Origin of the sequence: Streptomyces tatrensis (assembly GCF_049310065.1) — a bacterium.
GTDB lineage: Bacteria > Actinomycetota > Actinomycetes > Streptomycetales > Streptomycetaceae > Streptomyces.
In genome coordinates this window covers 742278-795342 of record NZ_JBMDLB010000011.1, presented here as the reverse complement: position 1 = coordinate 795342, position 53065 = coordinate 742278, and the positions used below count along the sequence as shown (strand labels likewise).

The window sequence follows — 53065 nt, the reverse complement described above, 5'->3', positions numbered from 1 at the left end:
CCCGCCCGCCATCGCGGCCCGCCACAACATCTCGGTGCGCGGGCTCCACCAGCTCTTCCGGGGGCAGGGGGAGAGCGTCCAGGCCCGTATCCGGCGCCGCCGCCTCGAACAGTGCCGAGCCGACCTGGGCAGGCCCGAACTCGCCGCCCACCGGGTGCAGTCCATCGCCGCCCGCTGGGGCTTCGGCGGACCCGCGGTCTTCAGCCGTGCCTTCCGGGAGGCGTACGGGCTGACGCCCACGGAGTACCGTGCGCTGAGCGCCGCGGGTGTCCCGCGCGGCGGCGTTTAGGCTCGCCCCATGAACGACATCACGACACACGGCATACGGATCCGGCCGGGCGGCCCGGCCGACGTACCCGCCGTGCTGGACATGCTCGACTCCGCGGTGGCCTGGATGAACGCCCGCGGCAACACCGAGCAGTGGGGGACGACCCCGTACTCGCGCATTCCCGGAGGGGTGGAGCGGGTCCAGCGGTACACGACCGAGAACTCCCCGTTCATCGCGGAGCTGGACGGGGTGCCCGTCGGAGCCCTGGTGCTCGACTCCGGGCCCAGCCCGAAGATGCCGATGATCGCGGCGGCTGGGGAACCCGAGCGGTACGTCCGCCTGTTGGTCTCCGAGCGGCGCCACGCCGGCCTGGGCATCGGGTCCGCGCTGCTGGCCCGGGCCGTGGAGGAGACCAGGCGGGCCGGCGTGGAACTGCTGCGGGTCGACTGCTGGGCGGGCGGTACGGGCGAACTGGTCGCGTACTACGAACGCAACGGCTTCACCCGCACCGCTCCGTTCGTCTCCGGCACCTGGCCGGGCCAGGTACTGGCGCAGCGGGTCCAGACCCTGCCGGGGCAGGCGGCGTGACGCCGGGGCGAAAGGGACCGCGAGGGAGGAGACTCCCTTGCGGCCCCTGCGGGCTCACCGCCCGCGTGCCCCCGTGGTGAAGCGGCGGGTCGTCAGTAGCCGCCCGAGCATTCTGCGTTTTCACCGCCGTAGGCGTACCAGTAGCCGCACGCCCAGGCCGTCACGTCCTTGTCGTTGATCATGACGCTGAAGAACTTGCCGCTGCCCGAGGTCGTGTACTTCTTGCCCTGATCGTTCTTGATCTCGATCTTGGAGCCGGACGGGGCGTTGAGGACGAAGCGTCCCCATGCGGCTCGGCAGGACGGGCTGTAGCGCAGCTCCATGTTGCCGAACGCGCCCGTACTCACCGTGCGTGCGTCGTTCTGGCAGGTCGTGTTGGCGGGGTTGAGTCCGTTGCAGGACGCGCCGTAGCAGCTCGTGGCGGCGGATGCCGTCGGTGCGGTGATGAGGCCGGTGAGGAGGAGTGCTCCGGTGCCGAGCAGGACGGCCAACTGCTTCTTCATGGTGTCGCCTCTTCTAGAACGGGCCGGTGGGGCACGCGGACGGGGTCTCGATCTTCACGTGGGTGACGGTGAGCACCGACGGCACCGGTGTCCACGACTGGTTCGGCTCCACGGTTCTTGGCTTCTTCACGGGCTGTTCTCCTCCATGAGGGCAGATTCGACAGGGGGTGATGGCGGGTGGTCCGCTCAGCAGCGGTAGTCCGCGTCCGCGTCGGGATTGGGGTGCACGGCCTCGCAGTAGCGCACGTGCAGGTGGTTGTCGTGGTTGGGGTAGGACGCCGTCAGACCCTCGGAGATCAACTGCGGGTCGTTGAAGTACACGGTCTTCACGTGCCCGGGGGCCGCTTCGCGGATCTCCTGGACGAGGCGGCGGGTGGCCGCGCGGTCGTACTCCGCGGACCGCCAGGTGATCCGGCCCGCCGCGCACTGGGCGCCGTCGGTTCGGATCGGCCAGACGTCCGCGTCCAGACCCTGCTCATGGCTGGCGTGTCCGGGGATGTCGCCACCGAGCTCCCAGCTCAGGTCGCCGACGGGGACCCTCCCGCGCCCGGTGGCGGCGAACGCCTTCGCTGCTGCTTCCAGTTGGGCCACGGCAGCGGCCGTACCCCAGTTGGCGGCGGTGTTGCCGTCCGGATCCTGGTCGCAGAGATTGTTCGGGGCGGCATCGACCCGCTCGAAGTGCCAGAGCAGGTTCTTCCAGGTCGCCGGACCCGCGACGCCGTCCGCAGCGAGCCCCGCCTGGCCTTGGAACCGCACCACGGCGGTCTTGGTCGCCGCGCCGAACGCGCCGTCCACGGTCAGTGAAGAGCCGGACTTTGCGTTGAGCTCGCCCTGCAGGGCGCGCACTGCGGGGCCCGACGCACCTTCTCTCAGCGTGGGCGTCAGCGAAGTCCACGTCGCCGGGCCGGCGATCGCATCCGACGCGAGTCCGTGCGCCGACTGGAAGCGCTTGAGGGCGACCGCAGTTGCGGTGTCGAAGTGACCGTTGACCGGCGTGCTCTGAGCCGCTGCCGTCAGGAGGTGCTGGAGGGCGAGGACGTCCGTACCGCGGTTGCCCGTCGACTGGGCCGGGAAGGCGGCCCGGTCGTAGGCGCCGGCATCGGCGGCCGGGCCCGCAACGGCCAGCATCACGGCCGCCGAGAGGGTCACGCCGACGCGAACTCCGGCACGGACGCTCAGGAGTAGACGTTCCACTCGAGCTTTCCCTTCCAGGGAACCTTCGGAGCGCCGCCGACGACGTCTCCCGCTGCGGCGATGCAGAACCGGGTTCCGGAGAGGAAGTTCGAGCCGATCAGCTTGCGCCTTCCGTCGCCGAGATCGACCGGCTGTCCGTGGACCGTCTTGTCGTCGCACTTGTACCAGAAGGCCTTGACGGCAACGGCAGAGTCCGTCAGCGTCAAGTAGATGTTCGATCCGGATGACGTGATGGTCCGGGAAGTCCCGTAGTACGTGTAGTAGTTGCCCGCTACGTCGCCGCTCACATTGGTTGTCGTGGCGTGGGCGGTGCCAGTTGCCAGAACCAATGCGCCGGTTACGGCGAGCCCGGTGACGAAGAGCCTTCTCCTGGTTCCCCGAAGAGAATTCATGACGGTTTTCCTTTCGTACACGAGAGGGGCTCAGCCGCAGGAGGGAGAATCCGAGATGTCGATGGCGACGGGGTAGCCGCCTCCCATCACGAAGAAGGCGGAGCCCGATTTCGCTTCGAGGCACACGTTCTTCCCGGTGCTCATCTTGATCCAGACGACGTCGTCTTGGCGCGAGTTCTGCACCGAGTAGGAGCTGCGGGCATTCGGCCCGAGCTGCTGGTAGTTCATGTCCTTGTACATGGCGACGGTCCGCCCCGCTTCCCAGTCCGCGCTCGACTTGTAGAAGCACACGTACGGCCAGGGACATCCGGCCACCTGGGCCCCCGCGGCAGCGGGTCCGGCGGTGAGGACGGACGTCCCGACGGCAAGTCCAAGAGCGGCAACCGCGACACCTGCCGCACGCATTGCTTTCCTGCTGAACATGGAAACTCCCTGAGTCGTTATCCGAGTGCGGGTCCGGATGACGGGGTGAAGCAATGCCCCCGATTCCTGAATGCAGCAAGAGCATCCACCGGGCAGCGCGTCGCAGGGAAGGTCCATCCGCTGAGTGCAAGTGTTCCTGAGCGGTTGATGTCGGCCCCGGGCAACGGACGGCCGCAATGCGGCGCGGGGAAAGTGAGTGCATACGGCTGGAAGGGGCGCTCTGCGCGCACGGAGAAGTGCCGGGAGCCGATTTGCGTCACGTCGACAGGAAAGACCCCCACCCCCGTGCGCATGCACGGGGGTGGGGGTCGGAGCCTTGCGTTCGTGTCTTACGTGTTCAGCCGCGTACGGCCGGCGCGGCGCTCTCCTCGAGCCATCCCGCCTGGGCGGCGCGCAGCCCGGCTTCGAAGCGGCTCCGCGCGCCGAGCCTTTCCATGATCGATGCCATGCTGCGGCGGACCGTGCTCAGGGACACCCCGAGCCTGCCGGCAGCCCGCTCGTCGGTGAGGCCTTTGGCCAGCAGGACCAGCAACTCGCGTTCTTGGGCGGTCAGGCCGGTGTGGCGGTGTCTCTCCCGTTCCGCTCCGAGAGGCAGTGCGACATCCCACACCTGCTCGAAAAGGGTCGCGAGCGCTGCCATGGCACCCGCCGCGTACAGCAGGACGGCACCGCGCCGGGTGTCGGCCGGGTCGAGCGGCACCAATGCGCTCGCGCCGTCGACCAGGATCATCCGGAGCGGCAAGGAAGGGACAGTGCGTACCTCTCCACCGGCCTGCGTGAGCCACCGGGCATAGGCGAGCGTCGGCGCACTGTTGCGCACACTGTCCAGGCAGACCGTCCGGATCGCCACGCCCCGCTGCAGGACGCGGGCGTCGTTGCACCGTGCCGCCTCGATGGATGCCTCGGAGTGTCCGCCCCCGGGCATGAAGGTGCACACGGAGGTGGTGGCCCGCTCGGCGATCTGCTCCAGACGGTCCTGGATGGCGTCCATGCCGTCCAGCCGCTCGCTGTCGAGCCCGATGCGTTCGGGGGCCGGTTCGGCGAAATCGGCGATCATGCGGCCGACGGCAGCGTGTCGCTCTTCCAACTCGCGTCTTCGTTGGTCCAGTTCGTCCTGTTGACGACGGAGTAACAGCTGCAGCCCCATCGAGGGGTGGATCGCCCGCCAGCTCCCCGAGCTTTCCACGGACCTTCTCAGCAGGGCGAGCTTGGCGAGCCGGTCGAGCGCGTCTCTCACCTGTGGTTCGTCGAATCCGAGATCGGCGGCGATCTGCTCGACCCCCCACCCCTCGGGCCGGGAGGCCATCAGCCGGTAGACGGCCTCCGTTGCTGCGTCGAGCCCCAGTGCGGACAGCATGACGCTCCTCCCGTGTCGAAGTGCCGCGGTGAACTGGCTCTCCGCGCGGACAGCAGCGTGTGCCACATCGGTCCCCGGGTCTTGTAGAAAACGGCTGTCAGCCTCCCTCGAGGAGCAGGCTGGTCACCCTGCCCGGAACCCGGTCGAGAGGGGAGCCCGCCGGCAGCCCGGCGCGTAGGAGGGCGAAGCGCGAAGGGGTGAGCCCGGTCATCGCTTTGAACTCGCGGATGCAGTGTGCCTGGTCGTGGAATCCGCCGTACGCGGCTACCCGCGCCCCGTCCAGCCCCATGGTCTGCAGCCGCAGAGCGCGCTGCAGCCGGGCCACACGGGTGACTGCCTTGGGGGACAGCCCCACCTGCTGACTGAAGCTGGAGCGCAGATGGCGTGGGCTCCAGCCGACCTCCCGGCAGATGCGGGCGAGCGCCTCGGGCTGCCTGTCGGTGCGCAACAGGGCGAGAGCGGAACGGACTTGGGGTGAGACGACGCCGCCGTGTTCGCTGAGCCCGGAGAACACGGCGTCGAGGAGGGCGAATCGCTCGGGCCATGAGCGTGCATGGCAGAGCCGTTCCACCAGGTCGGGTGCCGTCGGGCCGAGCATGTCGGCCAGGTCGACGAAGTTCTCCGTGAACTGCCTCATGGGGATTCCGAAGACCTGGTACGCCCCGAGCGGGCTGAACGTCACCTCGATGCCCTGCAGGCCCCCCGCGTGCGTCCCGCGGGTCGGGGTGGTGCGCAGGCCGGAAAGGAAGGAGGAGGCCCCCGCGCGCTCACCGCCCGCTGTGAGGTGCAGCTCGCCGGCGAGATTGACGACCACGGTCACCACGCCGTCGGGGACCTCCAGACGGCAGCGGGAGAACCCGTGGGGGAGTCGATAGCCGTGATAGCCCAGAACCATTCCCCGAAGGGAGGGGCCGGGAGGGGACCTGAAGCTCGCCGGCCCTTCGCGGGCGGTCGGCGGCTGTTCGATGCTCGTTTCCATGGCCCCCCGAGTCCGGTGCCCGTGGTCAGGCGGACACCGTCAGGTCCTGCTGCGTGGCGCCGACCCTAGCTGACGGAAGTGGCGACGCACCTGGTCAGCGTGGTGATTGGCCGGATTCCTACGAGGTCCTCCAGCGGCCCGGACCACCGCTGCGACCATGGGGGCTGACACCAAGCTGTCCGGAGCGGTTGATGTCACCAAGGTTCTCTTCCCTGAGCCCGTATCGACAGGAAAGCTCTACCTCATGAACACGGCGGGCCCGTCTCCTGAAGACCGCCCGGCCGTCACCCTCGACGGACAGAAACGAGGCATGTCATGTTTCTCATCCTCTTCGGTTTGATCTGGGACTGAGCGGGGTCGTGCACCTCGTCATGACCCTGATCTCCCTGGCACCGCCACCCGAACATCCCGAGCGCCACATCGACCGTCACCAGGTCACGGACATCATCTGGGCGACCGTAGCGCCCGCGGACCGTCTGGAGCACGTGTACGCCCGGTCCGAGGAGGGCCGGCTGGACATCGCGCTGTTCCTCCTCGCCAACACCGAGCAGCACGCCGCGCAGTCCGGTCACCGCATCATTCGCAAGGTCCTCGCCGGCGCACCCGCCCTGGCCGGCTGGACCGCGCACGAGCGTGCACCGTGACACGCGTACCACCGCATGCACGCGCCGGACATCCCCTGTCGACACCTTCCTGAGGAGACCTCTCACCATGCGCAACCGACTCCGAACCACCCTCGTCACCACCATCGCCGGCGCTGCCGCGTTCACAGCCCTGGTCGCCACCCCCGGCACCGCCAGCGCCGCGGTCACCAAGCTCAGCCACTCGACAGCCATGAGCAAGCTCAACGCCAACGGGGGCATCAGCGTCGTCTCCAGCGGCGGTTGCAGCAACCGCAACGTCTCGACCTGCACCTCGCTGGAGCAGGTCAACTCGGCCAGCATCAGCGACACCATCGTCCTTCGCAACGCGAGCAACTGCCAGCTGACCATCACCGGCGGCACCGAGACCGGCCACGCCAGCGGCACCTACAGCCACTGGAACGGTTACAAGATCGACTTCAGCCCGACCAGCTGCGTGAGCAACTACGTGACGAGCAGCTTCACCCGTATCGCCAACCGCGGCGACGGCGCGGCCCGTTACCGCTCTGCCGCGGGCAACGTCTACGCCCGCGAGAGCAACCACTGGGACGTCACCTTCTGCGGCGGCAGCGCCGCCTGCACCAGCTCGGCCAGCTCCTGACCTCCCAGGCACACCGTAGGGGTGCGGGCCACCTTGCCCGCACCCCTGCTGTCCCCCATCTCATTGACCGGAGACGGCCCATGGCCATGAGGAGAAGGGCAGCCCTCACCGCTGCCATGGCGGCATAGCCGCGACCGCCGCGTCACCGTGCCCGAACGCGCGGACACGGTGACGCGGTGACGCGGTGCCGGCTCAGTACCAGTACGTCCTGTTGTCGTACGAGGGGGATTTCAGGACTACCTGTTCCTCGATGTGAGGCGCGGCAAGGCAGGTCGAGGAAGAACCGACAGGGCATATGAGGTGGTTGGTCTGTCCTGAGGGGACCGTCACGTAGAAGCGCTGGTTCTTGCGTCCGTTGCAGTCCCACATGACGAGCCCGGTTCCGGAGGAGTAGTTGCTGCCCGGGACGTCCAGGCAGAGGTTGTTGGCGTACTTCGGGTGGAAGTACCAGCCGCCTTCGGAGGCCCGTTCCAGGCACCACTTCTCGTTGGTGTGCGGGGATTCGCCGCTCGCACTCCAGGTGATGACCTGCGCCCCCTTTCCGCCGGCGCCCCGCACGTTGAGGTACGCGAGGCCGGCCGTGTTCTGCCACGTCGTGGGCTGCCACCCGTTGGAGCAGGTGTGAGCGGCGGCGGCGGCAGGAGTCGCGGCCGTCCACCCGATCCCCAGGGTCGTCCCCAAGGTGAGGAGGCCGGCGAGGACCAAGCGCGGCATGCGGTTCTTTGTCGAAGACACGTTCGTTTCCCTCGTATCTGGAGCTGGCTGAGTTGTTGCCCGCCGAGCGGTACCGGGCCGGGTCGTCAGAACAGCCCGGGATGCGAGTCGGGCCGGTGGCTGGTGGACCTACGGCGGACCCGTCTCGGACGTGACTGCGCTGCGCGGAAACCGATGGCAAGGGGGCGTGAGAACCAAGCGCACGTCGTGTGCCGGGCTCGCGGCCGTTTCTGATCCGCAGTCTTTCGGGGTGCCGGACGGCCAGGAAGGGGGCGCGGGTGACACCAACCGGTCCTGACAGCTTGGTGTCACGGCTCGCGCGTCCCGGCCGGCCCCGCACCGAAGAAGGCGAGACCGGTTGCTGCCGAGGGCGGCCTCAGGAGGCCGGGGTGTTCTTCACCGCGGCCACCAGCAGGGCGAGTTCCGGATTGCGCGCCGCCTCGTCCAGCGCCTCGCGCAGGGCGGTGTCGTTGGTGGGGCGTGCCTCGGCCAGGAGCTCCAGGCCGGCCGGGCTGACTTCGGTGTAGATGCCCCGGCGGTCGGTGTCGCACAGGTAGCGGCTGAGCAGCCCGCGGTCCTCCAGCCGGCTGACCAGCCGGGTCGTCGCGCTCTGGCTGAGCACGACCGAGTCCGCGACCTGGTGCATGCGCAGGTGGCCGCCCGGGCCGCTGTGCTGGCGGCTGAGCACGTCGAGCAGGGAGTACTCGCGCACGCTCAGGTCGTGTCCCGCCTGGAGCGCGCGCTCGATGTGCGTCTCGATCCGCCCGTGCAGGAGGGAGAGGGCGCACCAGCCCTGGGAGAGGGCGGTGAGTGCGCTGTCCGTGGCGGTCATGGGCTTCCTCCTCGAAGGCGTGTGACTCCAGGATAGGGCACGTCTGCAATTGCCCGCGCTTGCAAATATCCCGCGTCTGCAATTAATGTGGACGCAGGCAACCCGCCGTGGTCAATACCGACCCGGTCGATAGCGCCGTGGTCAGCACCGCCCGCCCCGCCGGGGGCCGGTCGGCCCGGACCCCGCGGACACCGGCCGCGCAGCACACGCACCCTCCCCTGAAGGGCACCCCCCTCATGCCTCTCGCACTCCTCGCACTCGCCATCGGCGCCTTCGGGATCGGCACCACCGAATTCGTGATCATGGGCCTGCTCCCCGAGGTCGCCGGTACGTACGGAGTCTCGATCCCCACCGCCGGCTTCCTGGTCGCCGGCTACGCCCTCGGCGTGGTCCTCGGCGCCCCGCTGATGACCGTCCTCGGCACCCGCATCCCGCGCAAGCGGATGCTGATGCTGCTCATGGGCCTGTTCATCGTGGGCAACGTGGTCTCCGCACTGGCCCCCGCCTTCGGCGTCATGCTCGCCGGGCGGGTCGTGGCCTCCCTCGCCCACGGCGCCTTCTTCGGCATCGGCGCCGTCGTCGCGGCCGAGCTCGTCGCCCCCGAGAAGAAGGCCGGAGCCATCGCGATGATGTTCACCGGCCTCACCGTGGCCAACGTCGTGGGCGTCCCGCTCGGCACCCTCGTCGGCCAGCACCTCGGCTGGCGCGTCACCTTCCTGATCGTCGCCTCGCTGGGCCTCCTCGGCCTGCTCGGCATCGCCCGGCTCGTCCCCGACCTGCCGCGCCCCGAGGGCGTACGGATCCGCCACGAGCTGGCCGCGTTCCGCAACGTCCAGGTGCTCCTGGCGATGGGGATGACCGTCCTCGGCTTCGGCGGGGTCTTCGCCGCCATCACCTACATCACCCCGATGATGACCAACGTCGCCGGCTTCGCCAACACCTCCGTCACCTGGCTGCTCGTCCTCCTCGGCCTCGGCATGGTCGCGGGCAACCTCGTCGGCGGCCGCTTCGCCGACCGCGCGCTGATGCCGATGCTGTACACCTCCCTGGGCGCGCTCGCCGTGGTCCTGGCCGCCTTCACGCTCACCGCCCACAACCGGGCGGGCGCCGCCGTCACGATCTTCCTCATCGGGGCCCTCGGCTTCGCCACCGTGCCGCCGCTGCAGAAGCGGGTGCTCGACCAGGCCGCGGGCGCCCCCACCCTGGCCTCCGCCGTCAACATCGGCGCCTTCAACCTCGGCAACGCCCTCGCCGCCTGGCTCGGCGGGCTCGTCATCGCCGCCGGACTCGGCTGGACCGCCCCGAACTGGGTCGGCGCGGCACTGGCCGCCTCCGCCCTGGCCCTCGCCCTGGTCTCCGGCGCGCTGGAACGGCGTACGCGGACCCGCGCGGGCGGCGAAGACGGCAGCCGGGTCATCGCGGCCGGCGCCCCGGCGGCGGCGACCACCACCGCCGTCCCGGCCCACCACTGATCCACCACACCCCCCTCGCACCCCCCACACGTCACAGGAGACCCGCATGCCCACCCCCACCCCCACCCGCACGGCCGTCGCCCCCCTGACCACCGCGGACGCCGGGACGCTCGTCGCCGCCGCCACGGCCGCCGCCGAAGCGGCCGGGGTCGCCGTCAGCGTCACCGTGCTCGACGCGGGCGGCCACCCGCTCGCCTTCCGGCGCGACGACCGGGCCGTCCTGATCTCGGGCGAGACCAGCACCCGCAAGGCCTTCACCGCGCTGCAGCTGGACGCCCCGACCGCCGATCTCGTCGATGCCGTCCAGCCCGGCGGCCCCTTCCACACCCTGCCCACCGCCCTGGACCGGCTGCTGCTGTTCATCGCGGGCGGGCTGCCGGTCCACCGTGACGGCCGCCTCGTCGGAGCCATCGGCGTCGGCGGCGGAGCCCCGGCCCAGGACCACGGGTTCGCCGAGACGGCCCTCGGTACGCTCGTCTGATCCCCCGCCCGGGTCGCGCACCGCTGTCCCCCGTGCCACGTTGGTACGGGGGTCAGGTGGATGATGAAGCAGACGAAGCGGTACGGGCGCAGCCACGTGATCGCGACGGCCACGGTCGCCGCGCTGGTCACCCTTGTCGCCGTCCCGGGCTGCGCGTCCGGCACGTCCGGCGCGGCGGACGCCCCGGCCCCGGCCGCGGCGAGCACCCCGCCGAGCTCGACGGCCCCCGCCACGGCCCCTTCCACTCCCGCCGCCACCCCCTCCACCCCGCAAGCCGCGGCGCCCACGCCGACACCCACCCATCCGCTGTCCACCGCCCCGCGCAACGTCCCGGCCGTACGGGAACACGTGCCGGCCCGCGGCCCCGGCTGGCGGCCAGGCCCCGAGGCACGGGTCGTCGTACCACCGGCCGACAGCGCGGCCCTCTCGGACGAGGGCAAGCTGCTGGCCGGGGAGCTGCGGATCGGATTCGCCGAGTCGGACACCCCGCGCAAGGGCGACGTGGAACTGGCCCTCGGGTCGAAGGGCTCCGGCGCGCCCGAGTCGTACACCCTCACCGTGAGCGACGGGCAGGTCCGCATCACCGGACCCGACCAGGCCGGGGTGTTCTACGGCACCCGCACCCTCAAACAGGAGGTGAGCGGCGGCCGTTCGGCCCCGGAGGGCACGGTGCGCGACGCGCCGGCCAAACCGCAGCGGGGGCTCAACCTCGACATCGCCCGCAAGCACTTCACCCCGGACTGGATAGAGGACCGGCTGCGCGAGATGGCCGACCTGAAGCTCAACCAGCTCGGCCTGCACTTCTCCGACGACCAGGCCTTCCGGATCGAGTCCGACACCCACCCCGAGATCGTCTCCACCCCGCACCTCACCAAGGCGCAGGTGCGCGGGATCACCGCGCTCGCCGCCCGGCTGCACATCACGGTCGTCCCCGAGATCGACTCGCCGGGACACCTCGGAGCGGTCCTGCGCGCCCACCCCGCACTGCAACTGCGCGACGTGCAGGGCAGGGCGGTGAAGGGGGCGGTCGACATAGCGAACCCGGCCGCGGCGAAACTCGTGGACGAACTCCTGCGGGAATACCTGCCGTTGTTCCCCGGCTCCCTCTGGAACCTGGGCGCCGACGAGTACCAGGCGCTGGTCTACCGGGACCCGCAGACCTCCTTCCCGCAGCTGACCGCCGCCGCCCGGCAGCGGTACGGGCCCACCGCCCGGGTCCAGGACCTGGCGACGGGCTGGCTGAACGACCGGGCGGACGTGGTCCGTTCGGCGGGCCGGGCGCCGGCGGCCTGGAACGACGGCTTCTTCACGGGCGGGATCGCCCAGCCCGCCCGGGACATCCAGGTCGAGTACTGGACGGGCAAGGAGAACGGGGCCCGGCCGCCGCTGGAGTACCTGCGGGAGGGCCGCAAGGTCGTCAACCTCAACGACGAGTACCTCTACTACGTGCTGGGGCAGCCGAACCAGTTCACGTATCCCGACGGCCGGCGCATCTACGAGCAGTGGACCCCGCTCGTGCTGCGCGGCACCACGGCCGTGCCCGCGCGTTACGCCGGGCAGATCCTGGGTGCGCGGCTCGCCGTCTGGTGCGACCTGGCCGGAGCCCAGACCCAGGCCCAGGTCGCGGCCGGCATCCGGCTCCCGCTCGCGGCCCTGTCCCAGAAGGTCTGGGACTCCCGCACCCCGGCACTGGACTGGCCGGCCTTCAAGGCCCTGGCCGACCGGCTGTAGCGGGGCGGCTGTGGCAGGGCGGCGTCCCGGAGGCCGAAACCCGCTGGCCGGGACCCGTCCGCTTTGCTTTGATGCGGGCATGGACGACAGCGCGCTGCCCTCGCCCGAGGGCTTCGAGATTTCCACCGACCCCGGCCGCCTCGACCGGGAGCTGATCCACCGATGGCTGTCCGAGGACGCCTACTGGGCCCTCGGGCGGAGCCGGGACAAGCAGGACGCCGCCATCGAGGGGTCGCTCAACTACGGGGTCTACGAAGCCGTGTCCGGCCTCCAGGTGGCCTACGCGCGCGTCATCACCGACCGCGCCACCTTCGCCTGGCTCTGCGACGTGTACGTGGACCGGGGCGTACGGGGCAAGGGGCTGGGCACCGCCCTGGCGGGGGCGGTACGGGACCACCTCGCCCCGTACGGGCTGCGCAGGATCCTGCTGGCGACCGCGGACGCCCACGAGGTGTACGCGAAGGCCGGCTTCGAGCCGCTCGCGGCACCGGAGAAGTGGATGGCCCTCGGCGTGCAGTAGGTCGCGGGGGGCCGTCTACCAGATGGAGTTGACCCACTCCGGGTGGTCGATGAACGGGTTCCGGTTGTGCTGGTAGGTGTCGTAGATGACCTGGTTGCGGCGCTGCTCGAAGGCGTCCGGCGGGTCCTGCAGGTTCCACTGCTTCAGTACGCTGATCTTGCCGAAGAGGGGCGCGCTGCCGTTGTTGACCTTGTCGTTCATCTCGAGGTCGGCGAAGCCGTCACCGCCGGCGTAGCGCACGGCCATGTAGAGCAGCATGCGGGCGACATCGCCCTTGACCGCGTTGCGCGGCTCGAAGGAGTCGGCGTCGGTCAGGCTGCCGGGGGCCTCGGAGACCGGGCCGCCGCCCAGGTCGAAGTCCTTGTTCCCGCGGGTGCTGTTGACGGTGACGTCCTCGGGCCTGAGGTGGTGCAGGTCGGTCCCGGGGCCGGTGGCGGTGCCGAAGTCGCCGTGGCTCTTGGCCCAGACGTGCTCGCGGTTCCAGTCGTTGACACCGCCGCCGTTGGTGGACTTCGACTGTGAGCGGCCCGAGTAGAGCAGGATGACGTTGTTGGAGTTCGCCGGGTCCTGGTCGGTGTTCTTCAGGGCGTTCCACACGCCGTCGTAGTTCACCTTGGACTGGGTCTTGATGATGTTGTACAGCGCCGTCTTGAGCGCGGCACCCGTCTTGCCCTCGGCGGTGGCGTAGTAGGTGTCGACGGCGACGGAGGCCGAAGCCGCCGTGGGGGCGGCCTGCTTCTGCTGGCCCGCCGAGGCGGAGGCCGGGAGCAGTATGAGGGACACGGCCGCGAGGCCGGCTGCCCAGGGAGTAAGGCGCGAGATTCTCATCACGTGGGGGTACCTCTCCACACGCACCGCTCCCGCCCGGGGAATTGGCGGGGCATCAGGTGGCAGAGCGAGATTCACATTGTCATGTGCCCTACAGGTAAAAAGCACGTGTCGGGAGGCGGGATTTTCTACGCGCGTCATGCGGGGGATCCGTGCAGGTGATTCGTGCGGGTGATTGGCGCAAGAATCCCTATGCAGGAGCGGGCGGCGCGGGCACGGTAACGGAGGCCACACCGTGAACAGCCCTACCAGGAGCAGCCCATGGCACCGAAGATCCTCATCGTGACCGGCGACGCGGCGGAGTCTCTGGAAGTCCTCTACCCCTACCAGCGCCTCATCGAGGAGGGCTACGAGGTCCACATCGCGGCGCCGGCGGTGAAGAAGCTGCGGTTCGTCGTGCACGACTTCGAGGACGGCTTCGACACCTACACCGAGAAGCCCGGCTACACCTGGCCCGCCGACATCGCCTTCGCCGACGTGGACCCCGGGGCGTACGCGGCGCTGGTCGTACCCGGCGGACGCGCCCCCGAGTACCTGCGCAACGACCCCGAGGTGCGGCGGATCCTGGCGGCCTTCGCCGGTTCCGACAAGCCGATCGCGCAGATCTGCCACGGCCCCCTGATCACCGCCGCGGCCGGCGCCCTCGACGGCCGCCGGGTCACGGCGTATCCGGCGCTGGAACTGGACATGAAGGCGGCCGGAGCCGTGTTCGAGGACTCCGAGGCCGTGGTCGACGGCACGCTGGTGTCGGCCCGTGCGTGGCCCGACCACTCCGCCTGGATGCGGGAGTTCCTGACCGTCCTGCGCGTCAAGGCCCCGGTTTCGCAGGGCTGAGCTTCACCGTCCCCTTGTGAAAGATCCTGACCGGGGACTGCCGGGGCGCCATCGATGTGGTGGGGTGTGCCAGTCAAGTGTGCGAGTCAACCCACCTGTTGCGCACGGCAGTTGAGAGGGTCAGTCATGACGGGAAGCATAGGACGACGCGGGTTCATCGGTGCGGCCGCGGTGCTGGGAGGCGCCGCGCTCGTCGGTGCGGGGGCGCCGCTCGCCCAGGCGCAGGAAGCCCCGGCGCAGCAGGCGGTCCGGCCGCCGCGGCCCGACACGGTGGCGATCCCGGCGGGCTTCCAGCCCGAGGGGATCGCCGTCTCCGCACACGGCACGGCCTACACGGGCTCGCTGCTCGACGGTTCGGTCTACCGCTTCGACCTCGCCACCGGCGCCGGGCGGATCATCACCCGGGGCGAGGGCCCCATGTCGGTGGGGCTGGGGCTCGACCCGTACGGCAGGCTGCTGGTCGCGGGCGGCGCCAGCGGGCAGATCCGGGTGGTCGACGCCCGGGAGGGTCGGGTTCTGGCCACCCACCAGGCCGCGACGGGCACGGCCTTCGTCAACGACGCCGTCGTCGGCTGCGGTGGTGCCTGGTTCACCGATTCCTTCGCGGACGTCCTGTACTTCCTGCCCCTGGGCCGGGACCTCTCCGGCCCCGGCGCGGCGCCCCGGGCCCTGCGGCTCGGCGGCGAGTGGGACCCGGTCCCGCCCGGCGGCGCGTACTGGGGTGCCAACGGGATCGAGCGGACCCCCGACGGTCAGGCCCTGCTGGTGGTGCACGACACCGCCGAGGCGCTGTTCCGCGTGGACCCGCGCACCGGCGCCGCCACCCGGACCGTGCTCGACGGCGGCTCCGTGCGCAACGGCGACGGGCTCGTGCTGCACGGGCGGACGCTGTACGTCGTACGCAACTGGGCCTATGCCGTGGACGTGTTCACCCTGAGCGGGGACGGCCGCCGGGCCCGCTTCGTCAAGCGGATCACCGACCCGCGCTTCGACGAGCCGACGACGGCGGCGGTGTACGGCGGCCGGCTCTACGTGGTCAACGCCCGCTTCGACGCCGACTGGTCGGACCCGGCCACCGCCTCGACGGTCGTCAGCTGCCCGTTGTGATGGCGGGCGCGGCCTCGTACTTGTAGTCCGGGCCGAAGTTCTTCTTCACGGCCATTTCCCAGGTGCCGTCCTCGACCATCTTGCGGAGCGCGTTGTTGATCTTGACCTGGAGCTCGGTGTTGCCCTTCTTCAGGCCGATCCCGTAGTTCTCGCTGCTCAGGCTCAGCCCGATCAGCCGGAACTTGCCCTCGTTGCCCTTGCGGGCGGTGTAACCGGCCAGGATGGAGTTGTCCGTGGTGATGGCGTCGACGAGGCCGTCCCTGAGGGCGACGACACACTCGGAGTAGCCGCCGAGCTCCAGGAGGCTCGCCTTGGGGGCCAGGTTCTTCCTGACGTTCTCCGCCGAGGTCGAGCCGGTCACCGAGCACAGCCGCTTGTTGGCGTTGTTGAGGTCCTCGGCCTTGGTGATGGTCGCGTCGTCGGCGCGGACCATCAGGTCCTGGTGCGCGAGGAAGTACGGCCCGGCGAAGTCGACCTTCAGCTTGCGCTTCTCGTTGATCGAGTAGCTGGCCGCCACGATCTCGACCTCGTTGTACTCGATGAGGAGCTCGCGGTCGTTGCTGAGGACCTCCTTGAAGGTGATCCGGTCCGCCGAGTAGCCGAGCTCCTTCGCGATGTACGTCGCCACGTCCACGTCGAAACCGGTGAAGCTGCCGTCGGGCTCCCGCATGCCGACGCCCGGCTGGTCGAACTTGATGCCGACGGAGAAGGTCTTCTGGTCGTCGTCGCTGCCACACGCCGATGCGGTCAGGGCGAGACCGACCACTGCGGCGATGGCGCCGGCCTTGGGAACCTTCATGCTGCACTCTTTCCTGGGGTACGCGGATACGCGGGGTCGCGGACGAGCCGAGCCGCGCGGGAGCGCGCGGAGCGCACCGGGACCGGGCCGGGGCGCGGGGAACCGCGGAGGCTGGTGGACGCGTATATGAGGAAGCTAGGAACTCGTCGGGCGCAGTGTCACGACATCTGAGCAAATCTTGAGGGTAACGATCCGGAATGGCGGCAGATCCTGCGGCGGATCCGGCTTTGAACGGGAGAGGAGCCGGTCAGGTGGCCAAGGGCGGGGTACGGGTCGAGGGGAACGCACTGCTGCTGGGCGAGGGGGCGCAGGTCCGTTTCATGCGGACGCTGCGGCTACCGGAGACCGGTACGCACAATCTGCCCCCGGGGCTGGGCGAGTTTCCGCTGCGGCGCGTGGAGGACTATCCGGACACGGTTCCGGCGGACTGGCTGGCCAAGGGCGGGGTGATGCTCCCCGTGTACCTGCGCGAGGCGATGTGGCTCAGCTTCGGCGGGACCCGGGAGCCCACCGCGCTGCAGGTCGGGGTCGGCAAGGTGTGCGCCGTCTCCGGCGAGCGGTGGACGGGCGTGCTCGGGCGCCGGCCGCAGAACTACCTCGTGCTGCCGCGCCAGCCGTGGCTGGACGGGATCAACTCGGGCACGGGTACGGTCCGCCAGTTCGTCGCCGTCCCGCTGGGGCTCGGCGCCACCGTGGAGGGCCAGGTCACCGGCGAGGAGACCGCCGGGGGCGTGCAGCTCCAGGCCTTCCCGCTCGGCGCGAAGGCGCTGGAGCGGTGGCGTGAGGAGGAGCGGGCGCGCGCGGCCGGTCCCGGCCGGGCCGGCGGCGTGCCGTACGGAATCCTTCCGCAGGGCGGCCACACGGGCGGGGGCTACGGAGCGGCACCGGCGATGCCCCCGGGGATGCCGATGGCCATGCCGGCGCCGATGGCGGCCCCGGCGCCCGGCGGGCCCGTGGGAGGGCCTCCCGGCGCGCCCGCGGCCCCGGCCGCGGCCGCGGCCGGGGGTCCGCTGCGGCGGTCGGGCGGCGGGCCGGCCCCGCGGGCGGCGCGGGCGATGGGGCTCGGCGTCGGCGGCTCCATGCGGCAGGAGGTGTACCGCGACGACCGCAAGGCGAAGGAATGGGCGGCCGAGCCGGCCGCGCGGGTCTTCGTCCACCTGGTCACCCCGCCCGAGTGGCGCCGGATCACGGGGGAGGAGCCGCCGCCCTCGCCGGTGGACCGGGCCGCGTACACCAAGGCCGGGCTGCCGTGGTTCGACTACTACGACGAGGGCGGCGCCGACCTCGCTCCCTCGGGCACCCTCGGCCAGGTGCAGCCGGTGGGCGAGTGGCTCGGTACGGACGAGGCTCCGTGGGCGGAACCGGCCCCCGGCCAGGTCGCACCCCTGGGGAACGGGCCCCGGCCGGGCAAGCCGGTGCAGGACGGCGACTGGTAGCCGGACCCGCCCCGCCGGCCCCGCAGCCTTCGCCCGCCCCCGGAACTGGCCGGGAACGTACGGTCGTTCGAGCCCCGGGGCGGGACCCGTGACAGCATGGGCGGGCAATACACGGTGGTCGGAGGGGGAGTTCGGTGAGTGGAGTAAGCAAGGGCCTGGCCAAGGTGGAGATCGCGCTGCGGTGGGATCCGAGTCCGGCGGGAGCGCCCGTCCACGACCTCGACCTGCTGGCCGCGGTGTACGCCGCGGCGGACCCGTACGGGGAGCCTGCCCACCTGGTGCACTTCGGCAGTCGTTCGCCCGACGGCACCATCACGCTGAACCGGGACAGCAGGACCGGGCTGGGGCTGGGCTTCGACGAGGTGATGACCATCGAACTGAACCGGATCGCCGACGCGTTGACCCGGGTCGTGGTGGGAGTGGTGATCCAGCGGCCGGCCGGCGGCCAGGCGCTGACCTTCGCCGGCGTCGCGGGCAAGGGACTGCGCATCCGGGAGGGCTACACCGATCTCGTGGTGGACGACCTCACGGGCTTCGCCGCGGCGAGCGCGGTCACGGTGGCCGAGTTCACCCGCGACGCCGCCGGAGTCTGGTCGCTGGACCCGGCCCTACGGGGCTTCGACGCCGATCCCGAGGAGTTCGCGCGGGCGATGGGCGCGGCCCGGAGCTGAACCGGCCGCGCGGGCCGGAGCGCGACAGGCCCAAGATCCGAAAGCGACGGCCTGGCGGTCCGGCCGGACGCCGCACGGACCGGTCGGCGGTCACTCCGCGAGGGAGTGCCCGCCGCCCGGTCCGGGGGCTGCGCTGCCACCGTCCCCACGAGGCAGCGCGAGCGGGTCGCCGCCCGGTCATCGGGGACGGCGGCCCGCTGGTTCAGGGGGTCCGGTCGAGGGGGCCGGCCCGCTCCGCCTCCGGCGGGACCGCGCCCAGCGCCGGCAGCAGGCAGGCGTCGACGAACCGTACGAGGTACTCGGCGTCGGCGTAGCGCCCCTCCAGGACGGGCCTGATGCGCAGCACGCCCATCAGCTGCGCCGGCAGGAACTCCACGGCCGGGTGCCCTGGGGCGAGCTCGCCCCGCGCCACGGCCCGCTCCACGATCGAGTCGAACGCCGCCAGCTCGGGCTCCACCAGAGCCCCGCGCAGGGCCGCCTTCAGCTCCTCGTCGCTCAGCACCGCGTGCCCGAGGGCCTGCATCAGCCGGGTGTCGCGCCCCGAGGTGCAGGCGGCGATCCGGGCCGCCTCGCGCAGGTCGCCCGCGAGGGTTCCGGTGTCCACCGCGGCGAGGGTCCCGCGCCGGTCCGCGCGCAGGGCGGCGGCGACGAGCTGGGGTTTGGTCTTCCACTGCCGGTAGAGCGTGGACTTTCCGCAGGTGGCCCGGGCGGCGATCTTCTCCATGGTCAGCGCCTCGTAGCCGTCCTCGCGCAACTGATCCAGGACGGCGTCGTAGAGCTGCTGCTCCCGCTCCGGGGTGATCTTGGAGCGGCGCGCGGGGGCCGGGGCGGCTTCCGGCGTCGGCGAGGTCATGGGGCTGCTCTCCTCGGTGCTGCGTGCTGCGCGTCACGTGATTGCTGCTGGGCGGCGATATTTCGTTCGCTCCGCAGCAGCCTCTAGTGAAAGTCTACGGGAACGCGAGCGTATCGGTACACACTCGTATCGATACGAGAATGTATCGATACACTGGTGTGTCGATTGTGAGCCGCGTAGCTGTGTACAGGAAGCGAGACCGGGGGATGACCTCCCACACCACACCCGTCGGAGCCGGCACCGGGCCGGGGGCCCGACGCCGCCTCATACGCGAGCTCCTGCTCGTCGCGGGCCTCTTCGCCGTATACAAGTGCGGCCGTACGCTCTCCACCGGCCGCACCGACGAGGCCTTCCGCAACGCCACCCGGATCTGGGACGCCGAGCGCACCCTGCACCTGCCCGACGAAGGCACGGTCCAGCGACTGCTCCTGCACGGCGACGCCCTCCTGCATGGCGACACCCTCGTGCACACCGCGAACACCTACTACGCGACCGTGCACTTCCCCGCCACGGTGCTCTTCCTCGTCTGGCTCTACGTACGCCGCCCCGCGCAGTACCTCTGGGCCCGCCGGGTCCTGGCCGTCCTGACCGGCGCGGCCCTCGTCCTCCACCTGGCCTTCCCCCTCGCACCTCCGCGGATGCTGGGCGCGGCGCACCTGATCGACACCGGCCAGGTCTACGGACCGACCGTCTACGGGGCCGCGCCCGCCGCCGACACCATGGCCAACCAGTTCGCCGCCATGCCCTCCCTGCACTTCGGCTGGGCGCTGATGCTGGCCCTCGGAATGATCGCCGCAACTTCCTCGCGGTGGCGCGCCCTGTGGCTGCTGCACCCGCTGGTCACCCTGCTCGTGGTCGTCGGCACGGCCAACCACTACTGGCTCGACGCCATCGTCGCGACGCTGCTCCTCGGGGCCGCCCTGCTGCTGGTCCCGCGCCCGGTCGGCCGTTCGCTCGTCGCCCGGCGGAGCGTGCCGGGTCAGCGCGCGGTACCGGCGCCGGTACCGGCCGGGGCGGGCCCGGGTGCGGCATGCGCGGAGCCTGTGGACCTCATGGACCCTGTGGACCCCGTAAACCCAGCAGACCCCATGGCGCCCGTAGGAGCGGTCCGGTGAACTCCACGCTCCTCGCCGTCCTGCTCTGCCTCGCCGCGGCCGTCACCTACGCGGCCGCCGCCGTGGCCCAGGAACGCCTCGCCCGCCGCGAGGTCGCCCGCAGCACCGCTGCCCTGCTCGGCAACGGCGCCTGGTGGTGGTCGGCGGGCCTGAACGCCGCCGCCGCACTCATGCACGCCGCCGCCCTGCGGTACGGCCCGCTCACCCTGGTCCAGCCGCTCGGCGCGCTCACCCTCGTCGCCGCAGTACCCCTGGGCGCGCGCGGGGCCGGGCGGAGGGTCGTGGCCAGCGAGTGGCGCGGGACCCTGGCCACCGTCGTCGGCCTCGGCCTGCTCCTGGTGCCCGCCTCCGGCCCGTCCCCCGACGAGACCCTGACCCTGACCGAGGCGCTCGCCGTCTCCGGGGCCACGGCCGCGGTGATCATGCTGCTGACCGCGCGGAAGGACGCCCGCTCGGGGCTGCGCCACGCGACGGCGTCCGGGCTGGCCTCCGCGGCCGCCTCCGCCCTGACCCAGACCGTCGCCGTGGCGGGTGGCCGCGGCGGATCCCTGCTCAGCGTCCGGGTCGTCTCGGTGGCGCTGCTCGTGGTGGTCTTCGCGGTCGGCGGGATGCTCCTGTCCCAGAGGGCCTACCGGGGCGGCTTGAGCGCCCCGCTCGCGGTGGTCAACCTGACCAACCCGCTGGCCGCGGCCGCGATCGGGATGATCCTGCTCGGCGAACGCATCCAGGGCGGGGCGTTCGGGGTCCTGCTGGCCGTGGCGGGAGCGCTCGCGGCGGCCCGGGGCGTGCTGTTGCTCACGCGGACGTCGGCCCAGCAGACGGCGCCGGCCGTTCCGGCTCAGGCCGCGCCGATGGCCGGTGTGGCAGCATGAGCCGCATGGCTGCCGACGACGGTTCCTTCCTCTCGTTCCGCTCCAAGAGCTCGGTCCTCTCCATCGGTTCGGTGGGCTCCGTCCTGTCCATCGGGTCGGTCGGCAGCGTGCTGTCGGTCGGCTCGATCGGCTCGGCCCTGTCGGCCGCCTCGGTGGGATCCGTACTGAGCGCGGGCTCGTTCGCCTCCGCCCAGTCGGCGTGGTCGGTGCTGTCCTGGCGCTCCCGCGGCGGATTCCTGGCGGGGGCGGCGGGCGGCGCGGTGCTGGGCTTGGTGGCGGTGGCCGCGCTCAGGTCCGTTCCCGTGTCCCGGCGCACTGGCTGAGAACCGTTTCCCCAGTTCACGCGTCTCCCCCTGTGAGACCTGAACGGACGTCGCGCGCACGACGACGCGCGCACATCGAAGCGGAGTGACTGGGCATGGGCATCATCGGCTGGATCATCCTCGGACTGCTGGCGGGCGGGATCGCCAAGGTCCTGCTGCCCGGCCGTGACCCGGGCGGCCTGATCGGCACCACCCTCATCGGCATCGCCGGCGCCTTCACCGGCGGCTGGCTCTCGGCGAAGTTCCTGGACCGGTCCATTCAGAACGACTTCTTCGACCTCGCGACCTGGGGCTCCGCCATCGCGGGCTCCCTCGTCCTCCTCATCGCCTACCGCCTCATCTTCGGCAACTCCCGCAACTGACCGGCGGTCCGGGGGGCGGGGCCGGGGCCGCGGGTTCGGTCCGGGGGCCGGGGTCAGACCTCCATGTAGGCCACCGTGCCGGTACGGCGGGCCGCGTCGATCTCCCGCAGGCGCGCGAAGTTCGAGGGGCTCATGAGCGCCTCCCACTCCCGCACCGAGTGCACCCGTACCTCGCTGTGCTCCTCGGGGTCGAGGACGATGGCGGCGATCTGTTCGTCGGTGAGGGTGCCGCCGTCGAAGAGGAACCCGACGTGGTTCGCGGGCCAGTCCTCGCCCCGGTGGGCGATGAACTGCGTGCCCAGCAGCTTCCGCTCGCCCTCGAAGACGATGCCGGTCTCCTCCAGGCACTCCCGGAGCGCGCACTCCCAGGGCGTCTCGCCGTGGTCCATGTTCCCGCCCGGCCACTGCCAGGTCTCCGTGGAGTACGTCGCACGGAGCTGCACCGGGCGGCCGGCGGTGTCGGTGAAGTAGAGACAGGCGTAAGAGGTCGCCCGGGCGATGGTCTCGACGTACTCGGCGGGCGGGAGCCATACGGACACCGTTCCACCTCCGTCCGGGCCTGGGCCCCTCGGAGACATGGGGCAGGCACACTACCCACGCCGCGCACTGCCCACGCCGTGCACGGCACACGCCGCCTACCGCTCTGCGCGTCCGTCCCCGTCCCCCGTCCCCGTGCCCGCGTCCGCGCTGTCCACGTCCCGGTACGGGTGCACCGACGTCGGTGGCGGCGCCTACGATGACCGGCCATGGACAGCAGTGATTCCGGCAGACGGTTGATCGACGGGCGCTTCGAACTCGCGCAGCCCCTGGGCAGTGGCGGGATGGGGACGGTGTGGCGCGCCCGCGACATCGCGCTGGACCGGGAGGTCGCCCTCAAGGAGGTGCGGCCGCCGGACCCGGCGACCGCCGCAGCGCAGCCCGGGCTCGTCGTCCAACTGCGCGAACGCGCCGTCCGCGAGGCCCGGGCCCTCGCCCGGCTCGCCCATCCGAACGTGGTCACCATCCACCACATCGTGGAGCCCGAGCCCGGCTCCGACGGCCATCCGTGGATCGTGATGGAGCTGGTCAGGGGCGGCTCCCTGGCCGACCTCCTGGAGCGCGGGCCGATGCCGGTGGCGGACGTGCTGCGCATCGGGCTCGACCTGCTCTCCGCGCTGCGGGCAGCGCACGCGGAGGGGGTGCTGCACCGTGACGTGAAACCGGCCAACGTGCTCCTGCGACCGGGCGGCTCCGCCGTGCTCACCGACTTCGGGATCGCCGCCCTGCACGGCGCGACCGGGCTGACCTCGACCGGAGCGCTGATCGGGTCGCCGGAGTACATAGCGCCCGAGCGGGCGCGCGGCGCGGAGGGGCTGGCCGCCTCCGACCTGTGGTCGCTCGGGATGCTGCTCTACGTGGCCGCCGAAGGGGTGCACCCGCTGCGCCGGGCCACCAGCCTGGCCACCGTGGTCGCGGTGCTCGACGAGCCGATCCCCGCGCCGGTCCGGTCCGGCCCGCTGGGGCCCGTACTGGAACGGCTGCTGGTACGGGACCTGGCCGTGCGGCCCGGCGCCGAGGAACTGGAAGCGCTGCTCCGCCGTGCGAGCAGTGCTCTCGGCGGCGCGGCCCCGGTGCCACCGCCGGTCGCCCTCGGGAGCTTCGGACCGGCGACCCCGACCACCGGTCCCGCCATGGGCCCCGTACCGGCATCGACGCCGACGCACACCCAGCCGCCGACACGGACGCCGTTCGTTCCGGGCGCGGGCAACCCGTACGCGTCCACCGTCCCCGTGGCCTTCCCGCCGCCGCCCGCCCCGCGCCGGCGCCGCCGGCCCGCGCTGCTCGCCGGGCTCCTCGCGGTGGTCCTCGCCGCCGGGGTCGTCGGCCTCGTGAACTGGCTGCCCGACGGGAACGCGGGCGGCGACGCGGGCAAGAGCGGCGACATCAACTCCTCGGGCACCACGTCCGCTTCCGTACCGGCCTCCCCGGCCCAGGGCACCGCCGTGGCCCTGACGCCCACCCCCACCCCGAAGGCGAGCACACCGAAGCCGGTCGCCCCGCCCAAGGGCAGCCTGATCGACCCGGCCAACATCCGCACCGCCATCGAGGCGTTCAAGCAGCAGGCGGGCACCACCACCTTCGTCAACATGAGGGTCTACGACGAGTACGTGCTCGCCGACATCCCCACCGCACCCGGAGCCAGGACCGTCGACTCCTGGCAGTACCGCGGCGGCGTCGCCAAGCGCACCGGCCCGTCCGGCACCGTGAAGTCGGGCGAGCCGCTCATGGACATGGCGGCGCTCGACTGGGACGCCCTGCCCGCGCTGATGGCCGAGGCGACCAAGGAGCTCGGCGTCGACAAGCCGAGTTCCCGCTACCTCAACGTCTCGCCCTGGATGGACACACCCGCGGTCCGCCCCTACCTGAACGACGAGTACGGACAGGGCGGTTACGTCCTCGCCGGCACCGACTTCAAGGTCAAGAAGGTCTACCGGAGCTGACGGCCGGAGAGCCGGAGCGCCACCCCGCTGTGCTGGCCGTGCACAATTGGATAGCTGTGCTCTCCAAAGAAGGGTCCAAGGGATGCGGCTGGCGGAGTTGAGCGAGCGCAGTGGCGTCTCCACGGCGACCATCAAGTACTACCTGCGCGAAGGGCTGTTGGCGCCGGGGCGGCGGGTCAGTGCGACGACCGCCGACTACGACGAGGAGCACGTGCGGCGGCTGCGGCTGATCCGCGCGCTGATCCAGGTCGGCGGGATTCCGGTGGCCAGGGCCCGGGAAGTGCTCGCGCACGTGGACGACGAGTCCCTGGGGCGGACGATGCGGATGGGCGCGGCGCTCTGGGCGCTGCCGCAGGGGCCCGAGTCGGACGACGAGGACCCGGCGGTGGTCACCGCGCGGCAGGAGGTGGACCGGCTGCTGGAGATGCTGGGCTGGTCGACGGCCCGGGAGGTGGGGGCCCTGTCCCCGATCCACCGCTCCCTCGTGCTGGCGGTGTCCACTCTCATCCGGCTCGGCTATCCGTGGGGCGCCGAACTGATGGCCCCGTACGCCGAGCTGATGTACCAGGCGGCCGTGCGCGACCTGGACTTCATGGAGGCGTACCCCTCCGAGGCGGAACAGGTGGAGATGGTGGTGGCCGCGACCGTCCTCTTCCAGCCGGTACTGAAGGCCCTGCACCGGCTGGCGCAGGAAGAGGAGTCGGCGCGGCGGTACGGGCTGGAGTGAGGCGGCGGAGCGGCCTACCGCGAGCTCGCTCAGTAAGGGCCGTTGACGTTGTCGATCGAACCGTAGCGGGCCGCCGCGTAATTGCAGGCGGCCGTGATGTTGGCGACCGGGTCGTAGGAGTCCAGCGAAGTGCCGGGTACGTGATAGGCCTTGAAGGTCGGGTCGATGACCTGGAGGAGGCCCTTGGAGGGGATGCCGGCCGCCGCGTTGGAGTCCCAGTTGTTGATGGCCATCGGATTACCCGAGGATTCGCGCATGATGTTGCGGTGAATTCCTTCGTAGCTTCCGGGAATTCCGTGCTGGGCCAGGACGTCGAGCGACTCCCGGATCCAGCCGTCGAGGTTGTTCGCGTAGCCGGTGGCGGCCTTGGCCGCCTTGGCGGTGGCGGGGGCGGCGGCCGTGGTGAGCTTCAGCTTCAGGCCCGGGTGGATGGCCGAGGGGTTCGCGCCGACGATGGCCTTGTTCGCCTCGTAGAGCTTCTGCCAGCCGCCGCCGATGGAGTGCTCGGCCGCGATCTTACTCAGGGTGTCGCCGCTGACCACGGAGTACGTCGTGGGGGCGACGGTCGCCTCGGCCGCCCCGGCCGTGGTCGCACTGATCAGCGGGAGGGCCAGCGCCGCACTGCCCGTGCCGGCGAGGGCCAGCTTGCGGGTGAGTGCGTTGTGCTGCTTCGGCCGGCGGTGCTTTCCCTGTGCGGGCATGGCGCAATTCCTCACGTGGGGGGACGGAAGAGCCCTGGCGGAGGCCGGATTCGGCAGCTGACCACCTGGAATGAGGCGACCGTAGGCGAGTCCGGCGGGCCGGAACAAGACGTGAATTCGCCCGGGAGATCAACTTCCCGCATTCGGCCCGGCGGATGACCTTGGAAAGAGGTCCGGGAATTCCCGAATATCCAACCGGGAAAAGGGAATCGCCCCGCGCGGGGAAATGATGTTGACGCCGTCGGCGTGACTCACATCACGGGCCCGCGGGCGGCGGCCCAATCCGGGCAAGTCGCCCGTCGCCGGGGCTGATTCGGGCGAGCCGCCCGTTGGCGGCGAATCGCCCATCCCGGGTCATTCAGCCCCCGTGCGCGAGGGTGCCGTCCTCGCCCATCGCGGGGTGGATCCTGGTCGGTCCCTCCCCGTTCTCCTCCTCGTCGGACGGCCGCGGCCCCTCCGGCCCCTCCGGCCCGTCCGGCCCGATCCGCACCAGCCGGCGCATCCGGACGACCAGCAGCTCCCGGCCGTCGTCGAGGCGCACCGCGTTCGCGTCCCCGGCCGCCCGGAACTCCGCCGCCGCCCGCTCGTACCCCGCCCGCCGGGCCCGGGGCAGCTCGTGCAGGGCGGGCCGGAGCCCGGTCAGGATGTGCACCAGCGCCCTGCGGGCCGCGTGCGGGCTCGGCAGCACCGCGGAGGCCGGCTCCCAGCCCGCCGCGGTGCGCTCCAGCACCCGGTAGGCGGTCGGCAGCAGCACGGTCCGAGCTCCCGGTCCCGCACGGCCGGCTCCGGGTCGGTGGGCCGGGGCGACACCTGCCACCGGTGCCCGTCGCCCACCTCCTGGGGGGCGACCCCGAAGAGCGGTCCGCGGACGATGTGGTGCGCGTACCGCTGCGCGGCGTCGGAGGCGTCGGCCTCCTGCGCGGCGGCCACCGGATGCTCCGCGGGCTCGACGTTCAGGTAGAGGTGCTCGCGCCCGGGGGGGTACCTCGCTGCTCATGGTGAGCATTCCGGGCGCCCTTCCCGACGGGCCGCCGGACCATCATCAACTCGGCGCCGAGAGGGCGAGGTTGTGGTAGCAGACCGGCCGAAGGGCGGATCAGGGCAGCTGCGCCAGTTCCCGCAGGGCCGCCGCGACCGCTTCCTGGCTCGCGGGCAGCAGGGGGAGGCGTACGGCCGCGGTCGGGATGCGGCCCTGCGCGCACAACACACCCTTGATCACTGCCGGGTTGGGCTCCGCGAAGAGGGTCGCGGAGAGCCGGGCCAGCGCATGGCCCAGGGTGCGAGCCCGGTCCGCCTCACCCGCCCGCCAGGCGGCCGCGAGTTCGGCGAACCGGGCCGTCGCGACATGGGCCGAGGCGAGGACCCCGCCCGCCGCACCGAGCGCGAGGAGGGGGGAGAGGAAGGCGTCGTCGCCCGCCAACACCGCGAACCCGTCCGGCAGATCACCGAGCAGTGCCACCGCCTCCCCGTCGAGCGAGCCGACCGCGTACTTCACCGCGGCCACCCCGGGCAGCGCCCCGACCTCCCGTAGCAGCGCCGCGTCCAGCGGCTGTCCGGTCCGGTACGGGACGTGGTAGACGATCAGCGGTACGGGGCTCACCCGCGCCAGCTGCTCGAAGTGCGCCAGCACCCCGGCGGCGGAGGGCCGTACGAACGCGGGCACGGTCACCAGCGCGGCCCGCACCTCGGGCCACCGCTCCAGCCGGCCGAGCGATTCCTCGGCGGCCCGGGTCCCGCTCGCCCCGGCGCCCACCGTCAGCGCCGCCCCGCGCTCCCGGCAGACCCGGGCGCAGACGCCGGTGACGAGCTCGCGCTCGGCCTCGTCGAGGGCGGCCGGCTCGCCGGTGGTGCCCAGCGCCACGATCCCGGTGGCCCCCGCGTCGAGCACCTCGTGTGCGAGCGCCTCCAGGGCCTCGGCGGCGACCTCGCCGGCTGCGGTGAAGGGCGTGATCAGCGGTACGTGGATCCCGTGCGGGGCGTACGGGCGGTGTGCGGTGGGGGAGGGTGCGGCCGTGCTCGCTGTCTGGGTCATGCGTCGAGCCTGACCCGCTCCGAGCATCGAATCCAGTTCGCGTTTCTTACCTGAACCGTAAGCTGATCCGATGCTCGATGTACGACGCCTGCGCCTCCTGCGCGAACTCGCCCGCCGGGGGACCATCGCCGCGGTCGCCGAGGCGCTCTCCTTCAGCCCTTCGGCGGTGTCCCAGCAGCTCTCGGTGCTGGAACGCGAGGCCGGTCTGCCCCTGCTGGAGCGCACCGGGCGCCGGGTCCGGCTCACGCCCGCCGGCCAGAACCTGGTCCGGCACGCCGACGCCGTGCTGGAACAGCTGGAACGGGCCGACGCCGAGCTCGCGGAGGCGCGCGGCGGACTGGCCGGAGCGCTGCGGATCGGCTCCTTCCCCACCGCGACCCGGGCCATCGTCCCCGCGGCCCTGGCCGAGCTGGCCCGCCGGCACCCGGGGCTGGAGCCGATGGTGTCCGAAACCGACCCGGCGGCGGTCGCGCACGCGCTGCGGGCCGGGGACCTGGACGTGGCCCTGATCCACGCGTACGACTTCGTCCCCGCGCCGCAGGAGCCGGGGCTCGCCACGGATCCGCTCTACCGCGAGGCGATGTATCTGGCGACCCCGACGGCGTGGGCCCCGGCGGCTCGGGCCCCGACGGCGGGGGCACCCGGGGCTCCGGGGGAGGCCGCAGGCCCCCCTGCCGCGGCCGAGGCCGGCGGCGTGGGCGGAGCCGGGCAGCGCGCGCTGCTCCGTACGCACGCCGACGCGCCCTGGATCACCGCCACACCCGGCACGCTCTGCCACGCCATGACCGTGCGGGCCTGCGAGGACGCCGGGTTCCTGCCGAGGATCCGCCACCAGGTGGACGAGTTCGCCACCGTGCTCGCCCTGGTCGCGGCCGGCCAGGGGGTGGCGGTGGTTCCGCAGCTCGGGATCACCGGACACGCGGATCCGGCCGTCGCACTCACCCGGCTCGTCATGGAGCGCCGTACCAACGTGGCCTTCCGCAGCGGCGCCGCCGCCCACCCCGCCGTGGCCGCCTTCAGCGCGGTCCTGCGCGCGGCGCTGCCGCCCGAACTGTCCGGACAGCACCTCTAGCAGATCGTGCCGGGCCCGCGCCGCCCGCCGCCGCGTGAGCCACCGCACCGGGGCGCGGGGCAACTCCCGCACACGGGACAGCGCGTGTACGTTGGCGGGACCGGCGGAACCTTCTCGGGACCTCCGGCGAAGTCGACGAAACCGTGATCGAGATCGGGGTAGCACGTGACGCATCGCGTACGAGGGGTCATCGCCAGGAGCAAGGGCGCACCGGTGGAGACCACGACGATCCTCGTGCCCGACCCGGGCCCGGGCGAGGCGCTCGTACGGGTCCAGGCCTGCGGGGTCTGCCACACCGACCTGCACTACCGCGAGGGCGGCATCAACGACGAGTACCCCTTCCTGCTCGGCCACGAGGCGGCCGGGGTCGTCGAATCGGTCGGCCCGGACGTCACCTCCGTCGCGCCCGGCGACTTCGTCGTCCTCAACTGGCGAGCGGTGTGCGGGAGCTGCCGGGCCTGCAAGCGCGGCCGCCCCTGGTACTGCTTCAACACGCACAACGCGACCCAGCCGATGACCCTGGAGGACGGCACCCCGCTCTCCCCGGCCCTCGGCATCGGGGCCTTTGCCGAGAAGACGCTGGTCGCCGCCGGGCAGTGCACCAAGGTGGACCCGGCCGCCTCGCCGGCCGCCGCCGGGCTGCTCGGCTGCGGGGTGATGGCCGGCCTGGGCGCCGCCCTGAACACGGGCAACGTCGGGCGCGGCGACTCCGTGGCCGTCATCGGCTGCGGGGGCGTGGGCAACGCCGCCGTCGCCGGGGCCAAGCTGGCCGGAGCCTCCCGCATCATCGCCGTGGACCTGGACGACCGGAAGCTGGAGTGGGCGCGGGGACTCGGCGCCACGCACACCGTCAACGGCGGTACGCAGGACGTGGTCAAGGCCATCCAGGAGCTGACCGGCGGCAACGGCGCGGACGTGGTCATCGAGGCCGTCGGCCGCCCCGAGACGTACAAGCAGGCGTTCTACGCGCGCGACCTGGCCGGCACGGTGGTGCTGGTCGGCGTCCCGACGCCGGAGATGCAGCTCGAACTCCCGCTGCTGGACGTGTTCGGACGCGGCGGCGCCCTGAAGTCCTCCTGGTACGGGGACTGCCTGCCCGAGCGGGACTTCCCGCTCCTCGTCGACCTCTACCTGCAAGGCCGGCTCGACCTCGACGCGTTCGTCTCCGAGCGGATCGCCCTGGACGAGGTGGAGGCGGCCTTCGCGCGCATGGAGCGGGGCGAGGTCCTCCGCTCGGTGGTCGAGTTCTAGCCACCTGGCAACCCCTGGCCGCCTGGCCACTTGGCGCCGCCGCACTCACCCGCGGCGGCCCGCCCGGCCGCCCGGGCTCCGTCCGCACGCCCGGGCGGAGCCCCACGCACCCTGACCCGAGGCAGACGTCACCGCTGATGACCGACCTGAAGCAAGCACCCGATACCGACGCCGCCCGCACGATCGCGGCCGCGGCACTGGGGCGCGACCCCGGCCCCATGACCACGGCCGAGAGCAGCTCCCATCACGTGTACGTCGGCGCGGACGTCGTCGTGAAGATCATCGATGCGGCCTCCCACGCGCGGCTGAACAGGGAGATCGCGCTCGCGCCCCACCTGCCTGCCGGCCTCACGGCCCCGCTGCTCGACAGCGGGACCCACCGGCTGGAGGCGGGTGACGTCCGCTATGCCTGCTACGCCCGCGTACCGGGGACGGCTCCCGGGATGGGCATGCCCGGCGTGGACGAGGTGACGGCGCGCGCGTGGGCCGAGGAGGCGGTCGAGCGGCTCGGCCGGCTCCACGCCTGGGTGCCCGAGGGCCAGGCCGACCGGACGCTGAGGGAATCCCTCGACCACGGAGGTTTCACCGGGCAGGCCGCGCTGATCGCCGAGGCCGAGGGCCTCGCCGCTGCCGACCGGCACGGAGCCGTACCGCCCCACCTGCTCGACGGCCTGAGGGTGATCGCGGACCGAGCGCCCCTGCTCGCCCGCGCCGTCGTCCCGGTTCACGCGGACTGCCACTGGGACAACTGGCTCGCGCACGGCAGGAGCGTGACGGCCCTGCTGGACTTCGAGTGGGCCCGCTTCGGGGAACCGCTCGACGACTGGTTCTTCCTGATCCGGTTCAGCGGCCCGCACATGGAGACCGTTCTCGACGTCGTCGCCCGTGCGACGGGGACCTCCCCGGACACCCTTCGAGCAGGCTGCGAAGTCCGCGAAGCGACCCACCTCGCGGCCGACCTCCGCATCGCGCTGGAGCACCCCGATACCCACGCGCGCATGGGCGCGGACAGGCTCCGCTCCCTCGAGGAGCTCATCGTCGGACGCTACTGGTGGCGCCCGACCCCCTGATGCCCAGATGCGGCTACCGGCTACCGGCTACCGGCTACCGGCTACCGGCCTACCGGCTACAGCAGGCGGCAGCCGGCAGGCGCGGGGGCTCTCGTAAGCTGGGCCGGGTCCGCCGCCCCGGTTCGCCCTCACCCACCGGCCCCGGGACGGCTGCCGCGTACACCACCGCACCGCGCCGACCCCTGGGACCTCCCGTGACCCCCGTGAACCCCGCGACCTCCGAGATCGCAGCCGCCGGCAGCTACCGCCAGCCCGGTGTCGTCCTCACCGACCACCACTTCAGTGTCCCGCTCGACCACGCCCGCCCCGACGGCGAGCGGATCGACCTGTACGCGCGCGAGCTGGTCGCCACCGGCAAGGACCCGGAGTCCCTGCCGTGGCTGCTCTACCTGGAGGGCGGACCCGGCTTCGGCGCCCGCAGGTTCGTCGGCCGGCAGGCCTGGCTGGAGCGGGCCCTCACCGAGTTCCGGGTGCTGCTGCTCGACCAGCGCGGGACCGGCCGCTCCACCCCGGTCAACCGGCAGACCCTGCCGCTGCGCGGCGGCCCCGCGCAGCAGGCCGAGTACCTCGCCCACTTCCGCGCCGACTCCATCGTGCGCGACGCCGAGACCATCCGCCCGCTCCTCACCGGCGGCGCGCCCTGGACGGTCCTCGGCCAGAGCTTCGGCGGCTTCTGCGTCACCCACTACCTGGGCGCAGCCCCCGAGGGGCTGGCCGCCGCCCTCATCACCGGCGGGCTGCCCTCCCTCGACGCCACCGCCGCCGAGGTGTACGAAGCCGCGTACCCGCGCGTCGAGCGCAAGAACCGGGCGCACTACGACCGCTACCCCATGGACGTGGAGCGGGCCCGCCGCATCGCCGCCCACCTCCTCGAGCGTCCGGCCGAACTCCCCGGCGGGTACCTCCTGACGGCCGAGGCCTTCCAGTCCCTCGGCCTGCTCCTCGGCGGCTCCGACGGCAGCCACCAGCTGCACTACCTGCTCGAGGACGCCTTCGTCCCCACCCCGGACGGGCCCGCCCTCTCCGACGCCTTCCTGGAAGCCGTGCACGCCCAGCTCTCCTTCGCCGGGCACCCCCTCTACGCCCTGGTCCACGAGGCGATCTACGCCCAGGACCCGGGCACGCCCATCGGCTGGGCCGCCGAGCGGGTCCGCTCCGGCCACCCGCGCTTCGACGCCGCGAAGACCCTCGCGGGCACGGAGCCGCTGTACTTCACCGGCGAGACCATCCACCCCTGGCACTTCGACTGCGACCCGGCGCTCGCCCCGCTGCGCGAGACCGCCGAACTGCTGGCGGCCCGCACCGGCTGGACCCCGCTGTACGACCGGGCGCGGCTCGCCGTCAACGAGGTGCCGGTGGCCGCGGCCGTCTACCACGACGACATGTACGTGGACACCGCGCACTCCCTGGCCACCGCCCGGGCGATCCGCGGCCTGAAGACCTGGGTGACGGACGAGTTCGAGCACGACGGGGTACGTGCTGGAGGCCCGCGCGTCCTGGACCGGCTGCTGGCGCTCGTACGCGACGAGGCCTGAGCGCCCCGAACCAGAGGGAGCCACCAGAGGAGTCACCAGAGGGAGTCAGGGGACCGGGACGCCCGTGCGGAGGAAGTAGAGGCCGATCAGGTGTCCGCCTTCGTTGAAGGTGACGCGGAAATCTCCGGCCCCGTTCCCCATCTGGAGTGGCACGGTCACCACGGACCCGTGGACGGACGTGACCTGCTGGGGCTCCCCGTGTGACCGGTAGGGCCCGAACTGCTCCTGGTAGTCCTTCCAGGACTCCGCGAGCGCCTCGGGAGTCGCCTGGTGCCGGAGCGTTTCGTCGAAGCGGGCCGAGACGGCGGCGAAGTCGCCCCGCACCACCTCGTCGAGGGTGTCGAGTGCGAGCCGCTCGTCATCGGCCTGCCCCGGAAGGGCCGCCGGCACGGCAGGGGCCGTGACCTCCACGGGGACGCCGGCGCGGGCCGCGGCGGGCAGGGAGCCGTTCGTCAGCAGCAGGGCGCCGGAGGCCAGTAGGGCCGCTGGTACGAGCCGAACGAGGCGAACGAACCGGCCGGGCCGCCGCTTCGTGCCGCGCGGGATGTGCTTCTCCGACAGCGGGACCATGGCTTCCTCCTTCGGAACGCCACCCTTCATGCTAGGGCGCCCCCACAGCGGTCGCACGTCGGCTCCGGGAGGCGCCCCGGGCCCTCAGACACCCGGTTCGGGCGGCTCCACGAAGGCCCGGGTCAGGTGGGCGGTGGCCAGCAGGGCGCGGCGGCGGACGGCCAGGGACAGGAGCTCCTCCCGCGAGGCGCGGGCGGCGGCCCGGTCGCGTTCGTGGGAGTACGGGACCGCCGGATCGGCCAGCTGCACGGCGTGGACCAGTACGTCCCCGGTGACCAGCACGTCCCGGCCCCGGCCCCCGCCGCCGGGCCCGGCCGCGCCCTCCACCAGCACCGACTGGTGTCCGGGCGTGTGCCCGGGCGTCGGCAGCAGGGTGATGCCGGGAGCGAGCCGGTGCTCCCCGGTGACCTCCTGGAGCTGTCCCGAGGCCCGCAGCGGGGCAACCGTCCAGTCCCACACGGGATCCGCCCGGTCCAGGGCCGCCACTTCCGCGCTCTGTACGAGGTACAGCGCATCGGGGAAGAACGGCCGGCCGGCCTCGTCCCGGGTCCAGCCGGTGTGGTCCTCGTGCAGGTGGGTCAGGACCACCGACTCCACGTCGCCCGGCGCGATCCCGGCCTCCGCGAGCGCGGCGGGCAGCCGGCCCGGGACCGGGGCCCAGCCGGCCGCCGGTCCCTGCGACGGGCCGGCCCCCGCGTCGACCAGCACCCAGCGGCCGCCCGGCCGGGACACGGCGAAGCACCGGAAGTCCAGCCGCCAGGAACCGTCCGGCCCGGCCGCGCCCGGATCCAGTAGCGAGGCCCGTTCCCAGGCGGCGGCGCCCGCCCCGGGGAACGCGGTGACCGCGGGCTCGAAGAACGACCCGGTGGCATCGAGCAGGGCCACCACCTGCCCTTGTGTGTCCATTGGCCTATTGTGCGACTCATGAACGAACAACTGCAGGGGCCCGCCCCGTTGGAGCCCATGCCGACCGACTGGCAGCGTGCGCTGGCCGTCGTGGCGCACCCGGACGACCTTGAGTACGGCTGCGCCGCGGCCATCGCGGACTGGACGGACGGCGGCCGCGAGGTCGTCTACTTGCTCGCCACGCGCGGCGAGGCCGGCATCGACACCATCGACCCCGCCGCGTGCGCCCCGCTGCGCGAGGCGGAGCAGCGCGCGAGCGCGGCCGTCGTCGGGGTGCCCACCGTGGAGTTCCTCGACCACCACGACGGTGTCGTCGAGTACGGCCCGGAGCTGCGCCGGGACATCGCGGCCGCCATCCGGCGCCACCGCCCCGAGCTGGTGATCACGATGAACCACCGCGACACCTGGGGCGGGGCCGAGGGCGGCGGCTACTGGAACACCCCCGACCACAAGGCCGTCGGCCGGGCCACCCTGGACGCGGCGGGCGACGCGGGCAACCGCTGGATCTTCCCCGAACTCCTCACGGAGCAGGGCCTGGAGCCGTGGAACGGGGTGCGCTGGGTGGCGGTGTCCGGCACCACGACGCCCACGCACGTGGCCGACGCCGGTCCCGGGATGGAGCGTTCGGTGAAGTCGCTGATGGAACACAAGGCGTACATCGCGGCGCTGACGGACGAGGACCCGGAGACGTACGTACGCTCCTTCCTGGCGGGCAACGCCCAGCAGGCCGCCGCCCGGTTCGGGGGCCGCCCGGCGGTGCCGTTCGAGGTCTTCCCGCGCTAGACGGGGCACCCTAAGGTGTCCGCGTGATCGACACCCTGAGCACGGAAATCGCGGAGGGTGAGGAGCGGATCCGTCTGCACGTCGCGGACGGGATCGCGGAACTCACCCTCTGCAGGCCGGAGAAGCTCAACGGCTGGAGCTGGGAGTCCACGCGCCAGCTCGGCCTGCTGGCCGACCGGATCCGCTTCGACCCCGCCGTACGGGTGGTCCTGCTGCGGGCCGAGGGCCGGGCGTTCTGCGCGGGCATCGACGTGACGGCCCCGGGCGGCGCGATCACGGGTGCCTCGGCGGCCGAACGGAACCGCAACTACTACGAGGGCATCCGCTGGGTCCACGAGCGCTTCGCGGTTCTGGCCGGGCTGCCGCAGCCCGTCGTGGCCGCCGTGCAGGGGTACTGCCTGGGCTTCGGCTTCGAGCTGGCCCTGATGGCCGACATCCGGGTGGTGGCCGAGGACGCGGTCTTCGCCCTGCCCGAAGCCCAGTTGGGCGTCGCGGTGGATGCGGGCGGAGACCTGCGCATCGCCCGCGAGGCGGGCGCCGGCTGGGCCAAGTTCCTGGCGCTGACCGGCCGCCGCATCGACGCCCGGACGGCCGAGCGCCTGAACCTCGTCCAACAGGTCGTGCCCCCGGAGGAGTTGGAGCAGACGGCCCGTGCGCTCGCCGCGGAGATCGCGGCCAACGCCCCGCTCGCCGTCCAGGGCATCAAGCGCGCGATCGACTCCTACGCGGACGCCGCCCTGCCCGCCGCCCTCGACCGCGTGGCGATGACGGCGGCCCTCACCCTCACCTCGGAGGATTCCCGCGAGGGCTACACCGCCAAGGCACAGCGCCGGCCCCCGCACTTCACCGGAGGCTGAGCACGGGCCGTACGGAGAACGCCTCCCAGGCGGACTCGCCCTCCGGGCCGTACACGAACTCGGCCATCGCCGGGTTGCGGTTCGCCGTGGCCAGCGTCAGCCAGGCCCACAGGTCCCCGTACCCGCCGCACACGGACTCGCCGCCGTCCCCGCCGTGCACGGCGCCCGTGTCACCGCCGATCTCGGCGGCGTAGGAGTCGTACGCGATGCGCAGACCGAAGGCGTTGGGCTCGCACCGCGGCCCGCCCGCGCCGCTGCCGTAGGACGGTTCGCCGATCGGGCAGGTGTCGCCCCACCGGAAGAGGGTGCGCGCCCCGGCCCCGCAGGCGTGCTCCCACTCGTCGGCGCCGGGCATCCGCAGTCCGAGCCCGGCGAGCACGGCGGGCATCTCGGCGGGGGGTTCGGTGAGCGGCTCGTTCGCCACGGCCATGAACACCGTCGCCAGGGTGACGGTCCGCGGCGGGCTCATCAACTCGGCGAGGTGCGCCTTGAGATCGGGGCCGTACCCGAACTCCTCGGCCAGGCTCTGCTCGAAGTCGGCGGTCTGCTCGGGCGTCGGCTCCCAGGCATCGAGGTCGAAGCCGAGGCGGACCGTCCCCCCGGGTATCAGGGCGAACTCCCGTCCGTCCCGCTCGACGAACACGCGGTGCAGCGGGCCGCCGGCTCGACGGCATCGATCAGGCTCACCCGGCCGCCCACCAGCTCGGCGGCTTCCCGGGCGAACCGGCGGACGTCCGGCAGGGCGAACGAGCGCCACCGGTCAAGGGTCAGATCAGCGTGGGACATGTGGTCCATGGTGCCCCGGACCACTGACAACCGAGGACGAAGGGGCGCGCTCACGCGCCCGTCGTGGAGCCGGGTCTGATGATCATCAGCACGGTGACGGTCGCCCACAGCAGGTTGAAGACACCGGTGAGCGCGGCGAGACGGGCGGCGGACCGGAGGCCGGGGCCGGAGCCGATGGCCCGCACGGAGCCGGGGGCCTGCGCTGCGTCGAGGGCCCGCGCTGCGTCGAGGGCGCTGTCCTGGGCGGGCAGGATCAGCAGCGCCAGGGTGGCGGCCGCCGCGGTGGTCAGGACGATCGAGGTGATCAGCCATCCGCTGCCGAGGACGCCGAGGCTGCTCGCCGTGGCGAACCCGAAGACGGGAACCGCGACGCCGACGCCGGCGTACACGCGGCAGATGCGGTGCAACGTCCGCAGGGTCGCGAGCGCTTCGAGGTCACCCGGCTCGCTGTGGGCGTGCCGCAGCGCCTTGGGGAACATGCTCGCGGCGACGGTGACCGGGCCAATGGCCAGCACCGCGGCCAGAACGTGCAGGGAGAGGAGGAGCTTCGCCATGGTCAGTGCTCCGTCGCCGCGCGGACGGCCCGGCGCTGTCCGGTGACCTTCGAGGCCGGAAGGCGCCCGGCCTTGGACGTGCCGGTGAGGGTGTCGCCGTCGACCGTCACGGCGAAGGCCAGGTTCAGGCGCACGGGTTTGGTGATCGACTGCCTCCAGGTGAGCCGGTCGCCGTCGAGGGCGATGTCGCCGAGCGGGACGTCCTCTCCGGCCCCGTGGGCGGACCCGGTCAGGACACCGGCCTCCCGCAGGAGTTCGACCACGGCTTTGATCCTGCCGATGGGGGTGGAGATGGACAGGTCCCAAGTGCCTTCTACGGACATGCTGCTGTTCTTCCTTACGAATGCGGTGCGGTGCGGTGCGATGCGGTGGCGAGGTGCGGTGCGGGGGCGGGCGGTGTGGTCAGAGGGAGGCGGGCACCGGGCCGGCGTTGCGCCAGACGGTGCCGCGTCGTTCGTAGGCGAAGAGCTCTTCGACGGCGTGGGCGATCCGGGGACCCACCTCGCGCTCCAGCAGGTACAGGCCCAGGTCGAGCCCGGAGGTGACGCCGGCGCCGGTGACGAGGTCGCCGTCCTCGACGACACGAGCGCTCACCGCGTGGACACCGGTGGCTTCGAGCATGTCCAGGCCCAGGTGGTGGGTGGTGGCGTGGCGGCCCTCCAGCAGGCCGGCCATGGCCAGGACGAGCGAGCCGCCGCACACCGAGGCGACCGTCACCTCGGGGTCGTCCATCGCCGCCTTCAGCAGGGTGGGCAGCTCGGTCGTCAGGGCGCGGCCCAGCAGCACGGGGATGAACTCGTCCTGCCGCCATTCCCCGGCCCCGGCCCCGGCGTCGCAGTCGGGGACCTCGCCGGGCTCTCCCACGCGGCCCGAGGCGCCCGGGACCAGGATCAGGCCCCCGCGCCGGGGATCGAGGGCGCCGGTGGCGCGCAGCGCCAGGCCCCCGGTGCCGCTGACCACCTCGCGCGGGCCTTCGGCGGAGACCAGTTCCACGCTCACCGCACCGCCGGAGGCGGCACCGCCGGCGTACAGCACCTCGTAGGGGGCGATGACATCGAGCGGGTCGAAGCCGTCGAACAGGACGATCTGGGCATGCATGGAGGGGGGTTCCTTCCGGTGCGGAAGCGTCCGGCCAATGCCGGATCGCTCCCGACGCTAGTCGGCTGCCAGCTCGCCTCCCAGTGGCATTAATGACACCTTCCAACGGGATATCGCCATCCGCATCGGAACGGCTCTGACCTGGAAGGAACAGAGGATTTCCGCTGCCGAGTCCAGGACGGTCCATCCGTGGAAGGGTATGTTCTCGCCATGCACACCATTGCCGTCCTCGCGCTGGACCGGGTGATCCCCTTCGATCTGGCCACCCCGATCGAGATCTTCACCCGCACCCGCCTTCCGGACGGACGCCCCGGCTATCAGGTCCGTGTCTGCGCCGAGCGGCCGGAGGTCGATGCCGGTACCTTCACCCTGCGCGCGCCCTGGGGACTGGAAGGTCTCGGGGCCGCGGACACGATCATCGTTCCCGGTACCGCCGATCCCACGGCGCCGCTCGCCCCCGCCGTCGGCGACGCGCTGCGCGCGGCCGCGGCGAACGGCACGCGCATCGCCTCCATCTGTTCGGGCACCTTTCCGCTGGCCGCCACCGGTCTCCTCGACGGCCTGCGCGCCACCACCCACTGGATCGCGGCCGATCTGCTGGCCGCCACCCACCCGGACATCGAGGTCGACCCCGACGTCCTGTACGTGGACAACGGCCAGATCCTCACCTCGGCCGGCGCCGCCGCGGGCCTGGACCTGTGCCTGCACATGATCCGCCGCGACTACGGCTCGGCCGTCGCCGCCGACGCCGCCCGCCTGTCCGTCATGCCCCTGGAACGCGAGGGCGGGCAGGCGCAGTTCATCGTCCACGATTACGCGCCCACCCCGCAGGGTTCGACCCTCGAACCGCTGCTGGTCTGGCTCCAGGGCAACCTGGGCTCCGAGCTCACCCTCGCCGAGATCGCCGCGCACGCCGGAACCAGCACCCGGACCCTGATGCGCCGCTTCCGGGACCAGACCGGCACCACCCCGCTCCAGTGGCTCCACCGTGCGCGCATCCGTCAGGCCCAGCACCTGCTGGAGACCACCCGCCACTCCGTCGAACGCATCGGCGCCCAGGTCGGTTTCGGCTCGCCCACCGCCTTCCGCGACCGGTTCAAGAGGACCACCGGCGTCAGCCCGCACGCCTACCGCCGCAGCTTCAGCTGACGCGGTCCGTCACGGGCGGCCCTGTCGGCCGACCAGCCCCCGCTACTCCTCCAGGCGCAGCAGGGCGAGGGCGCGGGCCGAGACCGTCGGGAGCGGGTCGCGGCCGTCCTCGGCGGCCCAGTGTTCGAGGGCGACGGTGACCGCGTCGATGAGTACGGCCGCCAACAGGCGGGTCTCCAGGGCGGCTTCGGGGCGGCCCGTACGGGCGGCGAGGACCGGTACCAGGCGGTCCTGCATCGCGCGGGCGGCCGCCAGCCACCGCAGCCGGATCTCCGGGACGCGGCTCATCACCTGGATGAGGCGGACCGTCTGCCCGGGCTCCTCGTAGCGCGCGCCCGCCGTCGCGATGGTGAAAGCGGCCTGCGCGGCCTCGGTGAGGGGCTCCGACGCGGGGCGCAGGGCGAGTTCCTCGACCAGGGTGGCGACCCCGGCGGTGAGGACCGGGGTCAGCGCGTCCTCCTTGGCCGGGCAGTACCGGTAGAAGGTGCGCAGCGAGATGCCGGCCGCCCGCGCGATGTCGTCGACCGTCGTCGCCTCGTACCCCCGCTCCGAGAACAGTGCGGCCGCGGCCTCCGCGATCTCGTACCGCGTGGTCTCCCTGCGCCGCTCCGTCAAGGACGGGCGGCCCGTACTCGCCGTGCTCACCGCAACACCTCCAGGGGTAGATGGGGCCAATGTGCCACACGATCGCACTGTGGCATGTCGTGCCATAAAGGCGTACCGTGCCAACCATGACTCGTACCTACCTCGTCACGGGCGCCGCCTCCGGCATCGGCCGCGCCACCGCCGACCGGCTGCGCGCCCAGGGCCACACCGTCATCGGCGCCGACCTCAAGGACGCCGACATCGAGGCCGACCTCGCCACGGCCGCCGGCCGCACCGCCCTCGTCACCGCCGTCACGGAGCGCACCGGAGGCCGCCTGGACGCCGTCGTCGCCTGCGCCGGCATCGCCGCCTTCGATCCGCTGACCATCCGGGTCAACCACTTCGGAGCCGTCGCCACCCTGGAGGGCCTGCGCCCGCTGCTCGCCGCCGGAGCCGACCCCCGCGCCGTCGTCGTCTCCTCCGTCGCCTCCATCCACCCCGCCGACGCCGCCATCGTCGACGCCGCGCTCGCCGGTGACGAGGAAGCGGCCGTCGAAGCCGCCGCGGCCGCCGTCGCGCGCGGAGAGGGCCACCTCGTCTACGGCTCCTCCAAGGCCGCCGTGGCCCGCTGGATCCGCCGTACCGCGCCCACCGCCGACTGGGCGGGCGCCGGGATCCCGCTCAACGCCGTGGCCCCGGGCACCATCACCACCCCCATGACCGCCCCGCTCCTCGCCGACGCCGCCATGCGCGAGGTGGTCGACGCGACCGTCCCGATGCCCCTGCACGGCCACGCCACGGCCGAACAGGTCGCCCCGCTGCTGGACTGGCTCACCGCCCCCGACAACACCCACGTCACCGGCCAGGTCGTCTTCATCGACGGCGGGGCCGACGCCGTACTGCGCGGGGACGGTGCCTGGTGAGCGCCGGGCAGGCCGGGGACTCCGGACCCGCCGTGACCGCCCGCGAGCTCCTCCGGACCGCCGTCGTCACGGCCTCGTCGGCCGCTTCGGCGCGCTCGACGCGTGGCACCCGTACGTGCCGAAGGCCGTCATGGAGGGCGGGAGCGACCCCGAACAGCCGGGAGCGGTACGGGTCTTCAGCATCGAGGGGACGGTCGTCGCCCGCGAGGAGCTGCTCGCCCGGGACCCGGCCGCGCGCGTGTACTCGTACGCCGTGGTGGAGAGCCTGCTCCCGCTCCGGGAGTACGTGGCCACCCTGTCCGTACGCCCCCACCCGCTCGGCAGCGAGATCGTCTGGTCCGCCCGCTACCTCGGCGACGAGGCCGTCGCCGCCCAGGTCGAGGAGGTCTTCGGCGAGGGGACCTGCGAAGGTGGTCTGGCCGCGCTGCGCGGGCGCTTCACGGAGTGAACGGCCCCCGCCCCAACTGCTCGCGCACCGGCACCACTTCGGGGTTGACGAGCGAGCGGCGCTGCCAGTTCGCCCCGTCCACCACCAGGGTGTGTCCGGTGATGAAGCGGGCGTAGGGGGAGGCCAGGAAGGTCGCGGCCCAGCCCAGTTCGCGCGGAGCGCCGACCCGCAGGGCGGGCTGTCGGGCGTCCTTGTCGTCCGGGGCGGCCCGCTCCAGACCGCCCCGGATGTCCTCGGTCATGTCCGCGTGCGGGAACAGCCCGGGGACCAGCCCGTTGATCTGGATGCCGTACGGGCCCCACTCGACGGCGAGCGTCTCGACGAGGTTCTTGACCCCCGCCTTGGCGGCGGCGCTGTGCGCGTAGCCCGGACCGCCGGTCCAGGCGTACGAGGCGCCGATGTTCACGATGGACCCGGCGCTGCCCGCGGCGAGGTGGCGGCGGCCGAACTCCCGGGTCACGAACCAGGTGCCGGTCAGGGTGATGTCGACGACCGCCCGCCAGGCGTTGGGGGACAAGTCCTCGGCCGGGCAGGGGAAGTTGGCGGCGGCGTTGTTGACGAGCACGTCCGGGACACCGCCGAGGGCCGCCCCGGCCGCGTCGAAGACCTCCGCGACCCGCTCGGGGTCGCGGATGTCGCAGACGGCGGCCGTCACCCGGCCCGCTCCGGGCACGGCCGCGAGCTCGTCCTGAGCCGACTTCAACTGCTCGATCCGGCGGCCGGCGATCACCAGATCCGCGCCGAGCCGTGCGAACTCGGTGGCGATCGCCTTGCCCAGCCCGGTCCCGCCGCCGGTCACGAGCACCGCCCGGCCGGTGAACGTGCCGGGCGGCAGGGCGGCGGAACCGAGCGGCGGGGGCGCGGGCAGACCGCGCAGAGCGTTTTCCATGGCGCCATCGATAGCGTGCGCACGCTCAGATCGCCATGGTCACAACACCGGCCGCGGCTGGAGCTCGAGGCCGGGCCCTACGGCTGGAGCCTGTGGCCGGCCCTACGGCTGGGGCAGGTACGCCTGCTTGCTCGCGCAGGTCCAGATGACCGGCCTGAGCTTGCCGTTCGCGTTCACGGCCGATCCGCCGACCCGGTCACCGTCGGAGACGGCCTCCGCCGTGCTGGCGCCGTTCGCCGAGAGCCGGGGGAGCGCGAGCACCGGACCGGAGCCCGGCCACAGCTGCGCCTGGTCGGGCAGGGTCTGCGATTCCGGGTGGAACTTGGCCGTGCCGACACTCACCCCGGTCGTCGGGCTGATCGCCTCGAAGGTGCCGTACGGGTGCGTGTTCAGCACCCCGGGGGAGGAGGCGGGGCCGGTGTGCGGCGGGGTCCAGACGAACGGCTTGTACTCGTACCACGGGCCGAGCCAGTTGTAGCCGACGACCTTGCCGCTCTCGTCCATGTCCTGCACGTAGCTGTCGTCGAAACCGCCGCCGCCGCTCGGCGCCAGGGCCCGGGCCGGCGAGCCGTCCGCGGGCCAGATCAGCGGATAGTTCCACCACTTGTGCTGGCCCGTCTCGGGCACCTCGTAGTCCTGCTCCGCCAGGCCCAGGACGTCGCCCGCGCTGTTGACGGCGGTGACCATCTTGATCCGCGTCCCGGGACCGCTGTCGGCGGGCAGCGGGAGCTCGCGCACCTTCAGGCCGTCCTTCCAGACCGTGCCGATCCCCTGCACGGTGGTGGACACGACGTATCCGGCGTCGTTGACGTCGGCCTCGATGTCCGGCCAGCCGCTCCCCGGCAGCGGGGTGACCGCCGCGTCCCCGGCCCGGTAGGTGAAGAGGTAACCGGTCTCGCCGGTCACCCGGCCGAGCATCAGGCCGCTCTTGTTGACGGCGATCAGCTCGCCCGTGCGGGTGGAGTCGGCCAGCGGGACCCGGTGGAGCCTGGTGCCGGTCCAGTACACCGGCTTGTTGCCGGAGAAGCCGACGGAGAGGTTGCCCGCGCCCAGGTCCAGGACCCCCTGGGTCGCGCTCTCCGGGTAGTAGGTATCGGGCGCCAGATGTCCCAGTACCTGTATCTTCGGCGTGCACTTCGCCTCGGCGGCCGTGGCCGGGCCCGCCGCGGTGACCAGACCCGCCAGGACGGCGGCGGCGGCGGTCGCGGACATTCTTCTTCTCATGTGGTGGTTCCCCCTGGACTTGTGCTGTTCCCCGTTAAGTCATGACACGTGCACGCCACATGCTGCCCGAAGGTGTGAGGGAAGTGACCGGATTTAACGGGAGTGGTTGCGGAGGATCCGGGTCCACCAGGTTCCCGGCGGGTCCCCGCCGGGCTCTCACGGGATTCCCGCCGGGTCCCTGTCGGGATTCCACCCGGTCCCACCGGTTCACAGAGCTGCAAGCGACCGCTTAGTATGCCCGCGAGGCGTGGTTCCCGTCGGCGGCTGGAGGCCCCGGATGCAGGCATGGCGAGTACACACCCCCGGCGAGCCCCGCGAGGCCATGCGCCTCGAAGAGGTGCCCGAACCGGTGCCCGGCGAGGGCGAGGTGAGGCTCAAGGTGCTCGCCGCCAACGTCAACTTCCCCGACGCGCTGCTCGTGCGCGGCCAGTACCAGATCCGCCCGCCGCTCCCCTTCACCCCGGGCGTCGAGATCTGCGGCGAGACCGACGACGGCCGCCGCGTCATCGCCAACCCGAGCCTGCCGCACGGCGGCTTCGCCGAGTACGTCACCGCCCCCGCGCGCGCCCTGCTCCCCGCCCCGGACACCCTCGACGACGCCGAGGCGGCGGCCCTGCACATCGGCTACCAGACGGGCTGGTTCGGCCTGCACCGGCGGGCCCGGCTCCAGGCCGGCGAGACCCTCCTCGTGCACGCCGCGGCCGGCGGGGTCGGCAGCGCGGCCGTCCAGCTCGGCAAGGCCGCCGGAGCCACCGTCATCGGGGTCGTCGGAGGCAAGGCCAAGGTGCGCGCCGCCGAGGAGCTCGGCTGCGATCTCGTCATCGACCGCACCAGCGAGGAACTGGTGGCCCGGGTCAAGGAGTTCACCGGCGGACGCGGGGCCGACGTGGTCTACGACCCGGTCGGCGGCGATGCCTACACCGCCTCGGCCAAGTGCGTGGCCTTCGAGGGCCGGATCATCGTGGTCGGCTTCGCGAGCGGCACCATCCCCGCGCCCGCGCTGAACCACGCCCTCGTCAAGAACTACGCCATCCTCGGCCTCCACTGGGGCCTGTACGCCGCCAAGGACCCGGCCGCGATCGCCGCCTGCCACGCCGAGCTCACCCGGCTCGCCGCCGAGGGCTCCATCAAGCCGCTGGTCAGCGAGCGGGTACCGCTCGCCGGAGCCGCGGACGCCGTGCAGCGCCTCGCCGACGGGACCACCACCGGCCGGCTGGTCGTCGTACCGGCCCTGGACGCCGGCACGCTGCCCGGTTCTCCCGCAGGAGGTTCCCGATGACGGCCGCCGCGGTCACCGCCGACCAGCTGTTCGCCCGCGTACGGGAACTGCTCGCCGCGCACCCGCCCGCCACCACCGAGCGCGGCGCGTTCCTGCGGGCCCGCTTCGACGCCGGACTTGCCTGGGTGCACTACCCCGAGGGCCTCGGCGGACTGGGTGCGCCCCGCTCCCTGCAGGCCGTCGTGGACGCCGAGTTGGAGGCCGCCGGAGCCCCCGACAACGACCCGCGCCGGATCGGCATCGGTCTCGGCATGGCCGCGCCCACGATCCTCGCGTACGGCACCGAGGAGCAGAAGCGGCGCTTCCTGCGCCCGCTGTGGACCGGAGAGGAAGTGTGGTGCCAGCTCTTCAGCGAGCCCGGCGCCGGCTCCGACCTGGCCGCCCTCGGCACCCGTGCGGTGCGGGACGGTGAGGATTGGGTGGTGGACGGCCAGAAGGTGTGGACCTCCAGCGCCCACACCGCCCGCTGGGCCATCCTGATCGCCCGCACCGACCCGGCACTGCCCAAGCACCAGGGCATCACCTACTTCCTGTGCGATATGACCGCCCCCGGCGTCGAGGTGCGTCCGCTGCGCCAGATCACCGGCGAGGCCGAGTTCAACGAGGTCTTCCTCACCGGCGTCCGGATCCCCGACGCCCACCGCCTCGGCGAGGTGGGCCAGGGCTGGGCGGTGGCCCGCACCACCCTGATGAACGAACGCGTCTCCATCGGCGGCATGCGGATCCCGCGCGAGGGCGGCATGATCGCCCCGGTCGCCGCCGCCTGGCGCGAACGCCCGGAGCTGCGCACGCACGACCTGCACGGGCGGCTGCTCGAACTGTGGGTCGAGGCCGAGGTCGCCCGGCTGACGGGGGAGCGGCTGCGCCAGCAGCTCGCCCAGGGCCAGCCCGGCCCCGAGGGCTCGGGCATGAAACTGACCTTCGCCCGCCTCAACCAGGAGATCAGCGGGCTGGAGGTGGAACTCCTCGGCGAGGAGGGCCTGTTGTACGAGGACTGGACCCTTCGCCGCCCCGAGATCGTCGACTTCACCGGCCGCGACGCCGGCTACCGCTACCTCCGCGCCAAGGGCAACAGCATCGAGGGCGGCACCAGCGAAATCCTCCTCAACATCGTCGCCGAACGCGTCCTCGGCCTGCCCGCCGAGCCGCGCGACGACAAGGACCTCGCGTGGAAGGACCTGGCCCGATGAGCTCTCCCGCCGCAGCCCCGCTGGACCTGCTGTACTCCGAGACCGAGGAGGAACTCCGCACGGCGGTACGGTCCCTGCTCGCCGCCCGCTGTGCCCCCGCGGCCGTCCTCGCCCGGATCGAGGGCGGCAGCCCCCACGACCCCGAGCTGTGGCGGGTGCTCGCCGCCGACATCGGCACGGCGGGGCTCCTCGTACCGGAGAAGCTGGGCGGACAGGGGGCCGGCCACCGGGAGGCGGCCGTGGTCCTGGAGGAACTCGGGAGGGCCGCGGCGCCGGTCCCGTACCTCACCAGCGCGGTCCTCTCGACGGAGATCCTGCTCGGCTGCGAGAGCGCCGAGTCCGCCGACCTCCTGCGGGAACTCGCCGCGGGCCGCCGCATCTGCGTGCCCGCACTGCCCCTGACCCTCGCCCCCGGCGCACCCCTGCCGGCGCCGGTCCGCGACTCCGGCTCGGGATCGCTGAGCGGGAGCGTGAGCTCGGTCGCCGACGCCGTCTGCGCCGACGTGCTGCTGGTCCTCGCCGACACCGGGCTGTACGCCGTCCCGGCCGACGCGGCGGGCGTCTCGCGGACCCCGCTCGTGGCGCTGGACCTGACCCGCCCCCTGGCCGGCGTCACCCTCGACGGTGCCACCGGAACCCGGCTCGCCGACCCGGCCACCGCCCGCGCGGCCATCGCCGGAGCACTGCTCTCGGGGGCCGGGCTGCTCGCCTCGGAACAGCTCGGGACCGCCGAGTGGTGCCTGACGGAGACGGTGGCGTACCTGCGCACCCGCCACCAGTTCAACCGCCCCCTCGGCTCCTTCCAGGCGATCAAGCACCGCCTCGCCCGGCTGTGGCTCGACGTGGCCTCCGCCCGCGCGGCGGCCCGTGCCGCGGCCGACGCCCTCGCGACCGGCGCCGCCGACGCGCCGCTCACGGTGGCGGTGGCCCAGGCCTACTGCTCGGGAGTCGCGGTCCGGGCCGCCGAGGAGTGCGTACAGCTCCACGGAGGCATCGGCATGACCTGGGAGCACCCCGCGCACCTCCACCTGAAGCGGGCCAAGGCCGACTCCCTGGCCCTGGGCACGGCCGGCCACCACCGGGGCCTGGTCGCGGACTTCGCGGAGCTCCCGGCGCCGTAGGCCGAAGGAGGCGCCCAAGCGGCGAGCGGGCCGCTACCCCAGGAACGCGTCGACGGCCGCCGCGAACCGTTCGGCATCGTCGACCCAGGGGTAGTGGCCCGCTCCGGGCTGCACCGAGAGGGTGGCGTCGGGGAACAGTCCCGCGAGTTCGGCCGTCGACCGGGGCGGGCTGTTCAGGTCGAACTCCCCGGTGAGCAGCAGGACGGGTGCCCCGAAGGCGCCGAGCGCCGCCCGGGTGGTCTCCGGGGTGAAGGCGCCCTCGGCGCCGAAGTGGGCGACGGCATCCCGGTTGACCGGCCGGCCGGCCGCGTGGTGCTCGCGTGCCGCGCTGTCCCACCGGCCGCAGAAGAAGGGGGTGAGGGCGTCCCAGTCGCTGCCCGTGCCCGCGGAGACGGCCTCCAGGGCGGCGAACGCCGCCGGGAACCAGGGCTCGTCCTTGCGGAGCCGCGCGAGTTCGAGCCGCGTGTCGCCGCTGATCTCGATCCCGACGGCCCGGGTGCCGGGGCCGATCAGGGCGAGCTTGCCGATGTTGCCGGGGTACCGGGCCGCGTACCCCATCGCGACGTTCGCCCCGGCGGAGTGGCCGAGCAGGTCGGTCCGGTCGAGCCCGAGGTGTTCGCGCAGCGCCTCCACGTCCTCGACGAGCCGGTCGCAGCGGTAGGAGGCGGTGTCCTCGGGAACCGCCGACCCGCCGGTGCCGGGCAGGTCGAGGAGGATCAGCCGGCGGTGGCGGGACAGGCCGCCGAGGTCGCCGAGGTACTGGGAGTCCGCGGGGCCTCCGGGGATGCAGATCACCGGCTCGCCCTCTCCGGCCGTGCGGTAGGCGAGTTGGGTTCCATCGGGTGCGCAAAAAGTGGGCATGGGGGCAGCCTGCCATCCATAACTGAGTTGTACAACCTGGTTATGAAACCGTGTCGCCGTGGCACGGTTCCGGTGTATAACCGAGCTATGACAGGTGAAGAGGGTGCGCGCCGGATCCCCGAGTCGCTGACGGAGGAGCAGGCCGGGCGGATGCTCGCGGAGATGAACGAGGTCATCCGCGCGGGCGAGGAGATGCGCAAGCTGCGCACCGAGATGATCAAGGTCTTCGCGGGCTTCGGCTGGACCCAGGACAAGATCGCCCAGCTCACCGACATGAGCCAGCCCGCCGTGTCCAAGCAGGTGGCGAAGTACAAGGCCGAGGACCCGCTCCCGCCGATCGGACTCTCCCTCGACCAGGGCGACGCGCCGTGGCTCGAAGGGCGCCTGTGGGGCCTGGCCGAGGAGATCGCCGAGGCGTACCCGGAGACCGCGCGCTGCGCCCGCCACGTCGATGCCGTCGCCCGGGGGAAGAAGCGCTTCACGCCCCGGGACGTGGACGAGCTGCGACGCCTCGTGGAGGAGGACCTGAGGCTGCACCGCGAGGAGCTGCCCGCGGCCTACCGGGAGGCGTACGACGCGATCAGCCGGGGCCTCGACGTCCCCTCGGGGGCCACGACGGACACCCCGGCCTCCGTGCGCCGCACCCTCGCCCACCGGATCCAGCGCGACCGGCTCGGCGACGGCACCTGACGGGCCGGCTCACGGGCCGGACCGGGCCGGGCCTGGGCCCGGGGGCGGCACCTGCGCCGCCGCCTCGGCCGCGCCGCCGTCCTGGCCGAACGGCCGATGCGGGCGCCCGGGCGGATCCGGCAACCTCTACGGGTCCCCCCGCACCGCCCCTCGAAGGAGGCGCCATGCTGCACGCCCTCTACCTCCTCGGCATCGCCGCCTTCGCCGCTTCCGGCGTCCTCGCCGCGCACCGCGCCAACATGGACCCCTTCGGCGGGCTCGTCCTCGCCTTCGCGGCCAGCATCTCCGGCGGGACCCTGCGCGACCTGATCCTCGACCGGCACCCGCTCTACTGGACGCACGACTGGCTGCTGCTCGTCCTCATCGGGTCCGTCGCCGTCGCCACCATGCTCTACCTGCGCCGCTGGGAGCTCCCGCAGCGCGCGCTCATGGTCGTCGACGCCGTCGGCCTCGCCGTCGTCACCGTGATCGGCGCCCGCGCCGCGATCGACGCGCACGTCACCCCCGTCGCCGTGCTCATCCTGGCCGTCCTGACGGGCGTCACCGGCGAGGTCGTCCGCGACGTGCTCTGCGGGGAGTTCCCGCCGCTGCTCCTGCGCGAAGAGGTGTACGCGACCGCCGCCCTCGCCGGGGCGCTGTCCTACCTGGGCCTGCACTGGGCCGGCGTCCCGGACACCGCCGACATCGTGGTGTCCGCCGGCTTGGTCTTCGCCCTGCGCATGACCGCGATCTTCCGCGATCTGCACCTGCCCCGGCTCCAGCGCACCACCGCCTGACGCCCCCGGTGCGGGCCTGGACGAGACCCGGCGGCCGCGTCCGCCGGTGATCGCGAAATGCCGGATGCACGCTCTTCCTGCATTGTTCTCGGAAGGGCGGTCACAGCCGCCGGCAACCGTGCCCCGAGGAGTCCCACCGTGTCTGGTCCGGCGACGATCCCTCACCTGCGCGCCGTCCCCGGCTGGATGCGCAAGCACACCCCGCTGCTGGGCCGGCTCCTGGAGCAGCTCGCCACGGTCAGGGTCCTGGACTGTGCGACCAGGCTGGCGGCCCAGGCCTTCCTCGGCGCGGTACCGGCCGTCTTCGTCATCGCGGCACTCGCCCCCGAGTGGCTCCAGGAGCAGCTGGTCACGTCCATCCGTACGACACTGGGGCTCCAGGACGCCGCACTGGACCAGGTGCGGTCGGTGTACTCCGCCGTCGACACCACGGCCGTCGCGAGCACCGGCGGGGTGGGGATCCTGGTGACGCTGCTGTCGGCGACCGCGTGCAGCCGTGCCCTGCAGAAGACCTGCGAGCGCGCCTGGCACCTGCCCAAGGCCAAGGCCAGGGTCGCCGCCTGGCGGTGGCTGGCCTGGCTCGTCGTCTGGCTGGTCGCCCTGCTGTTCCAGGGGTTGGTGCAGACGGCCTTCGGCACCGGCCGGATCACCGGTTTCACCCTCGCCGTGGCCACCGGAACCCTGCTGTGGTGGTGGACGCAGTACCTGCTGCTCGGCTCCCGCATCCCGTGGCTGCCGCTGCTGCCCGGCGCGCTCCTGGCCGGGTTCGGGGAGCAGCTCCTGACCGTGGCGTCGAGGGTCTACATGCCCCATGCCGTCGATCGCAGTCTGCAGGAGTTCGGCAGCCTCGGCTCGGTCTTCGTCCTGCTGTCCTGGCTCATCGCGTTCTTCATCGTGATCACCCTCGCCATCACCGTCGGGTACGTGGTGGCCCACGAACCGCGCCCGGCGGCCTGGCTCCGCACGCCCGAGGACCCGTCGACGCCGTGACCTCGCGCGGCTACCCCGGCCCGGCCCGGCCGGAGCCAGTGGCGCGATCGGCGCAGCGGCCGCCGGCGGCGAGGAGGGAGAGGACGGCGAGCACGGCCAGCAGGACGAGGACCAGCAGCAGGACGGTGAGCACCGTCGGGTGGTTCCACAGTGCGAACACGAGCGCGCACACGAGCAGGGCGGCGGCGGTCAGCCGGCTCCGGTGCGCCTGCACCCAGGTGCCGGCGCGCCCCGTGCGCACTCCGTGAGCGGCGCCCCACCCGGCGGCGGAGTCGGCCGCGCGCTCGGCGCCGCCGCGCACACCGCGCGGTAGGCGGCCGGCGCCGGAGAGGTAGGCGCCGAGCGCCACGACGACCCCGAGGACCAGGGCGGTCCGGATGCTGACCTTCAGGAACCGCACCAGCGTGTCGAAGACGGCCGCTGCCGCCGCCGGCGACTGGACCTGCGCCGGAAGGTGGCCGAGGTAGTAGTGGCGTGCGACGGCCAGCCCGATGCCGAAGACGAGACAGGCGGCGGCCGCACCGAGCGCCGTGGTCACCAGGGCACGTCGGCGGCGCCGGGCGAGCAGCACTCCGACGGCACCGAGGACCACCGTGAGCAGGGGCAGCCAGTTGCCGACGACGTCGAGCAGATGGACCGCACTCCGGATCTTCCCGAGCTTCTCGGACTGGAAGAGCACCATCTGCTTGTCGACGTCGGGGATCTTCTCGGCCGGGGACAGGCCGGCCTCCACGAGGTCCTGTTTGACGGTCTCCACGGCGGCGCCGACATCGAGGGTGACGGTGCCCCCCTCGACTCCCACCGCACCGCGGCCCTGACCGGTCAGCGCGTGCACCACCGCGGTGTGGGCGGCGCGGTTCGCGGTGGTCCACACCGTCTCGAACCGGTCGCTCTCGACGAACCGGGTCGCCACCTTGGAGACGGCCGCGTCCGCGGCCGAGTCCAGCTGAGGCCCCAGTGCCTTGACCGCCGTCCCGACGCGGGGCGGCAACCCCTGGGCCTCCAGCCACTTCGCCAGGTCCGAGGTGACCTGAGCACCGTCGACCCGGACATCGGCCGCATCCGTGATGCGGTGGACGGCCGCCGCCTCGATCGCCGGATCCGAGGCGAGCGGGGAGACCGTGGACACGTAGCGGTCGGTGTCCAGCACGATGTCGTGCACCCAGACGGTCAGCAGGGAGACCGGGACGAGGATGCACGTGAGCGTGATCAGCACCGCCGAGACCGAGCTCAGGGCGATCCGCCCGGCACGTGACGGACCCGTCCGCCCCGGTGCGGGCACGTCGTCGGGGAGATCGGACGGCACACTCATGGCACTCCCGGGGACGGTGCACGAGAAGACGTGCGAAGACGTGCGTGTGTCCCATGGGACACACAGGGCCGCCGGAGCCGCGCGTTCGATTGGGCTCACCGGGTGATCCGCAGCGCCGATGGAGCCTGTTTCCTCCTACAACCACACGAGGCGGCGCCGGTCTCGCCGGTGACCTCGCCCGCCGCGCCGCGTTAGACCCGTAGCCACCGGCCACCGAGCGAGGGAGACCGTATGTACGCAGCACCCGCCGCACCACTCACCCGCCGCGCGGTCCTCCGTACGGCCTTCACCGCGGCCGTGTTCGCCGGCACGGCCGCGGCGCTGGCCCCCGTACTGCGCGCCCGCCGTCCCCGCCAGACCCTCACCCCGGCCCCGCTGATCCCGGCGGGCGAGGAGACGTACCGCGGCCGGCACATCGCCGTCGACGCCGCGGGGACCAGCGTCCGGATCGACGGCCGCGCCCTGCACGTCATGCGCCGCTCCGACGGCACGTACCTCAGCGGGATCAACCACTTCCAGTCCTACGCGACCCCGCTCGAGCTCGCCCGCGCGGCCGTCGACGAACTGGGCACCACCCAGCTGGCGTTCGCCGCCGCACACCACGGGCGACAGGAGTAGCAGGGCGTGTACACCCGGCAGAACCAGAAGAACCTGACCAGCGCGGAGAAGAAGCGCTTCACGGCGGCCGTGCTCGAGCTCAAGCGCAACGGCACCTACGACGCGTTCGTCCGCACCCACGACAAGTACTTCGTTCCCGACCGCGACCGCAAACTGCGCGTCGGGCACATGTCGCCGTCCTTCTTCCCCTGGCACCGGCGCTACCTGCTGGAGTTCGAGCGCCAGCTCCAGACGGTGGACCCGGGCGTCACCGTCCCCTACTGGGACTGGACCACCGACAACAGTCCGGCCTCCTCCCTGTGGGCGGAGGACTTCCTCGGCGGGACCGGCCGGGAGAGCGACCGCCAGGTGATGACCGGACCGTTCGCCTACGGGAAGGGCAACTGGACGGTCACGGTCGGCATCACGGAAGCCGCCTTCCTCACCCGCAACCTGGGCCGGCCGGCGAATCCGATCAGCCTGCCGACCCCGGCCGAGCTCCAGTGGGCGATCGACGACCCGCTCTACGACAGCTCGCCCTGGGACTCGACGGCCGGGCGCGGCGGCTTCCGCAACAAGCTGGAGGGCTGGGCCGCCCCGAAGAGCGAGAAGTGGCGCAACCACAACAAGGTGCACCAGTGGATCGGCGGCCACATGACGGGCGGCACGGCCCCGAACGACCCAGCCTTCTGGCTGCACCACGCCTTCGTCGA

General features: G+C 72.6%; 61 protein-coding genes and 1 pseudogene (2 of these 62 only partly in view). 35 read left to right on the top strand and 27 right to left on the bottom strand.

The annotated features are described in order from the left end of the window. Positions 1 to 289, top strand: partial view of an AraC-like ligand-binding domain-containing protein gene (locus ACODT5_RS19260; RefSeq protein ID WP_422520548.1) — the end only. The gene continues 698 nt to the left of window position 1, outside the view; the window shows 289 of its 987 coding nt (coding positions 699-987); its start codon lies beyond the left edge, outside the window; it ends in the stop codon at positions 287 to 289. Positions 290 to 298: 9 nt separating this feature from the next. Next, positions 299 to 856 (top strand): GNAT family N-acetyltransferase, encoded by a 558-nt coding sequence (locus ACODT5_RS19255; protein WP_422520547.1) that lies wholly within the window; start codon positions 299 to 301, stop codon positions 854 to 856. A 92-nt stretch (positions 857 to 948) separates the two neighbouring features. On the opposite strand, the gene ACODT5_RS19250 is transcribed toward ACODT5_RS19255, so the two are convergent. The 6 genes from ACODT5_RS19250 to ACODT5_RS19225 form a co-directional block, all read right to left on the bottom strand. Then, entirely contained in the window at positions 949 to 1359 is a 411-nt protein-coding gene (locus ACODT5_RS19250; protein WP_422520546.1) for a DUF2690 domain-containing protein, read from the bottom strand. A 186-nt stretch (positions 1360 to 1545) separates the two neighbouring features. Further along, positions 1546 to 2553: a peptidoglycan-binding domain-containing protein gene (locus ACODT5_RS19245; RefSeq protein ID WP_422520545.1), complete on the bottom strand. Its 1008-nt coding sequence runs from the start codon at positions 2551 to 2553 to the stop codon at positions 1546 to 1548. Further along, positions 2535 to 2945 (bottom strand): hypothetical protein, encoded by a 411-nt coding sequence (locus ACODT5_RS19240; RefSeq protein WP_422520544.1) that lies wholly within the window; start codon positions 2943 to 2945, stop codon positions 2535 to 2537. Before ACODT5_RS19240 ends, ACODT5_RS19245 begins: the two co-directional genes overlap by 19 nt. Before the next feature lie 30 nt (positions 2946 to 2975). Then, on the bottom strand, positions 2976 to 3368 hold the full coding sequence (locus tag ACODT5_RS19235; protein WP_422520543.1) for a hypothetical protein: 393 nt from the start codon (positions 3366 to 3368) through the stop codon (positions 2976 to 2978). Between the two features lie 337 nt (positions 3369 to 3705). Beyond that, positions 3706 to 4725 (bottom strand): helix-turn-helix transcriptional regulator, encoded by a 1020-nt coding sequence (locus tag ACODT5_RS19230; RefSeq protein ID WP_422520542.1) that lies wholly within the window; start codon positions 4723 to 4725, stop codon positions 3706 to 3708. Positions 4726 to 4822: 97 nt separating this feature from the next. Then, entirely contained in the window at positions 4823 to 5704 is an 882-nt protein-coding gene (locus ACODT5_RS19225; RefSeq protein WP_479685665.1) for a helix-turn-helix transcriptional regulator, read from the bottom strand. A gap of 359 nt (positions 5705 to 6063) precedes the next feature. Between ACODT5_RS19225 and ACODT5_RS19220 the strand changes: the two genes are divergently transcribed. Both ACODT5_RS19220 and ACODT5_RS19215 read left to right on the top strand, forming a co-directional pair. Beyond that, positions 6064 to 6348 (top strand): hypothetical protein, encoded by a 285-nt coding sequence (locus ACODT5_RS19220; RefSeq protein WP_422520540.1) that lies wholly within the window; start codon positions 6064 to 6066, stop codon positions 6346 to 6348. A 67-nt stretch (positions 6349 to 6415) separates the two neighbouring features. After that, on the top strand, positions 6416 to 6946 hold the full coding sequence (locus ACODT5_RS19215; RefSeq protein WP_422520539.1) for a hypothetical protein: 531 nt from the start codon (positions 6416 to 6418) through the stop codon (positions 6944 to 6946). A 192-nt stretch (positions 6947 to 7138) separates the two neighbouring features. Here the strand turns inward: ACODT5_RS19215 and ACODT5_RS19210 are convergent, their stop codons facing one another. Both ACODT5_RS19210 and ACODT5_RS19205 read right to left on the bottom strand, forming a co-directional pair. Further along, positions 7139 to 7681: an RICIN domain-containing protein gene (locus ACODT5_RS19210; protein WP_422520538.1), complete on the bottom strand. Its 543-nt coding sequence runs from the start codon at positions 7679 to 7681 to the stop codon at positions 7139 to 7141. A gap of 355 nt (positions 7682 to 8036) precedes the next feature. Continuing rightward, complete coding sequence (locus tag ACODT5_RS19205; RefSeq protein ID WP_422520537.1) at positions 8037 to 8492, bottom strand: MarR family winged helix-turn-helix transcriptional regulator; 456 nt, start codon at positions 8490 to 8492, stop codon at positions 8037 to 8039. 236 nt (positions 8493 to 8728) lie between these two features. On the opposite strand from ACODT5_RS19205, the gene ACODT5_RS19200 reads away from it, so the two are divergent. The 4 genes from ACODT5_RS19200 to ACODT5_RS19185 all read left to right on the top strand — a co-directional run bounded on the left by ACODT5_RS19200 (position 8729) and on the right by ACODT5_RS19185 (position 12696). Then, positions 8729 to 9964 (top strand): MFS transporter, encoded by a 1236-nt coding sequence (locus ACODT5_RS19200; RefSeq protein ID WP_422520536.1) that lies wholly within the window; start codon positions 8729 to 8731, stop codon positions 9962 to 9964. 46 nt (positions 9965 to 10010) lie between these two features. After that, the gene (locus tag ACODT5_RS19195) at positions 10011 to 10445 is read left to right on the top strand and encodes a GlcG/HbpS family heme-binding protein (protein ID WP_422520535.1); all 435 of its coding nucleotides are present in this window, start codon (positions 10011 to 10013) and stop codon (positions 10443 to 10445) included. A 60-nt stretch (positions 10446 to 10505) separates the two neighbouring features. Further along, a complete protein-coding gene (locus ACODT5_RS19190) occupies positions 10506 to 12176 on the top strand; it encodes a beta-N-acetylhexosaminidase (RefSeq protein ID WP_422520534.1) in 1671 nt (556 codons plus the stop codon). A gap of 79 nt (positions 12177 to 12255) precedes the next feature. Beyond that, the gene (locus ACODT5_RS19185) at positions 12256 to 12696 is read left to right on the top strand and encodes a GNAT family N-acetyltransferase (RefSeq protein ID WP_422520533.1); all 441 of its coding nucleotides are present in this window, start codon (positions 12256 to 12258) and stop codon (positions 12694 to 12696) included. Positions 12697 to 12711: 15 nt separating this feature from the next. On the opposite strand, the gene ACODT5_RS19180 is transcribed toward ACODT5_RS19185, so the two are convergent. Then, entirely contained in the window at positions 12712 to 13524 is an 813-nt protein-coding gene (locus ACODT5_RS19180; RefSeq protein WP_422520532.1) for an endonuclease I family protein, read from the bottom strand. Positions 13525 to 13785: 261 nt separating this feature from the next. Here ACODT5_RS19180 and ACODT5_RS19175 point away from each other — a divergent pair, with 261 nt between their 5' ends. Both ACODT5_RS19175 and ACODT5_RS19170 read left to right on the top strand, forming a co-directional pair. Continuing rightward, positions 13786 to 14358, top strand: coding sequence for a DJ-1/PfpI family protein (locus ACODT5_RS19175; RefSeq protein ID WP_422520531.1), 573 nt, complete (start codon positions 13786 to 13788; stop codon positions 14356 to 14358). A 126-nt stretch (positions 14359 to 14484) separates the two neighbouring features. Then, the gene (locus ACODT5_RS19170) at positions 14485 to 15465 is read left to right on the top strand and encodes an SMP-30/gluconolactonase/LRE family protein (protein WP_422520530.1); all 981 of its coding nucleotides are present in this window, start codon (positions 14485 to 14487) and stop codon (positions 15463 to 15465) included. On the opposite strand, the gene ACODT5_RS19165 is transcribed toward ACODT5_RS19170, so the two are convergent. Next, positions 15449 to 16264, bottom strand: coding sequence for a glutamate ABC transporter substrate-binding protein (locus ACODT5_RS19165; RefSeq protein WP_422520529.1), 816 nt, complete (start codon positions 16262 to 16264; stop codon positions 15449 to 15451). The two genes, ACODT5_RS19170 and ACODT5_RS19165, sit on opposite strands and share 17 nt — an antisense overlap. Positions 16265 to 16515: 251 nt before the next feature. Here ACODT5_RS19165 and ACODT5_RS19160 point away from each other — a divergent pair, with 251 nt between their 5' ends. Further along, positions 16516 to 17700, top strand: coding sequence for a hypothetical protein (locus ACODT5_RS19160; protein ID WP_422520528.1), 1185 nt, complete (start codon positions 16516 to 16518; stop codon positions 17698 to 17700). Between the two features lie 134 nt (positions 17701 to 17834). Further along, on the top strand, positions 17835 to 18371 hold the full coding sequence (locus ACODT5_RS19155) for a TerD family protein (protein ID WP_422520527.1): 537 nt from the start codon (positions 17835 to 17837) through the stop codon (positions 18369 to 18371). 202 nt (positions 18372 to 18573) lie between these two features. On the opposite strand, the gene ACODT5_RS19150 is transcribed toward ACODT5_RS19155, so the two are convergent. Beyond that, positions 18574 to 19224: a TetR/AcrR family transcriptional regulator gene (locus ACODT5_RS19150; protein ID WP_422520526.1), complete on the bottom strand. Its 651-nt coding sequence runs from the start codon at positions 19222 to 19224 to the stop codon at positions 18574 to 18576. A 206-nt stretch (positions 19225 to 19430) separates the two neighbouring features. On the opposite strand from ACODT5_RS19150, the gene ACODT5_RS19145 reads away from it, so the two are divergent. From ACODT5_RS19145 to ACODT5_RS19130, 4 genes are all read left to right on the top strand, one after another. Beyond that, complete coding sequence (locus ACODT5_RS19145; protein ID WP_422520525.1) at positions 19431 to 20339, top strand: phosphatase PAP2 family protein; 909 nt, start codon at positions 19431 to 19433, stop codon at positions 20337 to 20339. Then, entirely contained in the window at positions 20336 to 21211 is an 876-nt protein-coding gene (locus ACODT5_RS19140) for a DMT family protein (protein ID WP_422520524.1), read from the top strand. Before ACODT5_RS19145 ends, ACODT5_RS19140 begins: the two co-directional genes overlap by 4 nt. Positions 21212 to 21216: 5 nt before the next feature. Continuing rightward, positions 21217 to 21534 carry a hypothetical protein gene (locus ACODT5_RS19135; protein ID WP_422520523.1) on the top strand — a complete coding sequence of 106 codons (318 nt, stop codon included), beginning with the start codon at positions 21217 to 21219 and terminating at the stop codon, positions 21532 to 21534. A gap of 95 nt (positions 21535 to 21629) precedes the next feature. Continuing rightward, positions 21630 to 21896 (top strand): GlsB/YeaQ/YmgE family stress response membrane protein, encoded by a 267-nt coding sequence (locus tag ACODT5_RS19130; RefSeq protein WP_385369891.1) that lies wholly within the window; start codon positions 21630 to 21632, stop codon positions 21894 to 21896. Between the two features lie 53 nt (positions 21897 to 21949). Here the strand turns inward: ACODT5_RS19130 and ACODT5_RS19125 are convergent, their stop codons facing one another. After that, the gene (locus tag ACODT5_RS19125) at positions 21950 to 22435 is read right to left on the bottom strand and encodes an NUDIX domain-containing protein (RefSeq protein ID WP_422520522.1); all 486 of its coding nucleotides are present in this window, start codon (positions 22433 to 22435) and stop codon (positions 21950 to 21952) included. Positions 22436 to 22642: 207 nt separating this feature from the next. Between ACODT5_RS19125 and ACODT5_RS19120 the strand changes: the two genes are divergently transcribed. Together ACODT5_RS19120 and ACODT5_RS19115 are read left to right on the top strand one after the other, a co-directional pair. Continuing rightward, entirely contained in the window at positions 22643 to 24376 is a 1734-nt protein-coding gene (locus tag ACODT5_RS19120; RefSeq protein WP_422520521.1) for a serine/threonine-protein kinase, read from the top strand. Positions 24377 to 24458: 82 nt separating this feature from the next. Next, entirely contained in the window at positions 24459 to 25103 is a 645-nt protein-coding gene (locus ACODT5_RS19115) for a MerR family transcriptional regulator (protein WP_422520520.1), read from the top strand. A 29-nt stretch (positions 25104 to 25132) separates the two neighbouring features. Here the strand turns inward: ACODT5_RS19115 and ACODT5_RS19110 are convergent, their stop codons facing one another. The 4 genes from ACODT5_RS19110 to ACODT5_RS19095 form a co-directional block, all read right to left on the bottom strand. After that, positions 25133 to 25804, bottom strand: coding sequence for a transglycosylase SLT domain-containing protein (locus tag ACODT5_RS19110; protein WP_422520519.1), 672 nt, complete (start codon positions 25802 to 25804; stop codon positions 25133 to 25135). Between the two features lie 358 nt (positions 25805 to 26162). Then, on the bottom strand, positions 26163 to 26558 hold the full coding sequence (locus tag ACODT5_RS19105) for a DUF5954 family protein (RefSeq protein WP_422520518.1): 396 nt from the start codon (positions 26556 to 26558) through the stop codon (positions 26163 to 26165). Next, the gene (locus ACODT5_RS19100; RefSeq protein ID WP_422520517.1) at positions 26444 to 26734 is read right to left on the bottom strand and encodes a DUF5954 family protein; all 291 of its coding nucleotides are present in this window, start codon (positions 26732 to 26734) and stop codon (positions 26444 to 26446) included. Before ACODT5_RS19100 ends, ACODT5_RS19105 begins: the two co-directional genes overlap by 115 nt. A 166-nt stretch (positions 26735 to 26900) precedes the next feature. Further along, positions 26901 to 27836, bottom strand: a complete 936-nt coding sequence (locus tag ACODT5_RS19095) for a dihydrodipicolinate synthase family protein (RefSeq protein ID WP_422520516.1) — start codon at positions 27834 to 27836, stop codon at positions 26901 to 26903. A 70-nt stretch (positions 27837 to 27906) separates the two neighbouring features. Between ACODT5_RS19095 and ACODT5_RS19090 the strand changes: the two genes are divergently transcribed. From ACODT5_RS19090 to ACODT5_RS19075, 4 genes are all read left to right on the top strand, one after another. Next, positions 27907 to 28908, top strand: a complete 1002-nt coding sequence (locus ACODT5_RS19090) for a LysR substrate-binding domain-containing protein (protein WP_422520515.1) — start codon at positions 27907 to 27909, stop codon at positions 28906 to 28908. 165 nt (positions 28909 to 29073) lie between these two features. Beyond that, the gene (locus ACODT5_RS19085) at positions 29074 to 30159 is read left to right on the top strand and encodes an S-(hydroxymethyl)mycothiol dehydrogenase (RefSeq protein ID WP_422520514.1); all 1086 of its coding nucleotides are present in this window, start codon (positions 29074 to 29076) and stop codon (positions 30157 to 30159) included. A 137-nt stretch (positions 30160 to 30296) separates the two neighbouring features. Beyond that, positions 30297 to 31229: a phosphotransferase family protein gene (locus ACODT5_RS19080; protein ID WP_422520513.1), complete on the top strand. Its 933-nt coding sequence runs from the start codon at positions 30297 to 30299 to the stop codon at positions 31227 to 31229. Between the two features lie 203 nt (positions 31230 to 31432). Next, positions 31433 to 32764 (top strand): alpha/beta fold hydrolase, encoded by a 1332-nt coding sequence (locus ACODT5_RS19075; protein WP_422520512.1) that lies wholly within the window; start codon positions 31433 to 31435, stop codon positions 32762 to 32764. 45 nt (positions 32765 to 32809) lie between these two features. Here ACODT5_RS19075 and ACODT5_RS19070 read toward each other — a convergent pair whose 3' ends face one another. Both ACODT5_RS19070 and ACODT5_RS19065 read right to left on the bottom strand, forming a co-directional pair. Further along, entirely contained in the window at positions 32810 to 33334 is a 525-nt protein-coding gene (locus ACODT5_RS19070) for a DUF3887 domain-containing protein (protein WP_422520511.1), read from the bottom strand. 84 nt (positions 33335 to 33418) lie between these two features. After that, positions 33419 to 34240: an MBL fold metallo-hydrolase gene (locus tag ACODT5_RS19065; RefSeq protein ID WP_422520510.1), complete on the bottom strand. Its 822-nt coding sequence runs from the start codon at positions 34238 to 34240 to the stop codon at positions 33419 to 33421. Between the two features lie 18 nt (positions 34241 to 34258). Between ACODT5_RS19065 and ACODT5_RS19060 the strand changes: the two genes are divergently transcribed. Continuing rightward, positions 34259 to 35023, top strand: coding sequence for a PIG-L deacetylase family protein (locus ACODT5_RS19060; RefSeq protein ID WP_422520509.1), 765 nt, complete (start codon positions 34259 to 34261; stop codon positions 35021 to 35023). Between the two features lie 23 nt (positions 35024 to 35046). Continuing rightward, positions 35047 to 35880: an enoyl-CoA hydratase/isomerase family protein gene (locus ACODT5_RS19055; protein ID WP_422520508.1), complete on the top strand. Its 834-nt coding sequence runs from the start codon at positions 35047 to 35049 to the stop codon at positions 35878 to 35880. Here ACODT5_RS19055 and ACODT5_RS19050 read toward each other — a convergent pair. From ACODT5_RS19050 to ACODT5_RS19035, 4 genes and pseudogenes are all read right to left on the bottom strand, one after another. Further along, a pseudogene (locus ACODT5_RS19050) lies at positions 35867 to 36666 on the bottom strand (hypothetical protein). The gene ACODT5_RS19055 and the pseudogene ACODT5_RS19050 overlap by 14 nt on opposite strands. A gap of 50 nt (positions 36667 to 36716) precedes the next feature. Then, on the bottom strand, positions 36717 to 37220 hold the full coding sequence (locus tag ACODT5_RS19045; protein ID WP_422520507.1) for a hypothetical protein: 504 nt from the start codon (positions 37218 to 37220) through the stop codon (positions 36717 to 36719). A 2-nt stretch (positions 37221 to 37222) separates the two neighbouring features. Further along, positions 37223 to 37543 (bottom strand): hypothetical protein, encoded by a 321-nt coding sequence (locus tag ACODT5_RS19040; protein WP_422520506.1) that lies wholly within the window; start codon positions 37541 to 37543, stop codon positions 37223 to 37225. A gap of 79 nt (positions 37544 to 37622) precedes the next feature. Then, the gene (locus ACODT5_RS19035) at positions 37623 to 38318 is read right to left on the bottom strand and encodes a DJ-1/PfpI family protein (RefSeq protein WP_422520505.1); all 696 of its coding nucleotides are present in this window, start codon (positions 38316 to 38318) and stop codon (positions 37623 to 37625) included. Between the two features lie 210 nt (positions 38319 to 38528). On the opposite strand from ACODT5_RS19035, the gene ACODT5_RS19030 reads away from it, so the two are divergent. Next, complete coding sequence (locus ACODT5_RS19030) at positions 38529 to 39467, top strand: GlxA family transcriptional regulator (RefSeq protein WP_422520504.1); 939 nt, start codon at positions 38529 to 38531, stop codon at positions 39465 to 39467. Between the two features lie 42 nt (positions 39468 to 39509). Here the strand turns inward: ACODT5_RS19030 and ACODT5_RS19025 are convergent, their stop codons facing one another. Continuing rightward, positions 39510 to 40112, bottom strand: coding sequence for a TetR/AcrR family transcriptional regulator (locus ACODT5_RS19025; protein ID WP_422520503.1), 603 nt, complete (start codon positions 40110 to 40112; stop codon positions 39510 to 39512). A gap of 86 nt (positions 40113 to 40198) precedes the next feature. On the opposite strand from ACODT5_RS19025, the gene ACODT5_RS19020 reads away from it, so the two are divergent. Together ACODT5_RS19020 and ACODT5_RS19015 are read left to right on the top strand one after the other, a co-directional pair. Further along, positions 40199 to 40975: an SDR family oxidoreductase gene (locus ACODT5_RS19020; RefSeq protein WP_422520502.1), complete on the top strand. Its 777-nt coding sequence runs from the start codon at positions 40199 to 40201 to the stop codon at positions 40973 to 40975. Then, positions 40965 to 41423, top strand: coding sequence for an SRPBCC family protein (locus ACODT5_RS19015; RefSeq protein ID WP_422520501.1), 459 nt, complete (start codon positions 40965 to 40967; stop codon positions 41421 to 41423). Before ACODT5_RS19020 ends, ACODT5_RS19015 begins: the two co-directional genes overlap by 11 nt. Here ACODT5_RS19015 and ACODT5_RS19010 read toward each other — a convergent pair. Together ACODT5_RS19010 and ACODT5_RS19005 are read right to left on the bottom strand one after the other, a co-directional pair. Beyond that, entirely contained in the window at positions 41413 to 42312 is a 900-nt protein-coding gene (locus ACODT5_RS19010; protein ID WP_422520500.1) for an SDR family oxidoreductase, read from the bottom strand. The two genes, ACODT5_RS19015 and ACODT5_RS19010, sit on opposite strands and share 11 nt — an antisense overlap. Before the next feature lie 102 nt (positions 42313 to 42414). Beyond that, positions 42415 to 43524 (bottom strand): hypothetical protein, encoded by a 1110-nt coding sequence (locus ACODT5_RS19005; protein ID WP_422520499.1) that lies wholly within the window; start codon positions 43522 to 43524, stop codon positions 42415 to 42417. Between the two features lie 289 nt (positions 43525 to 43813). Between ACODT5_RS19005 and ACODT5_RS19000 the strand changes: the two genes are divergently transcribed. Genes ACODT5_RS19000 through ACODT5_RS18990 form a run of 3 tightly spaced genes read left to right on the top strand, consistent with a single transcriptional unit; the run spans position 43814 to position 47126 of the window. Further along, a complete protein-coding gene (locus ACODT5_RS19000; protein ID WP_422520498.1) occupies positions 43814 to 44815 on the top strand; it encodes an NADPH:quinone oxidoreductase family protein in 1002 nt (333 codons plus the stop codon). After that, positions 44812 to 46005: an acyl-CoA dehydrogenase family protein gene (locus tag ACODT5_RS18995; RefSeq protein ID WP_422520497.1), complete on the top strand. Its 1194-nt coding sequence runs from the start codon at positions 44812 to 44814 to the stop codon at positions 46003 to 46005. The genes ACODT5_RS19000 and ACODT5_RS18995 overlap by 4 nt, the downstream gene beginning before the upstream one ends. After that, positions 46002 to 47126 (top strand): acyl-CoA dehydrogenase family protein, encoded by a 1125-nt coding sequence (locus tag ACODT5_RS18990; RefSeq protein WP_422520496.1) that lies wholly within the window; start codon positions 46002 to 46004, stop codon positions 47124 to 47126. The genes ACODT5_RS18995 and ACODT5_RS18990 overlap by 4 nt, the downstream gene beginning before the upstream one ends. Positions 47127 to 47159: 33 nt before the next feature. On the opposite strand, the gene ACODT5_RS18985 is transcribed toward ACODT5_RS18990, so the two are convergent. Further along, positions 47160 to 47987 carry an alpha/beta fold hydrolase gene (locus ACODT5_RS18985; RefSeq protein ID WP_422520495.1) on the bottom strand — a complete coding sequence of 276 codons (828 nt, stop codon included), beginning with the start codon at positions 47985 to 47987 and terminating at the stop codon, positions 47160 to 47162. 87 nt (positions 47988 to 48074) lie between these two features. On the opposite strand from ACODT5_RS18985, the gene ACODT5_RS18980 reads away from it, so the two are divergent. From ACODT5_RS18980 to ACODT5_RS18970, 3 genes are all read left to right on the top strand, one after another. Next, entirely contained in the window at positions 48075 to 48677 is a 603-nt protein-coding gene (locus tag ACODT5_RS18980; RefSeq protein WP_422520494.1) for a sigma-70 family RNA polymerase sigma factor, read from the top strand. A gap of 164 nt (positions 48678 to 48841) precedes the next feature. Further along, positions 48842 to 49453, top strand: a complete 612-nt coding sequence (locus ACODT5_RS18975) for a trimeric intracellular cation channel family protein (RefSeq protein ID WP_422520493.1) — start codon at positions 48842 to 48844, stop codon at positions 49451 to 49453. A gap of 138 nt (positions 49454 to 49591) precedes the next feature. Continuing rightward, a complete protein-coding gene (locus ACODT5_RS18970) occupies positions 49592 to 50443 on the top strand; it encodes a YhjD/YihY/BrkB family envelope integrity protein (protein WP_422520492.1) in 852 nt (283 codons plus the stop codon). Between the two features lie 10 nt (positions 50444 to 50453). Here the strand turns inward: ACODT5_RS18970 and ACODT5_RS18965 are convergent, their stop codons facing one another. Continuing rightward, positions 50454 to 51755, bottom strand: coding sequence for a hypothetical protein (locus ACODT5_RS18965; RefSeq protein ID WP_422520491.1), 1302 nt, complete (start codon positions 51753 to 51755; stop codon positions 50454 to 50456). 231 nt (positions 51756 to 51986) lie between these two features. Between ACODT5_RS18965 and ACODT5_RS18960 the strand changes: the two genes are divergently transcribed. Then, positions 51987 to 52373: a tyrosinase family oxidase copper chaperone gene (locus ACODT5_RS18960; RefSeq protein WP_385369951.1), complete on the top strand. Its 387-nt coding sequence runs from the start codon at positions 51987 to 51989 to the stop codon at positions 52371 to 52373. A gap of 6 nt (positions 52374 to 52379) precedes the next feature. Continuing rightward, positions 52380 to 53065 carry the 5' portion of a tyrosinase family protein gene (locus tag ACODT5_RS18955; protein WP_422520490.1) on the top strand. Its footprint extends 178 nt past the window's final position, so the window shows 686 of its 864 coding nt (coding positions 1-686); its start codon is at positions 52380 to 52382; its stop codon lies off the right edge, out of view.

Excerpts from the sequence above, each read along its gene's own strand:
- ACODT5_RS19175 (WP_422520531.1), top strand. The coding sequence starts at position 13,786 with ATGGCACCGAAGATCCTCATCGTGACCGGCGACGCGGCGGAGTCTCTG.
- ACODT5_RS19130 (WP_385369891.1), top strand. The coding sequence starts at position 21,630 with ATGGGCATCATCGGCTGGATCATCCTCGGACTGCTGGCGGGCGGGATC.
- ACODT5_RS19250 (WP_422520546.1), bottom strand. The coding sequence starts at position 1,359 with ATGAAGAAGCAGTTGGCCGTCCTGCTCGGCACCGGAGCACTCCTCCTC.
- ACODT5_RS19005 (WP_422520499.1), bottom strand. The coding sequence starts at position 43,524 with ATGTCCGCGACCGCCGCCGCCGCCGTCCTGGCGGGTCTGGTCACCGCG.
- ACODT5_RS19135 (WP_422520523.1), top strand. The coding sequence starts at position 21,217 with ATGGCTGCCGACGACGGTTCCTTCCTCTCGTTCCGCTCCAAGAGCTCG.
- ACODT5_RS19185 (WP_422520533.1), top strand. The coding sequence starts at position 12,256 with ATGGACGACAGCGCGCTGCCCTCGCCCGAGGGCTTCGAGATTTCCACC.
- ACODT5_RS19225 (WP_479685665.1), bottom strand. The coding sequence starts at position 5,704 with ATGGAAACGAGCATCGAACAGCCGCCGACCGCCCGCGAAGGGCCGGCG.
- ACODT5_RS19215 (WP_422520539.1), top strand. The coding sequence starts at position 6,416 with ATGCGCAACCGACTCCGAACCACCCTCGTCACCACCATCGCCGGCGCT.
- ACODT5_RS19230 (WP_422520542.1), bottom strand. The coding sequence starts at position 4,725 with ATGCTGTCCGCACTGGGGCTCGACGCAGCAACGGAGGCCGTCTACCGG.
- ACODT5_RS19065 (WP_422520510.1), bottom strand. The coding sequence starts at position 34,240 with ATGGACACACAAGGGCAGGTGGTGGCCCTGCTCGATGCCACCGGGTCG.
- ACODT5_RS18965 (WP_422520491.1), bottom strand. The coding sequence starts at position 51,755 with ATGAGTGTGCCGTCCGATCTCCCCGACGACGTGCCCGCACCGGGGCGG.
- ACODT5_RS18960 (WP_385369951.1), top strand. The coding sequence starts at position 51,987 with ATGTACGCAGCACCCGCCGCACCACTCACCCGCCGCGCGGTCCTCCGT.
- ACODT5_RS19080 (WP_422520513.1), top strand. The coding sequence starts at position 30,297 with ATGACCGACCTGAAGCAAGCACCCGATACCGACGCCGCCCGCACGATC.
- ACODT5_RS19205 (WP_422520537.1), bottom strand. The coding sequence starts at position 8,492 with ATGACCGCCACGGACAGCGCACTCACCGCCCTCTCCCAGGGCTGGTGC.
- ACODT5_RS18995 (WP_422520497.1), top strand. The coding sequence starts at position 44,812 with ATGACGGCCGCCGCGGTCACCGCCGACCAGCTGTTCGCCCGCGTACGG.
- ACODT5_RS19070 (WP_422520511.1), bottom strand. The coding sequence starts at position 33,334 with ATGGTCCCGCTGTCGGAGAAGCACATCCCGCGCGGCACGAAGCGGCGG.
- ACODT5_RS19115 (WP_422520520.1), top strand. The coding sequence starts at position 24,459 with ATGCGGCTGGCGGAGTTGAGCGAGCGCAGTGGCGTCTCCACGGCGACC.
- ACODT5_RS19235 (WP_422520543.1), bottom strand. The coding sequence starts at position 3,368 with ATGTTCAGCAGGAAAGCAATGCGTGCGGCAGGTGTCGCGGTTGCCGCT.
- ACODT5_RS19165 (WP_422520529.1), bottom strand. The coding sequence starts at position 16,264 with ATGAAGGTTCCCAAGGCCGGCGCCATCGCCGCAGTGGTCGGTCTCGCC.
- ACODT5_RS19095 (WP_422520516.1), bottom strand. The coding sequence starts at position 27,836 with ATGACCCAGACAGCGAGCACGGCCGCACCCTCCCCCACCGCACACCGC.
- ACODT5_RS18985 (WP_422520495.1), bottom strand. The coding sequence starts at position 47,987 with ATGCCCACTTTTTGCGCACCCGATGGAACCCAACTCGCCTACCGCACG.
- ACODT5_RS19020 (WP_422520502.1), top strand. The coding sequence starts at position 40,199 with ATGACTCGTACCTACCTCGTCACGGGCGCCGCCTCCGGCATCGGCCGC.
- ACODT5_RS19145 (WP_422520525.1), top strand. The coding sequence starts at position 19,431 with ATGACCTCCCACACCACACCCGTCGGAGCCGGCACCGGGCCGGGGGCC.
- ACODT5_RS19190 (WP_422520534.1), top strand. The coding sequence starts at position 10,506 with ATGATGAAGCAGACGAAGCGGTACGGGCGCAGCCACGTGATCGCGACG.
- ACODT5_RS19060 (WP_422520509.1), top strand. The coding sequence starts at position 34,259 with ATGAACGAACAACTGCAGGGGCCCGCCCCGTTGGAGCCCATGCCGACC.
- ACODT5_RS19090 (WP_422520515.1), top strand. The coding sequence starts at position 27,907 with ATGCTCGATGTACGACGCCTGCGCCTCCTGCGCGAACTCGCCCGCCGG.
- ACODT5_RS19010 (WP_422520500.1), bottom strand. The coding sequence starts at position 42,312 with ATGGAAAACGCTCTGCGCGGTCTGCCCGCGCCCCCGCCGCTCGGTTCC.
- ACODT5_RS18980 (WP_422520494.1), top strand. The coding sequence starts at position 48,075 with ATGACAGGTGAAGAGGGTGCGCGCCGGATCCCCGAGTCGCTGACGGAG.
- ACODT5_RS19255 (WP_422520547.1), top strand. The coding sequence starts at position 299 with ATGAACGACATCACGACACACGGCATACGGATCCGGCCGGGCGGCCCG.
- ACODT5_RS19045 (WP_422520507.1), bottom strand. The coding sequence starts at position 37,220 with ATGGCGAAGCTCCTCCTCTCCCTGCACGTTCTGGCCGCGGTGCTGGCC.
- ACODT5_RS19150 (WP_422520526.1), bottom strand. The coding sequence starts at position 19,224 with ATGACCTCGCCGACGCCGGAAGCCGCCCCGGCCCCCGCGCGCCGCTCC.
- ACODT5_RS19200 (WP_422520536.1), top strand. The coding sequence starts at position 8,729 with ATGCCTCTCGCACTCCTCGCACTCGCCATCGGCGCCTTCGGGATCGGC.
- ACODT5_RS18975 (WP_422520493.1), top strand. The coding sequence starts at position 48,842 with ATGCTGCACGCCCTCTACCTCCTCGGCATCGCCGCCTTCGCCGCTTCC.
- ACODT5_RS18990 (WP_422520496.1), top strand. The coding sequence starts at position 46,002 with ATGAGCTCTCCCGCCGCAGCCCCGCTGGACCTGCTGTACTCCGAGACC.
- ACODT5_RS19000 (WP_422520498.1), top strand. The coding sequence starts at position 43,814 with ATGCAGGCATGGCGAGTACACACCCCCGGCGAGCCCCGCGAGGCCATG.
- ACODT5_RS19030 (WP_422520504.1), top strand. The coding sequence starts at position 38,529 with ATGCACACCATTGCCGTCCTCGCGCTGGACCGGGTGATCCCCTTCGAT.
- ACODT5_RS19195 (WP_422520535.1), top strand. The coding sequence starts at position 10,011 with ATGCCCACCCCCACCCCCACCCGCACGGCCGTCGCCCCCCTGACCACC.
- ACODT5_RS19170 (WP_422520530.1), top strand. The coding sequence starts at position 14,485 with ATGACGGGAAGCATAGGACGACGCGGGTTCATCGGTGCGGCCGCGGTG.
- ACODT5_RS19110 (WP_422520519.1), bottom strand. The coding sequence starts at position 25,804 with ATGCCCGCACAGGGAAAGCACCGCCGGCCGAAGCAGCACAACGCACTC.
- ACODT5_RS19120 (WP_422520521.1), top strand. The coding sequence starts at position 22,643 with ATGGACAGCAGTGATTCCGGCAGACGGTTGATCGACGGGCGCTTCGAA.
- ACODT5_RS19040 (WP_422520506.1), bottom strand. The coding sequence starts at position 37,543 with ATGTCCGTAGAAGGCACTTGGGACCTGTCCATCTCCACCCCCATCGGC.
- ACODT5_RS19035 (WP_422520505.1), bottom strand. The coding sequence starts at position 38,318 with ATGCATGCCCAGATCGTCCTGTTCGACGGCTTCGACCCGCTCGATGTC.
- ACODT5_RS19240 (WP_422520544.1), bottom strand. The coding sequence starts at position 2,945 with ATGAATTCTCTTCGGGGAACCAGGAGAAGGCTCTTCGTCACCGGGCTC.
- ACODT5_RS19180 (WP_422520532.1), bottom strand. The coding sequence starts at position 13,524 with ATGAGAATCTCGCGCCTTACTCCCTGGGCAGCCGGCCTCGCGGCCGTG.